At 61.9% G+C, this 56,593-nt stretch carries 52 protein-coding genes (2 of these 52 cut by a window edge); 31 read left to right on the top strand and 21 right to left on the bottom strand.

Annotation, left to right across the window (positions count from 1 at the left end):
• Positions 1 to 152: the final stretch of a hypothetical protein gene (locus BUC08_RS11125; protein ID WP_037923806.1), read on the top strand. 199 nt of this gene lie to the left of the window's left edge; only the last 152 of its 351 coding nucleotides appear in the window; the start codon falls outside the window, past its left edge; it ends in the stop codon at positions 150 to 152.
• 377 nt (positions 153 to 529) lie between these two features.
• Here BUC08_RS11125 and phnF read toward each other — a convergent pair whose 3' ends face one another.
• Complete coding sequence (gene phnF / locus BUC08_RS11120) at positions 530 to 1,240, bottom strand: phosphonate metabolism transcriptional regulator PhnF (protein WP_037923808.1); 711 nt, start codon at positions 1,238 to 1,240, stop codon at positions 530 to 532.
• Positions 1,241 to 1,346: 106 nt separating this feature from the next.
• On the opposite strand from phnF, the gene phnG reads away from it, so the two are divergent.
• The 8 genes from phnG to BUC08_RS11080 all read left to right on the top strand — a co-directional run bounded on the left by phnG (position 1,347) and on the right by BUC08_RS11080 (position 7,782).
• Positions 1,347 to 1,802 (top strand): phosphonate C-P lyase system protein PhnG, encoded by a 456-nt coding sequence (phnG, locus tag BUC08_RS11115; RefSeq protein ID WP_037923810.1) that lies wholly within the window; start codon positions 1,347 to 1,349, stop codon positions 1,800 to 1,802.
• Positions 1,802 to 2,362 (top strand): phosphonate C-P lyase system protein PhnH, encoded by a 561-nt coding sequence (gene phnH, locus BUC08_RS11110; RefSeq protein WP_037923812.1) that lies wholly within the window; start codon positions 1,802 to 1,804, stop codon positions 2,360 to 2,362. Before phnG ends, phnH begins: the two co-directional genes overlap by 1 nt.
• Positions 2,362 to 3,534, top strand: a complete 1,173-nt coding sequence (locus tag BUC08_RS11105; RefSeq protein WP_081855339.1) for a carbon-phosphorus lyase complex subunit — start codon at positions 2,362 to 2,364, stop codon at positions 3,532 to 3,534. Before phnH ends, BUC08_RS11105 begins: the two co-directional genes overlap by 1 nt.
• 183 nt (positions 3,535 to 3,717) lie before the next feature.
• Positions 3,718 to 4,587 carry an alpha-D-ribose 1-methylphosphonate 5-phosphate C-P-lyase PhnJ gene (locus tag BUC08_RS11100; protein WP_037923814.1) on the top strand — a complete coding sequence of 290 codons (870 nt, stop codon included), beginning with the start codon at positions 3,718 to 3,720 and terminating at the stop codon, positions 4,585 to 4,587.
• On the top strand, positions 4,584 to 5,354 hold the full coding sequence (gene phnK / locus BUC08_RS11095) for a phosphonate C-P lyase system protein PhnK (protein WP_028958398.1): 771 nt from the start codon (positions 4,584 to 4,586) through the stop codon (positions 5,352 to 5,354). Before BUC08_RS11100 ends, phnK begins: the two co-directional genes overlap by 4 nt.
• A gap of 51 nt (positions 5,355 to 5,405) precedes the next feature.
• Positions 5,406 to 6,089, top strand: coding sequence for a phosphonate C-P lyase system protein PhnL (gene phnL, locus BUC08_RS11090; RefSeq protein ID WP_037923816.1), 684 nt, complete (start codon positions 5,406 to 5,408; stop codon positions 6,087 to 6,089).
• Positions 6,086 to 6,640: a phosphonate metabolism protein/1,5-bisphosphokinase (PRPP-forming) PhnN gene (gene phnN / locus BUC08_RS11085; protein WP_037923818.1), complete on the top strand. Its 555-nt coding sequence runs from the start codon at positions 6,086 to 6,088 to the stop codon at positions 6,638 to 6,640. The genes phnL and phnN overlap by 4 nt, the downstream gene beginning before the upstream one ends.
• Positions 6,637 to 7,782, top strand: a complete 1,146-nt coding sequence (locus BUC08_RS11080; protein WP_037923820.1) for an alpha-D-ribose 1-methylphosphonate 5-triphosphate diphosphatase — start codon at positions 6,637 to 6,639, stop codon at positions 7,780 to 7,782. The genes phnN and BUC08_RS11080 overlap by 4 nt, the downstream gene beginning before the upstream one ends.
• A gap of 620 nt (positions 7,783 to 8,402) precedes the next feature.
• Here the strand turns inward: BUC08_RS11080 and BUC08_RS11075 are convergent.
• The 7 genes from BUC08_RS11075 to BUC08_RS11045 form a co-directional block, all read right to left on the bottom strand.
• The gene (locus BUC08_RS11075; protein WP_037923822.1) at positions 8,403 to 9,329 is read right to left on the bottom strand and encodes a Csu type fimbrial protein; all 927 of its coding nucleotides are present in this window, start codon (positions 9,327 to 9,329) and stop codon (positions 8,403 to 8,405) included.
• The gene (locus BUC08_RS11070) at positions 9,326 to 11,761 is read right to left on the bottom strand and encodes a fimbria/pilus outer membrane usher protein (protein WP_037923824.1); all 2,436 of its coding nucleotides are present in this window, start codon (positions 11,759 to 11,761) and stop codon (positions 9,326 to 9,328) included. The genes BUC08_RS11075 and BUC08_RS11070 overlap by 4 nt, the downstream gene beginning before the upstream one ends.
• A gap of 73 nt (positions 11,762 to 11,834) precedes the next feature.
• Positions 11,835 to 12,287 (bottom strand): fimbrial biogenesis chaperone, encoded by a 453-nt coding sequence (locus BUC08_RS11065; protein WP_051539754.1) that lies wholly within the window; start codon positions 12,285 to 12,287, stop codon positions 11,835 to 11,837.
• 14 nt (positions 12,288 to 12,301) lie between these two features.
• Positions 12,302 to 12,796: a Csu type fimbrial protein gene (locus BUC08_RS11060; protein WP_081855340.1), complete on the bottom strand. Its 495-nt coding sequence runs from the start codon at positions 12,794 to 12,796 to the stop codon at positions 12,302 to 12,304.
• Positions 12,797 to 13,166: 370 nt separating this feature from the next.
• Positions 13,167 to 14,477, bottom strand: a complete 1,311-nt coding sequence (locus BUC08_RS11055) for a TRAP transporter large permease (RefSeq protein WP_037923830.1) — start codon at positions 14,475 to 14,477, stop codon at positions 13,167 to 13,169.
• Positions 14,470 to 15,021, bottom strand: a complete 552-nt coding sequence (locus BUC08_RS11050) for a TRAP transporter small permease (RefSeq protein ID WP_037923833.1) — start codon at positions 15,019 to 15,021, stop codon at positions 14,470 to 14,472. Before BUC08_RS11050 ends, BUC08_RS11055 begins: the two co-directional genes overlap by 8 nt.
• 74 nt (positions 15,022 to 15,095) lie before the next feature.
• Entirely contained in the window at positions 15,096 to 16,250 is a 1,155-nt protein-coding gene (locus BUC08_RS11045; RefSeq protein WP_037923836.1) for a C4-dicarboxylate TRAP transporter substrate-binding protein, read from the bottom strand.
• 279 nt (positions 16,251 to 16,529) lie between these two features.
• On the opposite strand from BUC08_RS11045, the gene BUC08_RS11040 reads away from it, so the two are divergent.
• The gene (locus tag BUC08_RS11040) at positions 16,530 to 17,180 is read left to right on the top strand and encodes a TetR/AcrR family transcriptional regulator (protein WP_051694094.1); all 651 of its coding nucleotides are present in this window, start codon (positions 16,530 to 16,532) and stop codon (positions 17,178 to 17,180) included.
• Here BUC08_RS11040 and BUC08_RS11035 read toward each other — a convergent pair.
• From BUC08_RS11035 to BUC08_RS11005, 7 genes are all read right to left on the bottom strand, one after another.
• Positions 17,177 to 18,772: a class I adenylate-forming enzyme family protein gene (locus BUC08_RS11035; RefSeq protein WP_037923840.1), complete on the bottom strand. Its 1,596-nt coding sequence runs from the start codon at positions 18,770 to 18,772 to the stop codon at positions 17,177 to 17,179. The genes BUC08_RS11040 and BUC08_RS11035 overlap by 4 nt on opposite strands.
• A gap of 106 nt (positions 18,773 to 18,878) precedes the next feature.
• Positions 18,879 to 20,249 (bottom strand): sensor histidine kinase, encoded by a 1,371-nt coding sequence (locus BUC08_RS11030; protein ID WP_037923842.1) that lies wholly within the window; start codon positions 20,247 to 20,249, stop codon positions 18,879 to 18,881.
• A complete protein-coding gene (locus BUC08_RS11025; RefSeq protein WP_037923844.1) occupies positions 20,246 to 20,902 on the bottom strand; it encodes a response regulator in 657 nt (218 codons plus the stop codon). The genes BUC08_RS11030 and BUC08_RS11025 overlap by 4 nt, the downstream gene beginning before the upstream one ends.
• Positions 20,883 to 21,650, bottom strand: coding sequence for a CDP-alcohol phosphatidyltransferase family protein (locus BUC08_RS11020; RefSeq protein ID WP_037923845.1), 768 nt, complete (start codon positions 21,648 to 21,650; stop codon positions 20,883 to 20,885). The genes BUC08_RS11025 and BUC08_RS11020 overlap by 20 nt, the downstream gene beginning before the upstream one ends.
• Positions 21,647 to 22,345, bottom strand: a complete 699-nt coding sequence (locus BUC08_RS11015; RefSeq protein WP_051694097.1) for a phosphatidylserine decarboxylase — start codon at positions 22,343 to 22,345, stop codon at positions 21,647 to 21,649. Before BUC08_RS11015 ends, BUC08_RS11020 begins: the two co-directional genes overlap by 4 nt.
• A gap of 16 nt (positions 22,346 to 22,361) precedes the next feature.
• Positions 22,362 to 22,763 carry a diacylglycerol kinase gene (locus tag BUC08_RS11010; RefSeq protein ID WP_037923847.1) on the bottom strand — a complete coding sequence of 134 codons (402 nt, stop codon included), beginning with the start codon at positions 22,761 to 22,763 and terminating at the stop codon, positions 22,362 to 22,364.
• Positions 22,756 to 24,423: a phosphoethanolamine transferase gene (locus BUC08_RS11005; RefSeq protein ID WP_224769684.1), complete on the bottom strand. Its 1,668-nt coding sequence runs from the start codon at positions 24,421 to 24,423 to the stop codon at positions 22,756 to 22,758. The genes BUC08_RS11010 and BUC08_RS11005 overlap by 8 nt, the downstream gene beginning before the upstream one ends.
• A gap of 269 nt (positions 24,424 to 24,692) precedes the next feature.
• Between BUC08_RS11005 and BUC08_RS11000 the strand changes: the two genes are divergently transcribed.
• The 4 genes from BUC08_RS11000 (at position 24,693) to BUC08_RS10990 (ending at position 29,997) form a co-directional block, all read left to right on the top strand.
• Positions 24,693 to 25,469, top strand: a complete 777-nt coding sequence (locus BUC08_RS11000) for a transglutaminase-like domain-containing protein (RefSeq protein ID WP_037923849.1) — start codon at positions 24,693 to 24,695, stop codon at positions 25,467 to 25,469.
• 234 nt (positions 25,470 to 25,703) lie between these two features.
• Positions 25,704 to 28,847: a PAS domain-containing sensor histidine kinase gene (locus tag BUC08_RS10995; RefSeq protein ID WP_037923851.1), complete on the top strand. Its 3,144-nt coding sequence runs from the start codon at positions 25,704 to 25,706 to the stop codon at positions 28,845 to 28,847.
• A 202-nt stretch (positions 28,848 to 29,049) separates the two neighbouring features.
• Positions 29,050 to 29,187, top strand: coding sequence for a hypothetical protein (locus tag BUC08_RS24785; protein ID WP_169741845.1), 138 nt, complete (start codon positions 29,050 to 29,052; stop codon positions 29,185 to 29,187).
• Between the two features lie 111 nt (positions 29,188 to 29,298).
• On the top strand, positions 29,299 to 29,997 hold the full coding sequence (locus BUC08_RS10990) for a hypothetical protein (protein WP_037923853.1): 699 nt from the start codon (positions 29,299 to 29,301) through the stop codon (positions 29,995 to 29,997).
• A gap of 10 nt (positions 29,998 to 30,007) precedes the next feature.
• Here the strand turns inward: BUC08_RS10990 and BUC08_RS10985 are convergent, their stop codons facing one another.
• The 4 genes from BUC08_RS10985 to BUC08_RS10970 form a co-directional block, all read right to left on the bottom strand.
• Positions 30,008 to 31,726 (bottom strand): glycosyltransferase, encoded by a 1,719-nt coding sequence (locus BUC08_RS10985; protein WP_037923856.1) that lies wholly within the window; start codon positions 31,724 to 31,726, stop codon positions 30,008 to 30,010.
• Positions 31,726 to 32,949 (bottom strand): tetratricopeptide repeat protein, encoded by a 1,224-nt coding sequence (locus tag BUC08_RS10980; protein WP_037923858.1) that lies wholly within the window; start codon positions 32,947 to 32,949, stop codon positions 31,726 to 31,728. The genes BUC08_RS10985 and BUC08_RS10980 overlap by 1 nt, the downstream gene beginning before the upstream one ends.
• A gap of 164 nt (positions 32,950 to 33,113) precedes the next feature.
• The gene (locus BUC08_RS10975; RefSeq protein WP_051694099.1) at positions 33,114 to 33,986 is read right to left on the bottom strand and encodes a Hint domain-containing protein; all 873 of its coding nucleotides are present in this window, start codon (positions 33,984 to 33,986) and stop codon (positions 33,114 to 33,116) included.
• 340 nt (positions 33,987 to 34,326) lie between these two features.
• Positions 34,327 to 35,178: an NAD-dependent epimerase/dehydratase family protein gene (locus tag BUC08_RS10970; RefSeq protein WP_200796206.1), complete on the bottom strand. Its 852-nt coding sequence runs from the start codon at positions 35,176 to 35,178 to the stop codon at positions 34,327 to 34,329.
• Positions 35,179 to 35,387: 209 nt separating this feature from the next.
• Here BUC08_RS10970 and BUC08_RS10965 point away from each other — a divergent pair, with 209 nt between their 5' ends.
• The 8 genes from BUC08_RS10965 to BUC08_RS10930 all read left to right on the top strand — a co-directional run bounded on the left by BUC08_RS10965 (position 35,388) and on the right by BUC08_RS10930 (position 43,182).
• Positions 35,388 to 36,200 (top strand): UDP-2,3-diacylglucosamine diphosphatase, encoded by an 813-nt coding sequence (locus BUC08_RS10965; protein ID WP_037923861.1) that lies wholly within the window; start codon positions 35,388 to 35,390, stop codon positions 36,198 to 36,200.
• A 5-nt stretch (positions 36,201 to 36,205) separates the two neighbouring features.
• Positions 36,206 to 37,432, top strand: a complete 1,227-nt coding sequence (locus BUC08_RS10960) for a BtaA family protein (protein ID WP_037923862.1) — start codon at positions 36,206 to 36,208, stop codon at positions 37,430 to 37,432.
• Between the two features lie 2 nt (positions 37,433 to 37,434).
• On the top strand, positions 37,435 to 38,085 hold the full coding sequence (locus BUC08_RS10955; RefSeq protein WP_037923864.1) for a class I SAM-dependent methyltransferase: 651 nt from the start codon (positions 37,435 to 37,437) through the stop codon (positions 38,083 to 38,085).
• A 145-nt stretch (positions 38,086 to 38,230) separates the two neighbouring features.
• On the top strand, positions 38,231 to 39,217 hold the full coding sequence (locus BUC08_RS10950; RefSeq protein ID WP_037923867.1) for a TRAP transporter substrate-binding protein: 987 nt from the start codon (positions 38,231 to 38,233) through the stop codon (positions 39,215 to 39,217).
• Positions 39,218 to 39,292: 75 nt separating this feature from the next.
• Positions 39,293 to 39,814: a TRAP transporter small permease gene (locus tag BUC08_RS10945; RefSeq protein ID WP_037923870.1), complete on the top strand. Its 522-nt coding sequence runs from the start codon at positions 39,293 to 39,295 to the stop codon at positions 39,812 to 39,814.
• The gene (locus BUC08_RS10940) at positions 39,807 to 41,090 is read left to right on the top strand and encodes a TRAP transporter large permease (protein WP_037923872.1); all 1,284 of its coding nucleotides are present in this window, start codon (positions 39,807 to 39,809) and stop codon (positions 41,088 to 41,090) included. The genes BUC08_RS10945 and BUC08_RS10940 overlap by 8 nt, the downstream gene beginning before the upstream one ends.
• Before the next feature lie 122 nt (positions 41,091 to 41,212).
• Positions 41,213 to 41,791, top strand: a complete 579-nt coding sequence (locus BUC08_RS10935) for a TRAP transporter small permease subunit (RefSeq protein ID WP_037923874.1) — start codon at positions 41,213 to 41,215, stop codon at positions 41,789 to 41,791.
• Positions 41,791 to 43,182, top strand: a complete 1,392-nt coding sequence (locus BUC08_RS10930; protein WP_037923877.1) for a TRAP transporter large permease — start codon at positions 41,791 to 41,793, stop codon at positions 43,180 to 43,182. Before BUC08_RS10935 ends, BUC08_RS10930 begins: the two co-directional genes overlap by 1 nt.
• 73 nt (positions 43,183 to 43,255) lie before the next feature.
• Here BUC08_RS10930 and BUC08_RS10925 read toward each other — a convergent pair whose 3' ends face one another.
• Positions 43,256 to 44,350, bottom strand: coding sequence for a TRAP transporter substrate-binding protein (locus BUC08_RS10925; protein ID WP_028958425.1), 1,095 nt, complete (start codon positions 44,348 to 44,350; stop codon positions 43,256 to 43,258).
• Positions 44,351 to 44,709: 359 nt separating this feature from the next.
• On the opposite strand from BUC08_RS10925, the gene BUC08_RS10920 reads away from it, so the two are divergent.
• The 6 genes from BUC08_RS10920 (at position 44,710) to BUC08_RS10895 (ending at position 53,075) form a co-directional block, all read left to right on the top strand.
• Positions 44,710 to 45,879 carry an efflux RND transporter periplasmic adaptor subunit gene (locus BUC08_RS10920; RefSeq protein ID WP_037923879.1) on the top strand — a complete coding sequence of 390 codons (1,170 nt, stop codon included), beginning with the start codon at positions 44,710 to 44,712 and terminating at the stop codon, positions 45,877 to 45,879.
• Positions 45,876 to 48,971: an efflux RND transporter permease subunit gene (locus BUC08_RS10915; RefSeq protein ID WP_037923880.1), complete on the top strand. Its 3,096-nt coding sequence runs from the start codon at positions 45,876 to 45,878 to the stop codon at positions 48,969 to 48,971. The genes BUC08_RS10920 and BUC08_RS10915 overlap by 4 nt, the downstream gene beginning before the upstream one ends.
• Positions 48,972 to 49,130: 159 nt before the next feature.
• Positions 49,131 to 49,784, top strand: a complete 654-nt coding sequence (locus BUC08_RS10910) for a paraquat-inducible protein A (RefSeq protein WP_028958428.1) — start codon at positions 49,131 to 49,133, stop codon at positions 49,782 to 49,784.
• Positions 49,754 to 50,398, top strand: coding sequence for a paraquat-inducible protein A (locus BUC08_RS10905; protein ID WP_037923883.1), 645 nt, complete (start codon positions 49,754 to 49,756; stop codon positions 50,396 to 50,398). The genes BUC08_RS10910 and BUC08_RS10905 overlap by 31 nt, the downstream gene beginning before the upstream one ends.
• A gap of 3 nt (positions 50,399 to 50,401) precedes the next feature.
• Entirely contained in the window at positions 50,402 to 52,501 is a 2,100-nt protein-coding gene (locus BUC08_RS10900) for an MlaD family protein (RefSeq protein ID WP_037923885.1), read from the top strand.
• A 4-nt stretch (positions 52,502 to 52,505) separates the two neighbouring features.
• Positions 52,506 to 53,075 (top strand): PqiC family protein, encoded by a 570-nt coding sequence (locus BUC08_RS10895; RefSeq protein WP_224769685.1) that lies wholly within the window; start codon positions 52,506 to 52,508, stop codon positions 53,073 to 53,075.
• Between the two features lie 34 nt (positions 53,076 to 53,109).
• Here the strand turns inward: BUC08_RS10895 and ychF are convergent, their stop codons facing one another.
• Complete coding sequence (gene ychF, locus BUC08_RS10890; RefSeq protein ID WP_037923888.1) at positions 53,110 to 54,207, bottom strand: redox-regulated ATPase YchF; 1,098 nt, start codon at positions 54,205 to 54,207, stop codon at positions 53,110 to 53,112.
• A 198-nt stretch (positions 54,208 to 54,405) separates the two neighbouring features.
• Between ychF and trpA the strand changes: the two genes are divergently transcribed.
• The 3 genes from trpA to BUC08_RS10875 form a co-directional block, all read left to right on the top strand.
• On the top strand, positions 54,406 to 55,197 hold the full coding sequence (gene trpA, locus BUC08_RS10885) for a tryptophan synthase subunit alpha (RefSeq protein ID WP_037924607.1): 792 nt from the start codon (positions 54,406 to 54,408) through the stop codon (positions 55,195 to 55,197).
• Between the two features lie 86 nt (positions 55,198 to 55,283).
• A complete protein-coding gene (locus BUC08_RS10880) occupies positions 55,284 to 56,456 on the top strand; it encodes an alpha-hydroxy acid oxidase (protein WP_037923891.1) in 1,173 nt (390 codons plus the stop codon).
• A gap of 18 nt (positions 56,457 to 56,474) precedes the next feature.
• Positions 56,475 to 56,593, top strand: the start of a protein-coding gene (locus BUC08_RS10875) for a hypothetical protein (protein ID WP_037923892.1). It continues 502 nt past the right edge of the window; only the first 119 of its 621 coding nucleotides appear in the window; its start codon is at positions 56,475 to 56,477; the stop codon falls past the right edge of the window.

Raw genomic sequence — 56,593 nt, 5'->3', positions numbered from 1 at the left:
ATGGAGATTACATAATCATCCGCGATCCAGGGCGGTACGGGCTTGATCGCGGCCAGACCTACTATCGGGTGGGTGATTATGTCTATCGCGTAGATCGCGATACGCGCGAGGTGCTGGACTTGATTGGAGCGGTCGCGCGCATCCTGAACTAATGTGCGAATGCACAACTTTGGCTTGCAGACTTCTATCCGGGGCGGACCGACACGCAACCGGGATTGAACATTTATGGCTGGGAGACCGAGCCGTGGTCTGACGGCCGCGCAGCTGTCAATATGAAGCACGCCATCCGCTTAGCCGACCCTTGCTACGCCACGTGGCAAGGGTTTGGAAATCCCCGCTCTGTTTGAATTCACCGGCTCCAAAACCTCGGAGTTGCAACGAAAGGGAGAGATCGCGGGCGACTGTGCCACAGAACACCTCGGCGGGTCGCGTCAAGTAGCCAACTTTGCAAATGGCGCTATCTGCCCATCGTGCCAATAGTCCAAGACGCGCCAAACGCCCGCATTCCGCCCAAACGCCCAACGCCCCCCTACTCCCCCTCCAGCGTCAGCGTAATCCGGTCCCCCGCGAACCATGTGTTCCCGAACTCCACCGGCACGCCCTCGACGTCCACGTTGATGCTGATCGCGTGCAGGACCGGTGCGCCCTCGGCGATGCGCAAGTGCAGGGCCTGGGTCGCCGTGGCCAGTTTCGCCTTTAGCCGCGTCGATGCGCGGGTGTAATCCGCCACGCCGCCGCGCAGCAGGGCCGCCGTGATGGACCGCAGTTCGTGCAGGTCTGCGGGCAGATCGGGAAAGCGGGCTGCCGGAAAGGCGCTGCGCACCAGCCCCACGGGTTGCCCGTCGGCCAGCGACAGCCCCTGGTAGTCATGCACCATCGCCCCCGCCTGCAGCTTCAGCGCCCTGGCCTCTGCCGCCGTGACCGTGCGGGTTTCCAGCGACAGGATTTCCTTGGCGGGCACCCGCCCGGCCAGCGTCAGGTTCTGGTGAAAGCGCACCCGTTTGCCGATGGGGTAATCCGTCGGCACCTGCGTCACGAACACCCCCGCGCCACGCCTTGCATAGACCACCCCCTCCTCGGCCAGCGCGCCCAACGCGTGACGCACCGTGTGGCGGTTCACGCCAAAGCGCGCGGCCAGGGCCGCCTCGGTCGGCAGCTTGTCCCCTTGGGCGAACTGCCCGGCGGCAATTTCGTCGCGCAGGTGGGTGGCGATGGATTTCCAGATCGGGGTGCGGGCCATGGGTGTCACCAAAACTTCACAGAAGGGGGGATTGCGGTGCAGGGCAGAATCAGCGATAGATTTGTCTAGTTGTATAGGAACCTAGACAAATCGGCAAGGTGTCTACATGAATGAAAAAACCGACCCAAACGCCGCCCGCAAGGCATGGCTGGGCCTCTTGGCTCGCTGCCGGGCGGCTGACCTCAACGCGCTGTGGGCAGGTGCGGCACTGGCCCCCGACCACACCGTGCTGCGCGCGCCCGAGGTGGGCAGCGTCATGGTGCGGGGCCGTGCCGGTGCCGTGGGCAGTGCCTTTAACCTTGGCGAAGTCACCGTCACCCGCGCATCGGTGCGGCTGGCATCGGGCGAGGACGGGCACGGCTATGTGCAGGGCCGCGACAAGCTCAAGGCGACGCAGGCGGCGCTGATTGATGCGCTGATGCAGACCGCGCAGGCCGATGCGATCCGCGCCGCTGTGCTGGACCCGCTGCAAGACAAGATGGCCCAGACCCGCGCCACCCGCAGCGCCAAGGCGGCGGCCACCAAGGTCGAGTTTTTCACCATGGTCCGAGGAGAAGACTGATGCAGGCTGACGCACTCTCTGGCGGTTTTGCCAATGCCCCCATCGACGCCGCCCACGCGTTTCGCCACATCATGCAGGTGATGGCCGAACCGGGGCGGATCGAAACCGTGACCGGCGGCACGCCGCCCGCACCGCTGTCCCAAGCGGCGGGGATCGTTTTGCTGACGCTGTGCGATCCGGAAACGCCGGTGTTTCTGGCGCCCTCCCGCGACAAAAAGGCCGTGCGCGACTGGATCACATTCCACACCGGCGCGCCGTTTTGCGGGGCCGGGGACGCAGCCTTTGCCGTCGGCACCTGGGACGAACTGACCGGCCTGCCCTTTCCCATCGGCACGGCAGAGTATCCCGACCGGTCCACCACGCTGATCGTCGAATGCGAGGCAATCACCAACACCGACGCCACCCTGCGCGGGCCGGGGATCAAGGACAGCGCCACGCTGTCACTGCCCGAAACCGCCGCCTTTCAGGCCAATGCGAAACTGTTTCCGCTGGGTCTGGACCACATTCTGACCGCAGGCGACCAAGTGGCCGCCCTGCCCCGAACCACAAAGGTGTCGTAATGTATGTAGCCGTCAAAGGCGGAGAGCGGGCGATTGACGCGGCCCACGCATGGCTGGCCGAAGAGCGGCGCGGCGATGCGTCGGTCGAGGAATTGTCGGTGCCGCAAATCCGCGAACAGCTCAAGCTGGCCGTCAACCGCGTCATGGCCGAAGGGTCGCTTTATGATCCCGACCTGGCCGCGCTGGCGATCAAGCAATCGCGCGGTGATCTGATCGAGGCGATTTTCCTGATCCGCGCCTATCGCACCACCCTGCCGCGCTTTGGCGGGTCGGTCCCAATCGACACCGAAGCCATGGCCTGTGACCGCCGTGTCTCAGCCACGTTCAAGGACGCGCCGGGTGGGCAGATGCTGGGGCCGACATTCGACTACACGCACCGGCTGCTGGATTTCAAACTGGTCGCCGAAGGGGACGTGCCCGCCGCCGAAGAGGCCGAGGCGCGCGATGCGCAGACACCGCATATCATGAGCTTTCTCGACCGCGAGGGACTGATCCAGACGGAAGAAGACAGCGACACCACGCCGCCGGACCTGACCCGCACACCGCTGGAACTGCCCGCCACGCGCGATCTGCGGCTGCAATCGCTGACCCGTGGCGATGAAGGGTTCATCCTTGGCATGGCTTACTCCACCCAGCGCGGATACGCGCGCAACCACGCCTTTGTGGCGGAATTGCGCATCGGGGTGGTGCCGGTGGAGATGGACATTCCCGAACTGGGGTTCGCAATCGAAATCGGCGAGATCGAAGTGACCGAATGCGAAACGGTCAACCAGTTCCAAGGATCAAAGACCCAACCGCCGCAGTTCACCCGCGGCTATGGGCTGGTGTTTGGCATGTCGGAACGCAAGGCGATTTCGATGGCGCTGGTGGACCGCGCGCTGCGCTGGAAAGAGCTGGGCGAGGACAACCTTGGCGCGCCGGCGCAGGACGAGGAATTCGTGCTGTACCATGCGGATAATATTCAGGCGACGGGGTTCCTGGAGCACATCAAGCTGCCCCATTACGTCGATTTCCAATCGGAACTGGAGTTGATCCGCAAGCTGCGGCGTGAGGCGCAGGCGAACACCGCCCCGCAAACTGATACCTTAGATGCCTCCCCTCTCGGCGGTGAAACCGCCTGCCGGGCAACGGGCGGAAGTTTTCCCGGCAAGATGAAGGAGGCTGCGGAATGAGCATTACCTCTCAATCTTGCGTCCGGCGGAACGCCGGACAGCCCCCGGCCGCCCCCGTTTTGCCAAAGGCAAACCTGAGGTTTGACGGCGGGGGCTTAACCCCCACCCGCGGCCGGAAGCTGCCCTTAGTGGCAAGTCCGTCGGGCCAAGCGAATTTCACCCTTTCCTGGGAAAGAAACTCTCATGACTGACTATAACTTTGCCTATCTGGACGAACAGACCAAGCGGATGATCCGCCGTGCGATCCTCAAGGGGCTGGCGATACCGGGCTATCAGGTCCCCTTTGCCAGCCGCGAAATGCCGATGCCCTATGGCTGGGGCACGGGCGGGGTGCAGGTATCTGCCGCCGTCCTGACGCCCGAGGACACGTTCAAGGTGATCGACCAGGGGGCCGATGACACCACCAACGCCGTTTCGATCCGCCGGTTTTTCGAGAAGACAGCAGGCGTGGCCGTGACCGAAGCGACGGCCGAGGCCAGCGTGATCCAGACCCGCCACCGCATCCCCGAGGAGACCCTGCGCGAAGACCAGATCTTGGTCTATCAGGTACCGATCCCCGAGCCGCTGCGCTTTCTGGAGCCGTCCGAGGTGGAGACCCGAAAGATGCACAGCCTGGAAGAATACGGCCTGATGCATGTGAAGCTGTACGAGGACATCAGCCAGCACGGCGCGATTGCCACGGCCTATGCCTATCCGGTGAAGGTCGAGGGGCGCTATGTGATGGACCCCTCGCCCATTCCGAAATTCGACAACCCCAAACTGGAAATGGCCGCGATCCAACTGTTCGGCGCGGGCCGCGAGCAGCGGATTTACGCGGTGCCGCCCTATAGCAAAGTCGTCAGTCTGGATTTCGAGGATTTCCCCTTCGAGGCCAGCAAGGCCGACCATGCCTGCGATCTGTGCGGCGCCACCGAAAGCTATCTGGACGAGTTGATTGTCGATGACGACGGCGGGCGTCTGTTCATGTGTTCGGACACCGATTATTGCCAGGGCCGCCGCGCGGCGGGGCATGTGGGCGCGCAAGGCGTCCCGATCAAGGAGGACGCGGCATGACACCGCTTTTGCAGGTAGAAGGCGTGGCCAAATTCTATGGCGCGCGGGTGGGATGTACGGACGTGTCGTTCGATCTGTACCCCGGAGAGGTCATGGGGATTGTCGGTGAAAGCGGGTCGGGCAAGTCGACCTTGCTGAACTGTCTGGCGGGGCATCTGACGCCCGACGCAGGTGCCGTGCGCTTTGACACCAAGACCGATGGCTTGCGCGACACCGTGACCATGCGCGAACCGGAACGGCGGATGCTGGGGCGCACCGACTGGGCGTTCGTGCACCAGCACGCCCGCGACGGGCTGCGCATGAATGTCAGCGCGGGCGGCAACGTGGGCGAGCGGCTGATGGCCGTGGGCGCGCGCCATTATGGCAGCATCCGCGACACCGCGACCGACTGGCTGGGTCGTGTCGAGATCAACGCCGACCGCATCGACGACCGCCCCACCGCCTTTTCGGGGGGCATGCAACAACGGTTGCAGATTGCGCGCAATCTGGTCACCGGGCCACGGCTGGTGTTCATGGACGAACCCACCGGCGGGCTGGACGTGAGCGTGCAGGCGCGGCTGCTGGATCTTTTGCGCGGGCTGGTCCGCGAGATGGGGTTGAGCGCGATTATCGTGACCCATGATCTGGCTGTGGTGCGGCTGCTGGCGGACCGGCTTATGGTGATGAAAGACGGCCATGTGGTCGAGACCGGGCTGACCGACCAGGTTCTGGACGATCCGCAACATGCCTATACGCAGTTGCTGGTGTCGTCCGTGTTGCAAGTTTAGGGCAGGTTTCACAGTGAAATCTTTTCCATTTATTAACAGTAGGTTAAAAAGATGATCCAAGTTGAGAACCTGTCCAAGTCCTTTACCCTGCACAATCAGGGCGGCACGGTCATTCCGGTGATGGAGGGGGCTGCCTTTGACGTGGCGGCGGGCGAATGTGTGGGGCTGATCGGAGCATCGGGGGCGGGAAAATCCACGCTGATGCGGATGCTCTATGGCAACTACCTGGCCGCCTCGGGGCATATCCGCATTGGCGGTGTGGACGTGGCCACGGCGGAACCGCGCGAGATACTGGGACTGCGGCGCGAAACATTGGGCTATGTCAGCCAGTTCCTGCGGGTGGTGCCGCGTGTGTCGACGCTGGACGTGGTGGCCGAGCCGCTGTTGCGCACGGGCCACGCGCTTGACGCAGCACAGGCCCGCGCGCGCGACCTGCTGGCGCGGCTGAACATTCCCGAACGGCTGTGGGGGCTGAGCCCGACGACGTTTTCGGGTGGCGAACAGCAACGGGTGAACATCGCGCGCGGCTTTGCCTATGACTATCCAGCGCTGTTGCTGGACGAGCCCACGGCCAGTCTGGACGCCACCAACCGCGAGGTCGTGCTGACGCTGATCGAGGACGCCAAGGCGCGGGGGGCGGCAATTGTCGGCATTTTCCACGACGAGGCCGCGCGGGACCGTGTCTGTGATCGGGTGATTGATGCGGCGGCCTTTACCCCCAGGTCATCGGCATGAGCGGGCGGATGATTGCCGTGGTCGGCCCCTCGGGTGTCGGCAAGGACACGGTGATGCAGGCGCTGGTCGATGCGGCGCCGCAACTGTCGCTGGTGCGCCGCGTGATCACCCGCGCGGCGGACGCGGGCGGCGAGGACTTTGACGCGGTGAGCGTGCCGATGTTCATGGGCATGCAGGCGGCGGGCGAATTTGCGCTGAGCTGGCAGGCGCACGGGCTGCGCTATGGTATTCCGGCCACCGTGGACAGGGAGTTGAAGCAGGGCCGTGACCTGCTGGTGAACCTGTCGCGTTCGGTGCTGCCAGCCGCGCAGGCGCGGTTCGGGGCGATGCCGGTGCTGTTGCTGACCGCCAGCCCCGCCGTGCTGCGTGCCCGCCTGATGGCGCGGGGGCGCGAGGCGGGCGCCGAGATCGACGCACGGCTGGCGCGCGCGGGCTTTGCCCTGCCCGGTGGCATCGCCGCAATCCATATCGACAATTCCGGCCCGATCGCCGACACCGTACGGCGGGCGCTGGCGGCCCTTTACCCACAGAAAGACGTGACACTGACATGACCCAAGAGACCGTATTGACCAACGCCCGTGTGGTGCTGCCCGACGATGTGATCACCGGCACCGTGGTGCTGCGGGATGGCAAGATTGCCGATGTGGCCTCGGGCGGGACCGGCGTTGCGGCGGCGCAGGATTGCGAGGGGGATTTTGTGGCCCCCGGGCTGATCGAGTTGCACACCGACAATCTGGAACGCCACATGGTGCCGCGCCCCAAGGTCGACTGGCCGCACCGTGCCGCCATCCTGGCCCACGACCGCGAACTGGCGGGCACCGGGATCACAACCGTCTTTGACGCCATCCGCGTGGGGTCGATCCTGTCGGGGGATCACAAACGCTATGGCAAATACGCGCGCCAGATGGCGGATGAGATTCTGGACATGCGCAACCGGGGCGCGCTGAAGATCAGCCACCATATCCACCTGCGTGCCGAGATCTGCTCGGAGACTTTGGAGGAGGAACTGGGCGAGTTCGGGGCGGACGACAAGGTGGGGATCGTGTCGTTGATGGACCACACGCCTGGCCAGCGGCAGTTCCGCGACGTGTCGAAATTCGAGACCTATGTGCGCGGCAAGCACAATATGCAGGCCGAGGGTTTTGCCGAATATGTCGAGTTCCTCTACGGGCTTCAGGCGCAGCTGGGCGCGAAACACGAGGCGGCGGCGGTCGCGGCGGCGGCGCGTTATGGCGCAACGCTGGCCAGCCATGACGACACCACGGCGGATCAGGTGGCGGCCAGCCATGCGCACGGTGTTGCGGTTGCGGAATTCCCCACCACGGTCGAGGCGGCGCAGGCCTGCCGCGCGGTGGGCATTGCCAACATCATGGGCGCGCCCAACCTGGTGCGCGGCGGGTCGCATTCGGGCAACGTGGCCGCGCACGAACTGGCACAGGCGGGGTTGCTGGACATCCTGTCGTCGGATTACGTCCCTGCGGCGCTGTTGCAGGCGGCGGTGCAACTGGCGGATGTGTGGGATGACATGGCCCGCGCAATTGCCACGGTGACAGCGACACCCGCGCGGTCTGTCGGATTGTCGGACCGGGGCGAAATTGCGGTGGGCAAACGGGCCGACCTGATCCGCTTTGGCCTGCTGGAAGGCGCACCATTGGTACAGGCCGTGTGGTCAGAAGGACGGCGGGTGGCCTGAGGGGGGAGCTGGCGGGGGTTTGACGGTGTGCCCCGGGGGCTGGCACGGGAATCTATTTGTTAGCTAAATTTTTCCTCAACAGGCCGATAAGTTCTGCGTGATCAGCGTCAATTCGTCGTTTGAGAAGTCTTTCTTCGACCAATTTTTTTCCAGCGGAAGTCCGGTATCTAATAGAAATCACGTCTTTTGATGAGTCAACCACCTCGACTATCATTTCCCACGGAAGGAATAGTTTACGAACCCAACATATCGTCAAACCCTCGTGGGATACTTGCAAGAATGCTCCGGAATTTCTCAATATCGCAAACCGCAATAGTATTTTCGCAAGAAAATACAAAGTACCTATCGCAATCAAAGTGTTACTGGTCGCGTATGCAAGTGCAATCGTCAACAAAATGAACACGAGCGAGATTACGTTTCCACGTTTAATACGCGTTCTGCTTAGTTCGGACAGCGGAAACTGCTTATTCATGCTTGACTATCCCTAAAACGAGTTTTCGCCACCGATTTCGGGCTAAGTGCCAAGGTTAAACCCAAAAGTGCTCTGGAGGTAAAGCGCCGCCTGATTATTGCGTTTGTTTAACTTGCTGGTCGACTCTTTGGCGCCCTGCTCTGTCCCCTCAATAATTCACCGTCACCACCACATTGTCCGTGTAGACCCCCACATAGGCGTTCTGACCTGCGGGAATGCGGCCGTAGACGGTGAACACATTGTCGGTGCCGGTGCCGTAGCCCACGGCGCGGGTGCTGGCAGTGTCGCCCCAGGGGGCCGAGCGGCCTGCGTCGCGGTACAGTCCGTAAGACAGTGTTTCGGTGCCGTTGCGCAGGATGCGGTTGGCGGTTTCGCCGCTTTGGCCGGCGCCCAGCGACACCGTGTAATTGGTGTCGGACGTGCAGCGCACGGTGATCGACGACGATGCATCCTTGGGCTGCTGGATGCTGCTGGAGATGATGCCGAAGGCCAGCGGCGACACCACCAGTTCGCAGCTGGGCACCACCTGGGCGCTGACAGTGAAGGGGGGGACCGTCGCGGCCTTGCCCGGCAGGTCGCAGGCGATCAGGCCGTATTTCATCGAGATGTCGGCGCTGCCCGAAAAGGTCGAGCTGTAGCTGCCGCTGCCCACCGACACGCTGCGGCTGGTGACGTCGGCATAGACCGGCACCTGGGCGCTGCCCGAGCCCAGGACCATCACCACCGGCACGTAGATCTGTTCGAGCACGCCAAAGCCTTCGCCGTAGCCCAGCGGGCGCAGCTGGTAGGACAGGATCTCGCCGGAGACGCCGCGCATATAGCGGGGGTTGTTGCCGCTGCTGGCACCGCCCTGCCCTGCACCAAAGCTGAGACATACGCCGACCACATCGGCCAGCTCTCCCCGGCACTCGACCGTGATCGTTCCCGAGGTGCGGTTGGTGGCCCCGCTGCGCACCGAGATGGAACCGAAGTTGATGTTGCTGACCGAAGCCGTGCACGCCGCCTGTGCCGCGCGTGGGGCCATCACCATGCAGGCCAGCAGCAGGGCCGCGCATAGGGGCAAAAAGCGGGTCATTTGCAGGTCACCGGGTCGATCATGTCCTGCATGGCGGCGGTCTTTTGATAGGAGAACCGGGCGGTGCAGGTCTGCCCCTGGTGGCGGACCTTGACCGTATTGTTGCGTTTGACCCCTTCCAGCCAGACGACACCGTCATAGCCCACGATGAATTCATCCTCGGACCCGTTCAGGAAGGCGGCTGCGCCCGTGGGCAGGACCGTACCATTCGCATCACGCAGCACGGCCAGCACAGAGGGTGCGTCGTTGCCGTCAAAGCGGACCAGCTCGCCGGAATTGCGTCCCGGTATGATGTCGACCGCCGTGACCCCGACGGTGGCGTCGGTGGGCAAATCGTTGACGTTGATCGACACCCGGCTGCGCTGGTGCGAGGCGGCGCCGGTGATGACGGCCACGCCCTTGCCATTGGTGCGCGCGATGGGGCGGTTCTGCAGATAGACCGGCACATCCGCCACACCCACGTCAACGATGGCAAAGCCGTCGGTGACCGTGTTGCCCGCCGCGATGCGCCCGCCAGTGTAGACGATCGACCCTTCGGCGTCACCACGGATATAGGTGGTGTCGTCGGAGAACTTGATGTCGCCCCCGACCTTGCCATAGCGGCCACGATAATCGCCGCGCGCGCCTGCAAGGAAGGTGCTGCCCTGTTTTTCAAGCTGTGCAGCATAGCCGATGTCGCCCACGTCCTCGCCCAGCGGTTTGGCCACATAAAGGCTGGCGGTTTGTGCGCCGGTCTCGTCACGGCCGGCCCCCGACCGCAGGTGGGTGCGGTTGCCCAGCGGCATCGACAGGTTCAACGCGAATTTCTTGTCATCCGTGTCGAAATTGCGCGATCCGGTCACGCTGAGCGATCCGCGCCCGCCTTTCAGGCTGTGACCAACCGACAGGGACACGATGCGGTCGGTCGACGTGGCGCGTTCGGAATGGACATAGTTGATGCCCAGTTTCGAGCCCGCGCGCGCCAGCGGCACCGACAGGCTGACCACATCCAGCGCGCGGGGCGTTTCCAGCAGCGAATTGCCGCCCGCCGCGATCAGGTCGAGGCCGGTGACCGAGGCCAGATCGGCAAAGCCGTCCTGCGAGCGCATGGTCGAGGCATTCAGGTCCACGCCTGCAACGGTGGTGCGCACGGTGGCATGGAAAAACCCGGCGGTTACGTCGTTGAACTGGCTGGCCCCTGCGGTCATCGACACTTCGCCCAGCGAGAACGGCACGAAATTCGCGCCAAGCCCCAGCAGGGTCAGGTCGGATGTGGTCTCGAAATGGCCTTCGAGCGTCACTTTCTCGGACCAGCCATAGCGCAGGCTGCCCGAGACGATCAGGTCATCTCCGTAGCTGTTGTTCGCGGTGCCGTAATCCTCGCGGGCAAAGCCCACTTCGAGCGCATAGTCCGCCATGCCCGGTTTGATCAGGTTGCGCGCGGTGAAGAAAGACACGCGGCGGCGTTCCTCGCGGCCCTGTTCGTCGCGCACGACGATGGTCGCGTCCCCCGCCCCGGTGTGCAGCGGCAGATCCTCGATGCGGAAGGGTCCGCTGTCGACATTGGTGGAATAGGCGCGGTTGTTGTCGATGAATACATCAACCGTCGAAGGCACGGCGGCAGCGCCTGCGAAGGTCAGAAGCTGGTCCTTGACCAGATCGCTGCGCAGGCCGAAATCGCGGCGTACCTGAAAGCCGCCCATGCGGATCGGGCGGCTCCATTGCAGGCCCGAGGTGGTCACATCACCAAAGGTATAGGTCAACGCGCGCTTGGTATCGACCACCTCGAAGTTGGTCTCGAAGCGCAGGAATTTGCGGTCGTCGGCAGAGGCGCCTGCAAAGCGATAGAGACCGGTGGTGTTCAGCGTAACCCAGGGCGAGAAAACGCGGGCGTCCAGGGCAGCGCTGACGTTGTTCATGTCCAGCCCCGAAAGGTCGCCCGTGGCGCTGAAGTCTGCGGCGACGTTGTAGTTCAGCACAGCGCCGGAGGATCGGTCGGGAGTTTCAAAGGCCGGCGTGCTGGCGGCGGAAATCACGCGCGGTTCCAGCACCTGGAAAGGCGCTTCGATATATATCTTTTGCGCGGTGGCGTCGTAGTTGAAGCTGAGCCCCGGAATACTGTCGAGATAGACGGTGGCGCCCAGCCCCGGCGGTGCCTTGATTCCGATCTCTTCCAGTTCGCTGCGGGTCGAGGACAGGCGGTTTTCGGCGGGGTGGGCCAGAAACTCGGCGACCATGCCAATCTCGCGGCCATTGATCAGCACAAACAGGAACAACGGTGTGTCCTGCCCCAGATCCGAGAACCCGTCCGAGATGACAGCCGTGACATCAACAGATGTCGCCTGTGTCACCTCGGTGGAGGGTTCATAGCCGTCGATGGTTTCGGGCATTGCGAACACAGGTCCGCAAAGCCCGCCCATCAACAGTGCGAGTGTAAGGCGTTTGTGCGCCATGACATGAAAGTCCCGATTGCCTGTGTGGCCTTGACGGCTCTGATTTGCGAAAGGTCGTGTCGTCAGGTCGGGCTTAGCTGAAACACAGCGGGACGGAATGCCGGACCTGCAATTTCACAGCCTGTCCGCTTTGCTCCTTGCCGGGCAGGCGGTCGACCAGAACGCGGTAACATTCCCTGCCGCGCACGGCGCGTTTCTTGGTGCGCACGACGCGTACGGTCAGTTCCTCGCGCGGGTTCAGACGGGCTGCGGGCGGGCTGATGACCACATCGCGTGTGGCCTTCATTTTGCTGGGGTCCTGGCCCTCTTTCCATTCCATCACGCGCAATTGCAGAACCGAGGCTTCCTTGCCGTCTGCTTTCAGCGTCAGGGTGGTCTGGTTCGATGCGGGCACTTCCATACGCGTTGGCGAGACCGACAGGCTTTCGGCAAGGGCCGCGGGCGCGGCCAGCGGGGTCAGCGACAGCAATGCCGCGCCGAAACCGATGGACCGCAGGGCTTTGGTCTTGATGCTCGACTGTTTCATATCCTGTCCTTTCCTCAGTATGTCAGAGTGACAAGAATGGTGTCGGAATACAGACCGGCGTTGTAGCTGCCTGCGGGGATCTGGCCATAGACGGGGATCACCAGCGGGATCGCTGCGGTCACATCGCCCGAATAGATGTTCTCGGCGGCGGCGACGGCGCTGGAATGGCCTGCGTCCGCATAGACCGAATAGGGCAGATAGTTGCCGTCGGTGCTGATCATCCGGCGGGTGCCGCCACTGGCGTTTTCACCGGCCCCCAGCGAGACCGAGATGCCGCTGCGTGTCGAAGTGCAGACGACGGCCAGCGAGCCGGGAACCGCCTGGGAGGTTGGGGCGCTGTTGTCGATGCTGGCAAAGGACAGCGCCGTGGCCGCGTTCAATGTGCAGGTGTCGAGAACGACCGCCGACACGCCGAGGTTGGACGTCACAGTGTCTGCTGCATGGGCGGGCACTGCGACGGCCAACATGGCGCCCATCAGGGCCGCCACTTTAGGGGTAGTGTAGTTCATTTTAACATCTTCCTACTTGTTAACAGCCCGGATCTGCCGGTTGGACCGGATCGGGCGACTGTTTCTATTTCGATAAACTTTGAGGCAAGACTTGGACGCTCGGGGGGAAATGTGCCGAAGCTTGACCGTGCAACGGATCATAAAAACAAGGAGTTTGGCAGCACCCCCGCAATCTCCCTCAGGTTGCGCAGGTGGCGAAATAATCCTGAAATTGAGGCAGAACCGGTAAATATCCTCTGCCGATTGGGATATTGTTCACGTATCGGTGGCAGTCCGAATGCGGCAAAATTGGTACAAATGCCCCGGCACGCACACAAAAGGCGGCTGCATGAAGCAACCGCCTTTTATTCACGAGCCGATGGTCCGCGTTTTATTTGGCAAACATCTCCGGCAGGAACAGGACAATGTCGGGATAGGCGATCAGCGCCGCCACGATCAGCAGATCGATGATGACGAACCAGAACACGCCTTTGAACACCGTGGACAGCGAGGCGATGTTGCCCACCACGCCTTTGATCACGAACACGTTCATCCCCATCGGCGGGGTGATCATCCCGATTTCCAGCAGCTTGACCAGTACCACGCCGAACCACAGCAGGCTAAAGCCGGTTTCGTCCACCAGCGGCAGCACGACGGGCAAGGTCAGCAGCATCGCCCCCACGGGTTCCAGCATCATGCCCAGCAGCAGGTAGACGATCACGATGCCTATCATGATCAGCACCGGCGACACGCCGAACGACAGGATCGACGACGACAGCGCGTCACCGATGCCCGACAGCGCCAGAAAGCGGGTCAGCAGGCTGGCCCCGACGGCGATGATCAGCAGGGCCGCGGTTGTGGTGATGGTTTCGACAATCGCCATGCGCAGCGCCCTCAGCGTCAGCGTGCGATAGACCAGCGCCACCAGCGTGGACAGCGTGGCACCGATGGCACCGGCTTCGGTCGGGGTGAAGACGCCGCCAAAGAGCCCGGCAAAGACGCCGATCACGATCAGCAACACCGGCCAAGTCTGGCCCAGCGCGCGGAACTTTTCGGTGCGGGTGGCCTGGGTGTGGACCGGCGGGGCCAGGTCGGGGTTCAGTTTGACCCGCACCACGATCAGCAGGACATAGGCGATCAGCGTGATGACCCCCACCACCAGCCCGCCCAGGAAAAGCTGGCTGACCGACTGACGCGAGATGATGCCGTAGAGGATCATCAGGATCGACGGTGGGATCAGCGCGCCGATGGTGCCTGCCGCTGCAACCGTACCTGTGGCCAGTTCGGCGCTGTAGCGATGGCGGATCATCTCGGGCACAGCGATCTTGCCCATGGCCGCCGAACAGGCCACGGACGAGCCGGTGACCGCCGCAAAGCCCGCGCAGCCAAAGACCGAAGCGATGGCCAGCCCGCCGGGCAGCCCCGACAGCCAGATCTGCGCCGCGCTGAACAGCCCTTGGGTCAGCTTGGTGTGGTAGCAGATGAACCCCATCAGCAGGAACGCGGGGATCGAGCTGAGCACCCAGCTGTTGGCAAAGTTATAGGGCACGATGCCCAGCGAACCCCATGCGATGTTCCAGTTGAACATCGACCAAAGCCCCGCGAAGGATACGGCGATCAGCGACACGCCGATCGGAACACGCATGAGGATCAGAAAAAACAGGGCGCCGATGAACAGGCCTGCGATTTGAAGTTCAGACATCAGGCGTTTCTTTCGACAGATAGGGGTCTTCGACGGTCAGGATGCTCAGGCCACTGTCGCGGCCAAGGGCCAATGCGATCAGCTTCCACGCCGCCACCAGCGCCATTAGGCCAAAGCCCAGGGGCAGCACGAAATAGGTGGGCCAGATGATCACCTTGCCGCTGGCCTCGATGGAATAGGCGCCGGCGGCGTATTTCGACATGGCTTCCTGCCCTGTGCGCACGGCCACGGCGGCCATCACCACGGCGGTCAGCAGCAGCGCGACAAAGGCCAGAACGCTCTGGACGGAATTGGGCAGCTTTTCGGCCAGCAGTTCCACGGCGATGTGGCTGTCTTTTTCTTCGACCAGCCCCAGCGGCAGGAACGCGATGGCGACCATGTAAAAAGCCGAGACATACAGGATCGTCGCATCAAGCGGCGTCGAGAACATGAAGCGCATCAGCACGTCGATCGTGACGTGGGAGACAAGCAAAAGCACCATGATGCCCGCAATGCCAGAGGCACCGGCGACCAGCCATGAGATAAGCTTTCCAATCGGTTTCATCGCTATGAACATCCTTGTTGGGAAGTACAAAAAGGGGCGCAAGGCCGAAGCCTGCGCCCCTCAGACGGATCGGATTACTGGCCGTATGTGGCCGGATCGACCTTGGAAATCACCTGATCCCAGTACAGCTGTTGCAGCTCTTCCTTGGTCGAGATGTCGGCCACCAGACCGTACCATTTCTCGAGGATCGGTGCGAATTCGGCAGTGATCTCTTCGGCGCGCTCAACGCCGTAGGTGTCCTTGAACAGACCCGATACGGTTTTCAGGTCCTGTGCTGCGAACTCTTTCACAGCCGCCAGAAGCTCGGGCGTGGGTTCGTGGAAGGCAATGCCCAGATCACGCGATTTCTGCACGGCAGCGCTGTCGTCGGTGTAGAAGTTCCACGTGGTCGCCGCGGTCATCGCGTTGCCACCCCACAACAGGGCTTCGCGGTCCTCGTTGCTCATCGCCTTCCAGCGGTCGGCGTTCACGTTGGCCGAGGCCACACCGGCAAAGGCACCGCCAGGCACGTCCAGCGTGATGTCGGTGACGACTTCGTACAGGTTGTAGTTGGTCAACTCTGGTGCGCTGAGCATGGCGCAGTCCAGAATGCCCTGATCCAGCGCTTCGTAAACTTCGTTCACCGGAAGGCGCACGCCTTGGGCGCCGAAATGCTCTGCAAAGCGAACAAATCCCGCGCCACCGGCACGCAGTCGCTTGCCCTTGAGGTCGTCGATGGTGGTGATCGAAGTGTCTTTGCACAGCATATTATAGAGCGGTGTCACGCCGCCACCGGTATAGACCTGGTTCTGTGCCTTAAACTCTTCCAGGCACTCGGGGCAGTTGTTGAATGTATATTCCAGCATCGCGCCGGTGAACGCCAACGGCTCCTTGCCGGTTGGGTTTTCGGCCAGATTGATCAGCAGGTTCTGTTCGTGCAGGAACAGGTTGTTGCTGTATTCGGCGGGGTAATAAGGCGTCAGCACAAAGCCCACGTCGGCCAGGCTGTCGCGCACGCCGGGGCTGGTTTCAGGCAGGCTGAGCAGCGACATCGGGAAACCCGTAACCGTGACATTGTCCCCCGAACGCTCGGCGACGGCGGCGGCGTAATCCTCGACCGCCAGACCGACAGCCGAGTTGGCCGGATAGCCGTAGGCAAAGTTCAGTTTCTCTTTGGCAACAGCGGGTGTGGCTGCAACCAGCACGGCCCCAAGGGTTGCGATGACGGTTTTTGTCGTGGTGCGTTTCATAAATGCTCCTCCCGAGCGATGTCGTAAATACGTGAATGATCTCAGGATTATGGCCCTGCTGCCTCAAGACGGTTCTCCCCTACCGCACTGGCCATAATGTCCCGGGCCTTGTCCCTGCGCTGTGAGGTGCCGCAAAAACATTCCCATGAGTATGTTTCCACAATTAACGCTTTTGTGGTGGTGTCAAGCTGTTAGGATGGAAATCCAAGAATGACGCGACGGAGCATTTCATAATGGGTTTGAGACACCGCGATCCGGCTTGCGTGGCGGACCGTTAGAATGGCCCTGACCGCAGGTGAACTTGACGCACGGCATGTCTCTCGACGGGGTATCGAGAGCCAGCGAAAGATCATTCACGCGGCTGCCGTCTGTTTCATGCGCCACGGGCTTGAAAAGGCGACCGTAGACGAGATCGCGCAGGAACTGGGTTCGACCAAGGGGCGCGTTTACCACCACTTTGCATCCAAGAACGAGATCTACCTCGAGGTCTACCGGCAGGCGATGGAGTATTGTTTCGACGCGGTTCTGCCTCTGCTGGATCTGGATATTCCCGCCCCCGAGAAACTGGTCCGCATGGCCACGGCGCACGGCCATGTGATGATGGACACCCTGCCCTTTCAGCGCACCATCCGGCTGGGGGTGGACGTTTACCTGCGGGGCTCGGCGACCGAGGCCGAGCGCAAAGTGCTGTCCGGCCTGATCGCCATGCGCAACGACTACGAGGCGCTGTACCGGACGGTTCTGCAACAGGGGCAATCCGCGGGCACGCTGTCAGTGCCCAGCGTGGCACTGGCGGGCCGAATGATCATGGGGGCGCTGAACGGGCTGGTGGACTGGTACCGCGTGCGCCCCGAACAGACGTGGGACGACCGCGACAGGATCGCGGCGTCGCTGGCCGAGATGATCGTGGGCGGGCTGCGCGCGGATTAGACCATATCGCGCAGCGCCTTCTTGACGATCTTGCCGTTGGCGTTGCGTGGCAGCGGCTCTGCACTGAAAGTCACGAAATCCGGCGTTTTGTAGTCGGCAAGGCGCGCGGCGCAAAAAGCCTTGATGGTCTCTGCATCCAGGTTCGGGTCAGAGCTGTGCACGAACACCTGCATCTTTTCGCCCAGAACCGGATCGGGCCTGCCGATGGCCGCGCATTCGATCACCGCCGGGTGGGCGGTCAGCGCGTTTTCGACCTCGGCGCTGAAGATGTTGTAGCCGCCGCGAATGATCATATCCTTGCGTCGGTCGTGCAGTTGAATGAACCCGTCGGCATCGCGCGATCCGACGTCGCCGCTTTTCCAGAAACCGTCGTGGAATTCGGCGGCGGTCTTTTCGGGGTTGTTCCAATAGCCCGGCACCACCATCGGCCCCTTGATCCACAGCTCGCCATGTTCGCCGGTGGCAACGTCGTGGCCTGTCTCGTCCACGATGCGGATCTCGGCACAGGGCACGGCATGTCCCACGCTGTCGGCGCGGATATGCCCCTGGCCCAGCGGCATGATGGTCGCGGGCGAGCTGACTTCGGTCGCGCCATAGGCGTTGACCAGCGCCAGATTGGGCAGTTTTTGGGCCAGTTCGGCAATGGTCGAATGCGCCATGGGCGCGCCGCCGTATCCCCCGATGCGCCATTGGCTGAGGTCATAGTCCGCGACGTTGCAGCGCAACAGGAACAGGTTGTACATCGCGGGCACCATCAGCGTCTGGGTCACCTTCTCGCGTGCTGCAAGCTCCAGGAAGGTATCGGCCCGAAAGCTGCGCAGGATCACGCTGCACCCTGCGGTGCGCAGCATGGTGAACAGCGTCGCCACCAGCCCCGTCACATGGGACGCGGGCACCGCCAGCAATGAACGCTCCCGCGCGCCCAGTTCCATGCACATCTCGAAGTGCATCGTGGAATGGATGATGTTCAGATGCGCCAGCATCGCGCCCTTGGGCTGGCCTGTGGTGCCCGAGGTATAGAGGATGACGGCAGTGTCTTCGGGGTTCACATGGGCGGCGTCGGTCAGCGCGCCTTGCGTCGAAAGCGCGGCATAATCCTGTGAGCCGTCCACCGCGCCGCCCACGCAAAAGCGGTTGCTGACCTGCGGCACGGCGTCCGCTGCGGGCAGCTTGGCCGCGACGTCGGTGTCGTGGACCACCAGAACGGCACCGCAGTCGTTCAGGATGTGCGCCAGTTCGGGCGTGCCCTCGCGGACGTTGATCGGCACGGCAATGGCCCCCAGATGCAACGTGGCCATCAGCGCGATCAGGAACTCGGGCGCATTGCCCAGCACCAACGCCACGCAGTCGCCCTGTTGCACGCCATGCGCCGCCATCCCTGCCGCCACGGCACGCACCTGCGCATGGAAGGCGTCATAGGTCAGGCGAACATCGTCGCAGACAACCGCTTCGCCCTGTCCGTTGCGCGTCACCGCCTGTTGCAGCATCTGGTTCAGGTTCGCGGGCCTGTCTGCAAAGCATTTCAGCCCCTCGCGGCCAAAATGTGTCTCAAGGGTGATCAGATCGGTGATCCGTGATGGCCAGTCGTGCATGCTGTTTGTCCTCCCAACGTGCGGTGAAGCGATACATGCCAGCCAAGTCGGGGGAAACTCAATCGGGCACAGCTTGCGCCGTTGCGGCACTTGGCCAGACAGCCTGTCAGGCCGCCGGTTGACCGGGCAGCGTCAGCACGGCGGCAAAGCCCCGTGCGCTTGCTGCGCGGGGCGAGAAGATTTCGAGCGTCGCACCCGATTGCCTGCACAGGTCCTGCACGATGGACAGGCCCAGCCCGTAACCGTCAGACAGCGTGGCCTTGCGCACGAAGCGCGTCTTGATGGCCGCGAGGTCGTCCGGCGCGAGCGGGTCGCAGTCGTTGGACACGACCACCTTGCCCGGCTGGCTGGCATCGACGACCGTGGGTTCGGGGCCCGAGGCGTGTTTCAGCGCATTGTCGAAGAGGTTGTTCAGGATGATTCCCAGCGCGTCGGGGTCTATGCGGCTGGACCATGTACCGGTCGGCTGCCGGACCACCAGCGTATCCGGCGCAGGGCTGCGGCGTTGCAATTCGGCCATCAACAGCGCGATCACCGGGTTGATGTCCGTCACCACCGCATTCAGCCCCAGCCCCGATTGGGCGCGCGACATCTGCAACAGGCGCTCGATCAGGCGCGTCAACCGTTTCAGCCCGGCTTCGATCTCGGCCACGTTGTCCACCTGCGCCGGATCGTCCAACTGGCTGCGCAGGCGCTGGACGTGGGCCAAGCAGATGGCCACGGGCGTGCGCAACTCGTGGGCTGCGTTGGTGGCAAAGGCGCGCTCCGAGGCCAGCACCACGTCCAGCCGCGACATCAGCGTATCCAGCGTGTCGATGGCGGGGGTGATTTCGACAAAGGCGTTGTTCCGGTCGATGGGCGACAGGTTGTATTCGTTCTTTTGCGCGATGTTGTCGCTGAGCTTGCCGATCATCGCGACCGACCGGCGCACCGCCCAGAACGCGGCGATGGCGAACAGCAGCCCCAGCAGCGCAAAGCCCACGAGGACGCCGATCACCACGTCGGTCAGTGCCTCGGTGCGTTCGATCAGCGGCTCGGCGACAACCAAAGTGCCCGCCGCCGCGCGCTGAGAGTGCAGGACGACCACGCGGCGGTTCTGTACTGTGCTGATCCCCGGAACCAGGGGCGCGGGCAAGGCCACCCCCTCGGAGGAGGCGGATTGCGCAACAATCTCGCCGGCGCTGTCGAGATACCAAAACAGCGCCCGCTCTGCCGGAGCACGCTGGTCGTTCTCAAAGGCCAGCAGCCGGGACAACGCCTGTTCGGACGCATCGGTGCCAGCGATCTGCGCGCGGGTTTCTTCGATGATTTCGATCAGCAGATGCGCCTTGCTGGACAGGCTGGCGTCCAGAAGCTCGTCATATTCGTCCTGTGTCACGTGGTAGACGGTGAACACCCCCAGCGCCATCACCACCACCCCCGGCAAGAGCAGCGAGCGGAACAGCGACCGGAGCAGGCTTTTGCGGGGGCGTGTCATGGGGTCAGCGTATAGCCCAGGCCGCGGTGGGTGGTGATCAGGTCCTTGCCCAGCTTGGTGCGCAAGCGGCTGATATGCGCCTCAAGCGCATTGCTTTCGATCTCTTCACCGTAGGCGTAGATCGCGGTTTCAAGGCTGTCTTTGGGGACGATCTGGGATTTTCGGCGCAGCAACACCTCGAACAGGCCCCATTCCTTGGCGGTCAGGCGCACAGGCTGGCCGTCGCGGGTGACGCTGTGGTCTGACAGGTTGACCCATAGGTCGCGGATCTGCACGGTTTGCGCGATCTGGTCGGCGCTGCGGCGACAGACGGTGTGAATGCGTGCCTTGACCTCGTCCAGATCGAAAGGTTTGATCACGTAATCATCGGCGCCACGGTTCAGCCCGTCGATCCGGTCCGACACCTTGTCGCGGGCGGTCAGGATAATGATGGGGGTGCGCAACGCCCTGCCCCGCACCTTGCTGAGAAAAGCCAGCCCGTCACCATCCGGCAATTGCAGGTCCAGCAGCACCACGTCGTAATCCGTGGTGCGAATGGCGGCGTCGGCCTCGTCCAGCGTCGGGAACCATTCGACCATGTTCAGGTCGGCCTCCAGATGCTCCTTGAGCGGTCGGGCCAGCGCCGCCTCGTCCTCAATCAGAAGGATGCGCATTCTCTTCCTGCCGTTTCTTTCTCTTTTCCTGCGCGAGATAGGAATAGGGCAACGAGGCCAGATAGAGGCAATTGGCCACGATCAGCGTGGGCCACGGATAAACCATCAGGCACACCACCAGCGCCACCACGCCCACCAGCGCGAAGGACAGGTGCGAACGCTTGATGCTGGCATGTTTGATCGAAATCGTGGGGATCGTGCTGATCGCCAGGAACCCAACACCGATGATATAGGCCGCGCGCAGCAGCGGAAAGTTGGTTTCGGTCCAGCCGTGCAGGTAGAAAAACACCGGCATCAGCGCCAGGCAGGCCAGTGCGGGGGCCGGCACGCCGACAAAGTGGTCGTCTTTTTTCAGCGTGACATCCGTGGCCTTGGCCGACAGGTTGAACCGCGCCAGCCGCAGCGCACAGCAGACTGCCAGCACCAGACAGGCCAGGAACCCAAGGTTGGAATCCGCCGTGCCGATATAGAGCGTGTTGTACAGCAGAATGCCCGGCACGATTCCGAAGTTGAAGAAATCGGCCAGCGTGTCCAGCTCTGCCCCGAACGGGCTGGCGCTGTCGAGAAAGCGCGCCAGCTTGCCATCGGCGGCGTCCAGAAACACCGCGATCAGGATAAAATACAGCGCCATTTCGATGCGCCCGTCCAGGCTCATGCGGATCGAGGTCATGCCGGCACAGATGGCAAAGACCGTGACCATGCTGGGCACGATATGACGCAGCTTCAGGCGGGGCGGTGTTTCGGTCATTCGGCTATACCAGGGCGTTGACGTGTGGGGTCGGCCAGATCGGCCAGAACGGTTTCACCGGCGACAGCCGTTTGTCCGACACTGACCAGCGGCGACACGCCATGGGGCAAGTAGACATCCAGACGGCTGCCAAAGCGGATCAGACCAAAGCGGTGACCCACCTGCAGGCTGTCGCCTTCCTTGACGAAACAGACGATGCGCCGCGCCACAAGGCCCGCGATCTGCACCACGCCGATGCGCGTGCCGTCAGCGGCTTCGATGGTCAGGCTGTTGCGTTCGTTGTGAATGCTGGCCTTGTCCAGCGAGGCATTCAGGAATTTGCCGTGATGGTAGATGATGTGCCGCACCTTGCCCGCGATGGGCGCGCGGTTCACGTGGCAATTGAACACGTTCATGAACACCGACACCCGTGTCAGCGGCTCGGTGCCCAGGCCAAGGCCCTCTTCGGGAACGACCTCTTGAATCAGTGACACGATGCCGTCGGCGGGCGACACCACCAGACCGGGCTGTTGCGGGATCACCCGCACCGGATCGCGGAAAAAGTAATAGCACCAGACGGTCACGCCCGCACCAATCCAGAACAGGGGCATCCAGAGCAATCCAAGGACCACGGCAATCGCGGCAAAGATGGCCACGAATTTTCGGCCCTCTTTGTGCATGGGGACCGCGACGATTTTCAGCATATTCATCAGCAAACTTTCAGATCAGGACTTAGGCCAGTACATAGGACCGTAGAACGACCGCGCCCAGAAAAACACCATTGGCAAACAGCAGGCACATCGTCGCAAGGGACCCCAGGTCCTTTGCATCGCGCGCGAACACCTCCCATTGAGGCGCCAGATGGTCGACAATACATTCGATTGCCGTGTTCAGTGCCTCGACCGCGATGAGGCAGAAAAACAGGATCAGCAGGACGCAGTAGTCGGTAAAATTTGCGCCCACCGCGTACAGAAGCACACAGCAGACGGGCAGAGCCGTCACAATATGCCGAAACGCGGTCTCCTGCCACAGTCTTCGTAGGCCGCCGAGCGAATAGCTCGCAGCGGCGAACAGATGGGCCACACCTGTGACGCGGGCGGGTATCTGGTGTGGGGTCCGGGTCTTGCTATTCATTTGCGGCCACCTGGGTTTTCAGTTTGCATCCTGCGAAGATATCCAGATCGGGTTTGTGCTCGGCAGTTTGGATATCCAGCATCCCCAACAAGGAATGGAACAGGTTGTCATGGGACAGCAGCTTGTCCTTCTGGTCGGCGACACAGGTCTCATCGATGCCAAAGCGGTCCTTGTAGGCGTCGGACATCCACAGGACCATGGGGACATGGGTTTGCTGCTCGGGCGCCATGAAATAGGGCGAGCCGTGCAGGTAGAGCCCGCTTTCCCCCAGCGATTCCCCGTGGTCAGACATATAGATCAGCGATGTCGCGAGCCGATCATGGGCATTCAGCAAGTTTATGGTCTGGGCCAGGATATGGTCGGTGTAGGCGATGGTGTTGTCGTAGGCGTTGGTAATCTCTTCGGGCGTGCAGCTCTTGAACTCGGCGGTGTTGCAGGCCGGGGCAAAGCGCGCGAATTCCGGCGGGTAACGCAGATAGTAGGTTGGTCCGTGACTGCCCATCTGGTGCAGCACCAACACCGTGTCTTCGGTGATGCTGTCGGCATAGGCCTTGAGCGCATCCAAGAACACGCCGTCGATACATTCGCCCGCATCGCAAAAGCGCGGGTCCTGTTCGTTGGTAAAGGACCGCATGTCGATACGTCTGGCGTTGCCCTTGTCGCCGGTGTTGTTGTCCCACCACGCCACGTTCAGGCCGGCATGGGCCAGCACATCCAGCACGTTTTCGGTCGAGATGCCTTTCTCGTAGGAATAGTCGTCGCGGGTGTATTTCGAGAACATGCAAGGCAATGACACAGCGGTGGCGGTCCCGCAGGAATGGGCATTGGTAAAGTTGATGATCGGCAGCTTTTCCAGTTCGGGGTTGGTGTCGACGCCATAGCCGTTCAGGCTGAAGTTCTGCGCGCGGGCGGTTTCACCGGCCACGACGATCGTCAGCATCGGCTTGGCGGGGTGGTCATAGGCCGGCCCCTTGTGCGCATCGGTGCCGATGCTGGCCACGTCGATCTTGGTTGAACGTGACACCATGCGCGCATAGCGGATCGCCCCCACCAGCGGGGCGCCGGGCTGATAGCTGCTCATGAAATCCTTACGTTCGCGCAGGATCGAGGCGTAGGATTTCAGATCGGCCATCATCAACCCTGCGGCAAGCGCCAGGCTGACCACGCAGGTCAGAACCGGCATCACCGCCGTGCGGACGGGCCCGCGCGGTTCGAGCTGGACACACGCCACCACCAGCGCAGGCAGCACGCCGTAGATCAGCACGTGGGCTGCAAAACCCACCGTGATCAAGTGGCGCGATTCAGCCATCGTGGTGACCATGACGTTCTGGATCATGTCACGGTCGATGATCACGCCCAGCGCGTCGACATAATAGGACGTCACGGCGCTGAGAAGGACAATGAAGATCAGGAAGGGTTTTACCGTCCAGGGAAAGGCAAACAGGCTGAACAGCGCCAATGTCAGGAAAAACACCGCCAGCATATAGCCTGCAAAAGACAGGAGATGCCCAGAAAAGATCTGCGTGCCGATGGACCAGAAGGTGCCGTTGTCGGCAACAAGGACAAAGGCGATGGTCAGAACCGTCAGCATCAGCGGCGAGAGTGCGATTGCGCCCCGCAGCTGGTTCAGGCGGGTTCTGAATTGTTCAAGACGTGTCATAGGTGGCTTCCGCACAGTTTGAGTGTGCGCGGTTGACCACCCGAAGCTTACGCGAAGCTTACGGAAGATTTTTGTGCAGATTGGGGCAGATCTCGCGGGACGCGTGGCGACTGTGCTCGAAAATCCCGCGCTGCGCGTTAAGTCACAGGCGAACGGACCATACGTGCGCTTCGCGCGTTGTGGCGTCAGCGGCGACGCGTTAGGCGGGATTGCGGGGGATCTGCGTGGTCTTTGCAGGACCGCCCCGTTTCGGACCAGAGGGACACAGGATGCGCATTCAGATCGACGTTGCCATGCAATACCGCTTTATGCGACCCAACACCATTTTCCTGGCCATCGAGGCCGCGAAATATGACGGGCAGACCGTGCTGTACGAGAACCTCTACCTTGGCGACATCCCCGTCAACCGCATCCCGGGCGACTCGGATGTGGGGGAACGGATCTGGGCACAGGTGCCCTGGACCGAACTGAGCATGAATTACCAAGCGCAGGTCGAAATTACCCGCCCACCCGCGGTGCTGGAACGGTTGGACGCGGTGCCCGCACATCTGATCCCCGGGCCGGTGGCCCCCTATCTCCGTCCGTCGCGCTATTGCCAGTCGGACAAGTTCGTCACCTTTGTCGAGCGTCGCTTTGGCAACCTCGCGGGCGGTCAGAAGGTTGCCGCGATCCGCAACTGGATCGAGGACAACCTGACCTATGTTCCCGGCAGTTCGGACGCAGACACCAACGTGCTGGAAACCTTTGCCGGCCGTCAGGGCGTGTGCCGCGATTACGCCCACCTGATGTGTGCCATGGTCAGGGCCGCGCAAATCCCGGCACGGATGGTCGCGGCCTTCAGCCCCGATGTCACGCCCCCCGATTTTCATGCCCTGACCGAGGTCTGGCTGGACGGTGAATGGCATCTGGTCGACGCCACGGGCATGTGCCACGCCGAGAGCACCGCCGTGATCGCCGTGGGGCGTGATGCCTATGACATCGCGTTTCTGGATTCCCAGGCACCCGCGGAAATGTTGTTCCAGTCGGTGCAGGTGATGCGGACCTAACGATAAATGGGCCATCGCCTGCGCAAGCAGATTGCAGCCACCGGCCGCCGGTTTTGATGAAAAGCGTCCTGCGTCGAGAACAGGCAACAGTTCAGCGGTTTTTACAAGCGACGCGCACTTATGTCCTTGGTCATGGCGCGATCCCAAGTGATTATCCAGATCACACCTGCCGCATGTGACGGAAGGACCATAAAAATTGTCGTAAAGATTTTACGCTTCGAGGCACCGCGCACCATGAGATCAGGCAGTTCAGCCGCCCCTTTCGGAACCCTTATTGCAACCTTGTTGCTCTGTGCCGCTGCGCTGGCCGGGAATTATTTCGAACTTTCCATCTCCTTTTCGGTGTCGTTCATTTTCGGATCGGTCGCCGCATTGCTGGCCTTGCAGTTTCTGGGCCTGCTGCCCGGACTGACCGTGGCGGCGGTTGCCGGGATTTACACTTGGTTCCACTGGGGCCACCCCTATGCACTGCTGGTGATGTGCCTGGAAATCCTGTGCGTTTCCCTGACCCTTCGTCGTGTCAACAACCTGGTGCTGGCGGATGCGGCCTTTTGGCTGATCGTGGGGGGGCCACTGGTCACCTTACTTTACTGGGGGGCGCTGGATCTGTCTTTTGACTCGGCGGTGATGATTGCGCTCAAGCAATCGGCCAATGGCGTCATGAACGCCTCGATTGCGACGTTCATCGTGGTCGGGCTGGCGCTTGGCCCGGTTGGACGCTTTTTCCCAAGGCTCAGCGTGTCTTACACCGGCGTGGTCTTCGCAGTGCTGATGTTCCTTGTCACGGTGGTCGGGGCTGTGCTGATCGTGTTGACCAGCCGAGACATGCTCACGACGGAAAAACAGAAGATGTCGGACACGCTGCAACTGGTATTGCTGCTGACCAGGGAGGAATTGCTGGACACCGAGGCGCGTGACGCGGGCATCGCAGACCTGCAGGCCGCACTGGACCGCTCGGCCGCCAAGATCGATGCGCTGATCGAAACCTCGTCCGGGATCTCGGTTTGCATTCTGGATGCTCAGGGCAACCTGCTTGCCAAGCGTGGCGCGATATACACCGTGCCGGGGGTGACGGTCGATACGCAGATCGAAATGCAGCAATGGGAACCGCCGGGCGATATGCCCGCGCTGCAACGCACTGCGGCCAGCCGCTATGTCAGGTTTCTGCCGTTGGAGCTGGGTGGCACGCAATATGTGATCGCCGCCGAAAGCGCCGTGGCGCCCCTGCTGGCAAAGCTGACCCAGAGCAGCCGCAACCATATCCTGGCGCTGGCGATGATCATGCTCGCGTCCACCGTGTTGGTGCAGTTGCTCAGCATGGTGACGACCCGCACGATCCGAAATCTCGCAGAGTTGAGCACCAAGGTCAGCCAGGCGATTTCCGCAGGTGACCAGAACCCTCCGACCTTTCCCAAAAGCAATGTGCAGGAATACGAGATGCTCTCGACCTCGCTGCGGGAGATGAGTGCGCAGATCGCCCGCGACTTTACGGTGCTTTCCGAGGTGAAAGACACTCTGGAGCATCGCGTGCGCATGCGCACCTCGCAGTTGAAACGGTTGTCGCAGGTTGCCAGCCAGACCACCAACGGGGTGATCATCACCGACTTGCGCGGACGCACCGACTGGGTCAACGAAGGTTTCACGCGGATGTCCGGTTTTGCATTGGATCAGGTAAAGGGGCGGCCACCTGCCAGTTTCCTCTACGGTCCGAAAACCAGCACCGAAACCGTTCAAAGGATGAACGCCGCGTTGGCCCGGGAGGAAGATTTCGAGGCTGAGCTTTTGCACTATACGCGCACCGGGCAAGAGTTCTGGACCGAAGTTTCGTGCAGCGCCCTGCACGATGATCGGGGACGGCTCACCGGGTATATGGCGGTGCTCACGGATGTGACCGAACTGAAGCTGAACGCGACCAAGCTGGAACGTACGCTGGAGCGGCTGGCGCTGGCGCTGGACGTCGGTCACATCGGCATCTGGGAGTGGAACATCGAGACGGACGAGACCTTTTGGGACAACACCGTCTACGACATCTTTGGTATCGCACCGGGCACAACGATCACTGCCGAAGTCTGGAAAAGCGTCGTGCATCCCGACGATGCGGCGCGCAATGACCAGTTGCTTGAACGGGTGTTGAACACGCGGGACCATGTGCTGGAGGATGAATACCGCATCTATCACAAGACCCGGGGCGAACGGATTGTCAAAGCCGTGTCTAGGGTGGTCTTTGACGATCAGGGCCGCGCCACGCGGATCACCGGCATCAACTTTGACGTCACCGACGACAGGCAGACCGCAATCGAAATCCGCGAACTGGCCGAGCACACGGAAACCGTGTTGGACAACATCGTAGACGGGATCATCACCATTGATCTTCAGGGGGAAATCCTGTCGTTCAATGCTGCTGCCGAAACCATCTTCGGCTATCACCAATCCGAAGTGGCCGGGCAGCATTTCAGTGTGCTGCTGCAGGGTGGCAAAACCCAGCACCTGGCAGGGCTGATCGAGGAATACCGGAATATGAACCCGTCCGAGAGGCGTGTGGCCCGCGAGATTCAGGGGCGGCGCAAGTCGGGCGCGGACTTTCCGCTGGAGTTCGCCTTTGCCGAAATCCGGCGCGACGGGCAAAAGGTCTTTGTCGGCATCGCGCGCGACATCACCGAACGCAAACGGGTGGAACGGATGACCAAGGAATTCATCTCGACCATCAATCACGAATTGCGCACGCCGCTGACCTCTATTCAGGGATCGCTGAAGCTGATCGACAGCGGCATGATCGGGACGTTGCCTGACAAGGTGAAAAAGATGGTGTCGGTATCCTTGCGCAACAGCGACCGGTTGCGCAGCCTGATTGACGACATGCTGGACATCGACCGGATGCTGTCGGGCAAGATGCGGTTCGACATGGGCACCCATGCGCTGCAGCCGCTGCTGGAACAGGTGATTTCCGACAATCAGGGCTATGCCGGAAACCACGGCATCGGGCTGGTGCTGGCCAGCCCCGTGCCGGATGTCCAGATATCGGTCGACAAGGGCCGGTTCGTGCAGATCATGTCGAACTTTATCTCCAACGCGATCAAGTTTTCGGCCCCCGATGGCAAGGTCACGGTCGATGCGGTGAGCACCGGGACCGACGTGACCGTGCATGTCATCGACGAAGGCTGCGGCATCCCCGAGGCGCTGCACGAGCAGATTTTCGAACAGTTCTTCCGCGTGGATTCCTCTGATTCCAGCAGCATTGGCGGCACGGGTCTGGGCCTGTCGATTGCCAAGGCACTGGCCGAGCAGATGAACGCCACGGTGGGCCTGTCCTCGGTCGTGGGAGAAGGCAGCGATTTCTGGATAAAGGTGCCGCTTGTGGGCATCTCTCCGACAAGCTGAATATTATTTGACGGCTCTCGAATTCCGCTTGAAGATGCATATATCAATGGCACGACCACGTGACGCGCCAACGCGATCACGCCACGACACCACTCGACCAGATCAGATTGCATCGCGGGCCTTTTGACAGGCAGGCGATGATCGACCGCAGCCATGCCCTGCCATTGTGGCACCGGATCGCTGCATTTTGGGAGGACATTCCATGGCCAAAGGCAACAACAGCAAGCGCGGCAACAAAGAAACCAAGAAACCCAAGCAGGAAAAGCCCAAGGTTCTTGCGACCGCCAATTCCCTGACCGGCAAGAACGACCTGTCGATCGGGGGCAAAAAGCCCAAGTAACACCCCCCGGCCCCCTTCACGCCGAAGGGGGCCATCCGCCTGACACCTGAGTATTGTGCAGGGCCGCGCATTCGGGCAGGCTGGTCTGCGGATCATGTCAAAGGGTTGAGGATGCCGGAAATCAGTGCAGGCGGGATTGTTCTTGGCCTTCTGGCCGTGATCCTGTCCCGTTATGTGCCTGTGCGCCGCGACCCGTCGCGTCCGATGCCGTTCTGGGCCTCTGTGCTGGTCGGTTGTCTTGCGGCCTATGTCGGCCCCCCTGTTTTCGACATTGTTGTGAACCTGTGGCGCAAGATCTCCTTCCTGCCCGAAATCACCGAAGGCATGGTGTTCCTGGGCCTGTTCATGGCCGTTTTCCTGCAATTCGTGATCGAGCGTAAAGACCGCCCGCGACGCATTCCCGTCTGGGCGGTGGTGGTGATTTCGGTGGCTACCGCCTTTGCCCTGCCGCCGCTGATCTACCGTTTGACCGGGTCCTATTCAGCGCTTGCGCTGCGGGCGGATGTGAACCAGTGCGCTCAAGGGATACAAGGCGAAACAGAGCCCCGCCAACTCAGCAACACGTGTGATTTTCCAATTGTGGTCGGCCTGTGCGCACCGGGCGAAGAGAACCCTGCCCCTTGCGCGCAAACCGTGGCATTGGCCCCGGGCGAAACAACCAGCCTTGATCCGGATGGCGCGCGCCTCGCCTATGCGCCGGGCAACCGCGACGGCCTGTCCGTGGTCGCCTGTCGGCCGCCCAACCGCCCCTCGCGGATGATGAACCAGACCAACAAATATTACGTTGGCGTGTGTCTGCCCGCACTCTGAGCCGACGCGCTCAGGCGGTCGCGGCGATGGTGTGCAGCACCTTGCTGAGCTCGGGCGGCGTTGCGCCGTCGTTGCTGTTCCAATAGGCGGGCGTAGCCTTGTAAGGCAGCCGCACATGCGCCTGTATCTGCGTCGAGGCGACATAGCCCGGCAACAGGCACAGGTTTCGCGGCACCTCATCGGCGGGCGTCTGCGCGATATAAGCCGCTGTCGCGCGTGAGATCAGCCCGGGGCCTGTCTTGGCCCAGGTGTTGTCGTTCTCGCGCGCCAGCAGGGACGTGCGCGCCATATCCACGGCAATCTGCAACAGCGGATGACCGGCGCGCGCCATCATCAGGTTGTTGGCGATCGAACCGATCACAGGCTCGCGGAACAGCACCATGCCGCGCCCCAGCGTCCGCAAGGCGTCGAGGTCGCCCACCAGCATGTCGTCAGCATCGGTATAGATGCCACCGTCCGCCAGCAGCAGGCAAAGCCGCAGGAAGTCGCATTCCTCGGCCACGTTGTTGGCCATGCGAAAGGCCCTTACGTGGTCCGCGTCAAAGCGGTCCTTGAGAAAGGCGATGGCCGCCGGCTTGTCGTAACGATGATAGGTATAGCCTGGCAGGTCTTGCCAGCTTTGCATGACCGCCGCGACCTCGGGCGGGATGGTGGCCGCGTCCCAGTATTGCAGGATGCGGCGCGGAATGTCGGAGGCAGCGGACGGTGTCGCGTCGCGCGACACAGTGCTTTGCCAGCGGTCCAGCGCCAGTTTGGCGGGGTGGAAAAACACCCGTTCCAACGCCTCCGACATATCGGGGGCGAGTCCGTCATTTGATCGCAGGAACAGTTGTGCCTCGTTCAGCAGTGCGCCGATGTGGGTGGCGCGAAACTTGGAATTTGCGCCCCCGCCCCGACCCATTCCCGACGATACCACACGCGCCAGTGCGTCGGCGGCCTCAATCTCGCCACGGCCCAGTTTCAGCCGCATCATCTGGAACGGGTTCAGCAACGCGGCCCCGATGTCGCCGGCCTGGGTTATCAGCGTGTCGGCCTCGTCCAGACGATTGCTTTCCAGCAGGATGTGCAGGCGCATCCGCAGCACCCGCGCGCTGAGCGGGTCAGCAGAGGCGGCCAGAAGGTCCAGCGCCTGTTGCGGCGCGCCAAAGCGTTGGTATGCGGTGGTCAGCAACGCCAGGAAGCGGAACGAATTGGGCCAACGGCGGCGGCAAAAGCCCAGGTAGCGCAAGACGGTCTTGCGTTTGCCCGCCTGAAACAGAACCTCGACCAGATCGGCAGCCTCGTTCGGGGCACGCCTCTTGACCCGCGCCGCACGGGCACGGGCCAGCGCCACGTCGGGGCCGTCCAGCAGCAGATCGCTTTGCATTCGGAACCGCGCGATCTCGTTTTCGGGCAGATGCGCTTCCAGCCAGCGGCGCACCTTGGCCAACAGGTCTGCATCGGCGGCGGTGTGCGCCAGTTTGACCACATAGATTGCCAGCGGCAGCGAAACCGTGTCCCGCACCGTGGCCTGCGCGAATGCGGCGGCTGCCAATTTGAAATCGCGGTTCTTTTCGGCCACCTGCATCAGCCGCAACAGCTGCGGCGAGGTCCAGTGGTCAAGCCGCTGCGTGGCCTTTTCCAGCACTGCCTGTGCGCGGTCGGACTGGTCAAGTTTCAGAGCAAGGTCGCAGTATCTGAGCACGATATCCGGATCGACAGCGCGTGGGCTTGGGGTTGGGCTGTCCATCAATCCGCCGTCTGGATGTGGTGTTCCAGCAGGGTCATCGCCGACTTGAGATCACCGCGCGCCTCGGCCAGTTCGGCCAGCCCCAGGATGGCCTGGGCGTTCGTGGGATCAGACCGCAGGATATCGTTAAAGATTGTCTCTGCCTGACCCACCTCTCCGGCGTCGAGCGCGGCACGCGCGGCTTGCAGGTGCACGGGCGAGGCGACGGGGGCTTCGGTTCGCAGGCCCGACAGGACGCCAAAGGCCTCGGCCGGTTGTCCCGATTGCAACAGGATCTGTCCCTTGCGGCGCAGAATCTCGGGGTCCTGCGCCCCCAGCCGCGACAATGCCAGATCGCATGCCGCCAGCCCTGCGTCCATGTCGCTGGCCAGCAGCGCCATTTCGATCTGCGCGGTCAGGGCACCACGGTGCGATGGGGATCGTTTCAGGATATCTGTGTAAAGTGATGCCGCCGCATCGGTACGCCCTGCCGCGCGCTGAGCAGCGGCAAGCGCGAACTGAACCGTCGCACTGCGCGGGTCGCGCTGCAGCAGGGTTTGCAATATCCCGATGGCGTCGTCGGTGCGCCCGATCCGTTGCAGGGCATTGGCCAGCTTTTGCTGCAGGGCACTGTTTCCGACGAGTTGCTCCAACCCCAGTTCGCATCGCGCAATTGCGAGCGGCGGGTCGCCCAGGGCCAGAGCCACGTCGGCGCGTCCGATCCATGCGTTTTCGGATTTGGGATGTTTTGCCAGAACCTGGCCAAAGAGACGGTCGGCACTGTCAAAATCCCTGACCGCCATCAGACCACGCGCGACGGCGATCTTCTGGTGTTGCGTGGTTGCGGGATCAGCGGCCAGCGTGCGCAGCACCTTTTGCGCCCGAACCATTTCCCCCAGCCTGCGCAAAACCGTGGCCTGTTTCAAAAGCAGCGCCGGATCGGCAGGCATCACGGTGAGCGCTGCCGCGATATGGGACAAGGCCGCCTGAAGGTCACCCGCTGCCACACTGGCGTCTACGCGCCCGATCAAGGCAGGCTGAAACGCGGGCGCTGTCGCCAGCACCGCATCATAAAGCGGGATCGCCTGAGCGTGTGCGCCAAGGCTGCGCAAGGCCGCGACGACCCCCATACGCACCGGGTTGTCGGACTCTTCCAGCCTGTGCGGTGCCACAAGAAGATCACGCGCCGCGACCAGATGCGATTTCAGCGCGGAGTTGCGGTCTGTGGTGTTGCCATCGGACATGGATCGAGAACCTGAGCGGAAAGCGGGAGTGCCATTTTGCCCCGGACGTTTCCAGTTTCGCGGCGCAGACTCAACCCCTGCGCATGCGATGTGCTCGAGGAGTTGGCCACAAAAACCGGACCACGAGGGGGTGGTCCGGGCCTTTCTATCGGGCTGAGGTCAGATCAGGCGACCTGACGTGCGTCCAGCCATCCGCGGATTGCAGGCGGCAACAGGCGTGCGGCAGAGACGCGCGGGCGGTCCATTTCCGTGATGGGTCGCTCGTCGCCGTAAAGGTCCAGATACTCTTGATAATTGTCAAAAGACTGGCGGGTCAGATAGTCGACGAATGTCTCCGAGGCCGCACCGTTGGCCAGGATCGCATCATGGGCGGTGGTCTCGATGTGATAGACGGTAAAGTGGGTGTCGAGTTCGGCAGGCTTCACAAAGCGGATGCTAGAACCGTTGACCAAAGCCGACGCGTTGATGATCAGATCATTCAGGATCATGCCATGGTCTGCGGTGACGACCAGATCACGTGTGGGGACATTGTCGCCCAGCGCGCCTGCGGCAATCTTCACCGGCTCGTTGCGCTTGGCCAGACCGAACATCGGCATGATGGTGCGGTGGCCGACCCATTTCACACGGGTTTCAGCGCCATCTGCCGTGATCAGGCAATCGCCGATCTTCAGGTCCTGAACGGCGACTTCACCAGCGGATGTGGCAATCATCGTATCCTTGGCAAAGCAGGGCACAGCGTAGGTATCACCCGAGTTCACCGCCGGGGTCGCGGGAACGGACACGGGTTCTTGTGTCATGAAGACAGACACAAAGTCCGGAAACGCATCATAGGAAAACACAGGCCAGGTTACACCGTCAATCACCATTGTTCCAATGTAGTTCATCTGGCCGTTGGTTGGGCTGGTGTAGCTGTCACCGGTTTCGAAAGTCGTATCAGCTTCACCATCTGTGACAACTTCGGTCGAGTTTTGTACAGAAACTGGCTGCACATTGGATAGGGAATAGGTAACCGCATGGGTCGTCGCGAATGTCGCCATTTTTGTTAATCGTCCTGTGTAAATTGTTGCAGCGGCATTATGAATTCCTTGTTGCCGTCAACATCTGGTTGCATAGGCCCCTAGATCAAGCAAGCAAGGAAAATCCGCTGACGTCCAGGCGTTCGGCAGGACCTTCTGCGTAATACATTTCATAAAAAACTGTAATACTTCACTTATTTTCGCATCACCGTGAAGATTGAATGCGCTGCGAGACCAATATGACATTGCGTCACTGCGGGAGTTTTCGACCGCTCCGGGCACGCTCGGACCGTTGCAAAATATCACCTTAAAGTTGCAAAATCCGTCGCTAGGAATTGCACATCTCGCTATTTCCAGGAGACTATTCGGCGCGCACCCCGACGACCACAGGCGGATCGGTGAGGTTTTCAGGATATGCCCCAAAGTTCAGCAGGTCGCGGCGGCCATATTGGTCGGCGATGCCTTCGGCCAGATTACGAATGGTCACCCCTTGGCCGCTGCAAATGTTGGTGGGACCGGTCCGCGTGCCGGTGATGTCCTTGACCAGCATCCGGGCGGCGTCCCTTACGTCGAGATAATCGCGCAGGGCGGTGCCGCGGGTCAGGTCAACGGGCACGCCGCGTGCCAGTTTGTCGTGCAGTTGCGGCACCAGCCGCCGCCTGTCCTCGCGGTCGCCGTAAAGATAGAACAGGCGCGCCCACAGGAATTCGATTTCGGCCGTGGCGCACCATGCGGTCAGCATGGTAAAGGCCGCAACCTTGGCCGCTGCATAGGGGGTTTCGGGCGCAAGGGGGGTGTCGACAGACAGGTGCCCTGCCGACAGGTCGTATTCAAAGCAGGTGCCTGCGCCGACAAAGCGCCGCACACCTGCGGCAGCGGCGCCTTTGGCCATGGCAAGCGTGCCCGTCAGGCAATCGAGATTGCGCTCGGATGTCAGGTATTTGCCCGGCTCGGCGTACCATGCCAGATGCACGACTGTGTCGATCTCGGCCAGTTGTTCCGCCCACCAATCGGCGTTTTGGGCAAAGAGATCATCACAGGTGACCTTGCGGGCTTCCAACCCTTCAAGCCGCGCCTCGGAGCCTGTGCGGATCACGCAAGTCAGGTCGTGCCCGGCGGCGGCCAGTTGCTGCGCCACGGGCAGGCCGACAAATCCGGTGGCACCTGTGATCAGGATACGGCTCATCGTGCGCGGGCCCAAGACATTGCCCATGTGGGCGCCGGACCAAGGCGTGAAATCGGGCTGTTGTCTGTCAAAATGATACCTTCCGCATGTCCCCAACGACTACCGCGCAGCGCTTGCGCAATGCAACTGCGGTTGCGCGGCCTGCCCCGCCGCGTGTTGAAATTTGCCGACTGTCACATTTCCGATGCGTAGCTGCTCTAAGCCACTGCCAACAGACACCAGACGTGGACGGGTCAATGCGGCACCGGACAATTTTCATTTCCGACGTTCATTTGGGAACACCCGGATGTCAGGCCGAGATTCTGCTGGATTTCCTGTCGAACAATCAGGCCGATACGATCTATCTGGTCGGTGACATCATCGACGCATGGCGGCTGCGGCGGGGGTGGTTCTGGCCGCAAAGCCACAATGACGTCGTGCAGGAACTGCTGGCGCGGGCGCATGACGGGGCCAGGATTTTCTATATTCCGGGCAACCATGACGAGGTGCTGCGCACCTATCTGGGGACACATTTCGGCGGGGTCGAAGTGGTGGAAACCGCGCCCCACGTCACTGCCGATGGCCGCAGGCTGCTGGTCACCCATGGAGATCAGTTCGACAGCATCGTGGTCAACGCCAAGTGGCTGGCCCACTTGGGCGACCGCGCCTATGAATTCGCGCTGTGGCTGAACACATGGCTGAACCGGATCAAACGGCTGTGGGGCGGGCAATACTGGTCGCTGTCCAAATGGGCCAAGCATCAGGTCAAACAGGCCGTCAGCTTTATCAGCGAATACGAACATGTGCTGGCCGACGAGGCGCGGCGGCATGGTTTTGACGGTGTAGTTTGCGGGCACATTCACAGCGCGTGCATCCGCAAGATCGACGGGCTGGATTACATCAACACCGGCGATTGGGTCGAAAGCTGCACGGCGGTGGTCGAGGACATGACCGGCACCCTGCGGCTGATCGACTGGGCCGAGACGATGCGCAACCGCGACGCGCGTCCCCCAAGACGGCGCATGGTGCGCCGCCCCGAACCTCTGACCAAAGACAAGGAAGTGGCATAGTCCCGATGACCGACACCCCCAACATTGCCGAACAGCTTGGCGCTGCTGTCCACCAGAACGAGGCGCTGAACAGCACCGGATTTCTGGAACGTATCTTTTCGCGTCTGTTCCAGGGGCTGGTCTATCCGCAGATATGGGAAGACCCGGTCGTGGACATGCAGGCGCTGGCGTTGCAACCGGGGCAGGACCTGTTCTGCATCGCCTCGGGCGGGTGCAACGCGATGTCCTACCTGACCGCGCAGCCGGGTTCGGTGACGGCGGTGGATCTGTCGCCTGCACATGTGGCGCTGGGGCGGCTCAAGGTGGCGGCGGCCACACATCTGACACAGGCGCAGTTCTTTGAGTTCTTCGGGCGGGGCGACAGTTCTGCCAACGTGGCGCTTTATGACCGAAAGCTGGCGCGGGTGCTGGACGCAGACACCCGCGCCTTTTGGGAGGGCCGCGTGATGGGCCGTCGCCGGATCACGATGTTTGCACGCGGCTTTTACAGGTTCGGGGTTCTGGGCCGGTTTCTGCGGCTGGTGCATGGCCTGTCGTGGCTGGCAGGTCTGGATTACCGTCCGCTGCTGGAAGCGCCCAGCCTGAAGGCACAGAAAGAGTTCCACGACACCCGCATCGCCCCGCTGCTGGACGCGCGCACCGTGCGGTGGCTGGCGCGGCGGCGCGCGTCGTTGTTCGGTCTGGGCATTCCGCCCGCGCAATATGACAAGCTGGCCGCCGACGGGGATGGCGACGTTCTGGTGGTGCTCAAGGAACGCGTGCGCAAGCTGGCCTGCGACTTCCCGATCCGCGACAATTACTTTGCATGGCAAGCCTTTGGCCGCAGCTATGAACCCGGCGTGCCGCGTTCGGTGCCGCCCTATCTTGAGCCAGCGCACTTTGACACGGTGGTGGAAGGCGCGGGGAATGTTGCCTTTCTGAACCGGTCGATGACCGACCTGCTGGCCGAGCGGGACGCCGCGTCGCTGGATGCCTTTGTACTGCTGGATGCGCAGGACTGGATGAACAACGTGCAATTGAACGCGCTGTGGCAACAGATCACCCGCACTGCGCGGCCCGGTGCGCGGGTGATTTTCCGCACGGGCGGTGCCGAGGACATCCTGCCCGGACGGGTGGCGCCCGAGTTGCTGGACCAGTGGCAATACCAGCGCGAGACCTCGCAAGCCTGTTTCGCCCGCGACCGGTCGGCGATCTACGGCGGGTTTCACCTGTACCAACTAAAAGGCGAATGACGATGGCCGACACGGTGTCTCATGCCGAGCTGATGGACAGCACCTATCGTTACCAGCGGCTGATCTATGACATCACACGGCGCTATTACCTGCTGGGCCGTGACCGGCTGGTGACCGATCTGGCACCGCCACCGGGGGGGCGGGTGTTGGAAATCGGCTGCGGCACCGGGCGCAATCTGGCTTGTATTGCCGACCGTTATCCCGGCTGCGCGCTCTTCGGGCTGGATATATCGTCGCAGATGCTGTTGAGCGCGCAGGCCAAGCTGGGGGATCGTGCGACGTTGGTGCGCGGGGATGCCTGCGATTTTGACGGCGCGGCGCTGTTTGGCGGGCAGGGTTTTGACCGTGTGGTGTTGTCCTACAGTCTGTCGATGATCCCCGACTGGCAAGCAGCCTTGCGCATGGCGGCGGCGCAACTGGCACCGGGCGGAGAATTGCATGTGCTGGACTTTGGCAACCAGACCCGCCTGCCCCGCAGCTTTCGCCGCCTGTTGCAGGCCTGGCTGGCGCGGTTTCATGTGACGCCGCGTGTTGATCTGCACGCACAGATGCAAGAGATTGCCGCGTCGCACAACCTGAAGCTGCGCTTTCAACCCTTGTACCGTGACTATGCCCGCTACGGCGTGCTGATGCGTTCCGCGCAGGCGACATAGGTCGGCGACGCGGCCTCTCGCCCCTGAATTTTTCGCTGCAGCGCAGCGTCTTAGCTGCATTGAAAACGCCGCGTCTGCCATTGCCAATGGTCAGGGCGCGGGATAGCAATCTGGCAAACTCAAGTGACCTTGGAGGAGGGAAAAGATGTTTTTCAACAAAATTCGCCAAACCGCCGCGTTTGCCGTCGTCGCAACGCTCGCAGCGGGCGCAGTCGCCGCCGAAACCGAAGTGAAGCTGGGCTATGCGCTGGCGCCGGATTCGCATTACGGCGTCGCCGCGGACAAGTGGCAAGAGGTCGTCGAGGCCAAGACTGAAGGCAAGTTCAAGTTCCGCCATTTCCCTTCCTCCGGTCTGGGCGGCGAGCGTGAGGTGGTCGAGGGGCTGCAACTGGGCACTGTCGAGGCGACCATCGTGTCCACCGGCACGCTCAGCAACTTTGTTCCCGCCACCGGCGTGACCGACATCCCGTTCCTGTTCCGCAGCCTTGAGCACGCGCGCCACGTTCTGGACGGGCCGATCGGTCAGGAAATCCTGGCCGAGTTCGACGATGCCGGTCTGGTGGCCATCGCTTGGGGCGAGCAAGGGTTCCGCCACATCACCAACAACCGCAACCCGATTGAAACGCCCGAAGATCTGGCGGGCATGAAGCTGCGGACGATGGAAAACCCCGTTCACCTGTCAGCGTTCAACGCGCTGGGCGCGGCCCCCACACCGATGGCATGGCCCGAAGTGATCGGCGCGCTGCAACAGGGCACCATCGACGGTCAGGAAAACCCGCTGTCGGTAATCGTTTCGGCCAAGCTGAACGAAGTGCAGAAATACCTGACGCTGTCGGGCCACGTCTATTCGCCCGCCATGTTGCTGGTGTCGAAACCGTTCTGGGACACACTGTCGGACGAAGACAAGGCCGCCTTTGAAGAAGGTGCAACCGAAGCGGTTGTGGCCATGCGCGCCTATGTCGACGATGTGGAAACCAGCGGCGTCGAGACGCTGCAAGAGCGCGGCATGGAAGTCAACGAGCTATCCGAAGAGCAAAAGGCCGCGTTCCGCGCGTCGGTCGAAAGTGCTTATGAGGGCTACTACGAGACCTATGGCAAGGACCTGATCGACCGCATTTCGGCGACAGAGTAACCTGTACACAGGCACCAGGAGCGGCCGAAGCGGACAAGCTTTCGGCCGCTTTTTCATTCGCGGAGAACACAAAGCATGACGCGCAGGATCGAACGAATTTTCGTGTCGCTGAACGAACTGGCGGTGATCGGGCTGCTGGCGTCGATGACGCTGATCGTGGGGGCCAATGTCGCCCTGCGTTATACCACGAACCATTCGCTGCCCTGGGCAGACGAGGCCGCGCGGTACCTGATGATCTGGATGACTTTTCTGGGGGCGGGGCTGGCGTTGAGGATGGGCGGACACGTGGCCATCACCAACCTGCACGATTTCATCGGCACCCGGTCGCAGCAATGGCTGCGTGCGGTCATTGTTCTGGTTTTGCTGATCTTCTTCGCCTTCATGGTCTATGTCGGCTGGCAATACATGCAGCGCGCGCGCTTTCAACAAACCCCTGCCCTGCGGCTGTCATTTCAATATGTCTATGCGGCGATGCCCGTCGGGTTCAGCCTGTTGATTGTCCATCTGTTATTGATCGCCAAGCCGTTCATTCAAGCCGGGCTGTACAAGCAAGATCAAGGCGTGTCCGATGCCGCCCCCGGAGCTGCCAATGGCTGAAATCCTGTTTATATCCCTCTTTGGGCTGATGATCCTTGGCCTGCCGGTGGCCTTTGCCATGGCGATATCGGTGTTTCTGGCCATCGCTTTTGGCAGCTCTTACCCCGAGATTGTCGTGGTGAAAGAGATGTTTTCGGGGCTGGACAGTTTTCCGCTGCTGGCGGTGCCGTTCTTTATTCTGGCCGCCGAGATCATGACCGGCGGGGCGATCACGCATACGCTGTTGCGCTTTGCCTCGCAGTTCGTGGGGCATTTGCGCGGCGGGCTGGGCTATGCCAACGTCATCTCCTCGACCATGTTTGCGGGCATCTCCGGCTCGGCTTTGGCCGATGCGGCGGGACCCGGTGCAATGATGATCCGCATGATGGAAAAGGGCGGGTACGACCGCCCCTATGCCGGTGCGCTGACCATTTCCAGCGCCGTCGTCGGACCGATCATTCCGCCGTCGATCGTGATGATCATCTACGCCCTGCAAGATCAGGAAGTGTCGGTGGGATCGCTGTTCATGGCAGGCGTTGTTCCGGGTTTGTTGCTGGCCTTGGGCAACCTTGCGACGAACGGATACGTCAGCTGGAAACGCGATTACCGCAGCACCGAACCGCGCCCATCCAAGGCCGAGATGTTACGCACCACGGCGATGGCGCTGCCCGCGCTGGGGCTGATCGTGTTGATCGTCGGCGGCATTCGCGGTGGCATTTTCACTCCGACCGAGGCGTCGGTGATCGCGGTGTTCTATGCGCTGTTCTGCGGGATGTTCATTTACCGCGCCCTGCGCCTGCGCGACCTGCCCGCGATCATCCTGCGCGCCGCCTTGATCAGCGCCGCCGTGCTGCTGATCCTAGGCGCGGCGCGGGCCTTTGCCTGGGTGCTGGTGATCGAGGGCGTGCCGCAGTTCCTGGCCGAGACGATCATTTCGTGGAACCTGTCGCCCATTCTGTTCCTGCTGGCCGTCAACGTGTTGATGCTGCTGTTTGGCCTGTTCATGGACCCCTTGCCGGGGGTGATGATCCTGGTGCCCATTCTGGCCCCGATCAGCCACGCGCTGGGGATTGCGCCCGATCACTTTGCCATCGTGGTGATCGTGAACCTGACACTGGGGCTGACAACGCCACCGGTGGGCAGTCTGATCTTTGTGGTGTCATCCGCCGCCAATCTGCGGCCTGCCACGTTGATCCGCGAAATGCCGCCCTTCTTTCTGGCGAATTTTATCGTGCTCATGCTGCTGACCTTTGTGCCGGTCCTGAGCACGTGGTTGCCGCGGATCAGCGGTTTCTGAACGGATAAGTGATTGATTATGGCCGCTGTGTGCAGGTGGCCGGTCGTTCCACATCTTGACATTCGGTTGCATCACTTTGATTGACTGCACCAAGGGTTTGTTCACGTTAAGGGGGAGGGAAGATGCGTTTTCTGGGAATGATAGCGGCGCTGATTTGCGCCATTAACCAGGTGGTAGGCAAGACATTCGCCTGGCTGTCGCTGGGCATCGTGGTTGTGTGTTTCACAGTCGTTGTACAGCGGTATCTGTTCGCCACCAGCTATGTGTGGATGCAGGATCTGTATATCTGGCTGAACGGTGCGATGTTCACGGCCGTGGCCGGTTTCGCGCTGTTGCGCGATGATCATGTACGGGTGGATATTTTCTATCGCCCCGCCAAGATGAAGACACGGGCGATCACCGATCTGATCGGCGTTGTCCTGTTCCTGATGCCGTTCATGTGGATCGTCTACACCTATTCCATGCCCTTCGTGCAACGGGCCTGGAACTATCATGAAGCGTCGGCGAACGTCGGCGGGATGCCGGGGCTCTTTATCCTGAAATCCTTCATCATCGCCTTTGCGGTGCTGATCGCGTTGCAGGGTGTGGCGATGATCATCCGCTCGATCCTGATCCTGACCGGCAATGTGCATCTGGTGCCCGCGTCGATCCAATACAGTGCAGACCGCATCGCGGCAGACCACCCCGAAGGAGCCGTGTAATGGACCCCGTCCTGATTGGCGAACTGCTCGCCGCTTTGATGTTTTTTGGCGTTATCGGCTTTTTGCTGCTGGGTTTTCCAGTGGCATTCACGCTGGCGGGGACGTCGCTTTTGTTCGGCAGCCTCGGGCTGGCCTTTGGTGTGTTCGATCCGTCGAACTTCGGCTCGCTGCCGAACCGTTACATCGGGTTCATGACCAACGAAGTGCTGGTTGCCGTGCCCTTGTTCATCTTCATGGGGGTGATGCTGGAACGCAGTCAGATCGCCGAACAGTTGCTGCTGACCATGGGCAAGCTCTTTGGCAACATGCGCGGCGGGCTTGGCTTTTCTGTGGTGCTGGTGGGTGCGATGCTGGCGGCCTCGACCGGGGTTGTGGGTGCGACCGTGGTCACCATGGGTCTGATCTCGCTGCCTGCGATGTTGCGGGCGGGCTATGACCCCAAGCTGGCCACGGGTGTGATCTGCGCCAGCGGAACGCTGGGACAGATCGTGCCGCCGTCGACCGTGCTGATTTTCATGGGGGACATGCTGTCAGGTATCAACAGCCAGGTGCAGATGGCCAAGGGCAACTTTGCCCCCACGCCCGTGTCCGTGGGAGACCTGTTTGCCGGTGCGCTGCTGCCGGGCATCCTGCTGATCGTGCTGTACCTGCTGTTTGTGCTGTTCAAGGCCGTGACCGACCCCGAGTCCTGCCCTGCGACCCCGGTTCCTGCTGAAGAAAAGAAGGACCTGCTGCGCGAGGTCTTTGTCGCGCTGGTCCCGCCGCTGTTGCTGATCCTTGCCGTTCTCGGCTCGATCCTGGGCGGGATTGCAACCCCGACCGAAGCGGCCTCGGTGGGGGCCGTGGGGGCGATGATCCTGGCGGCGACACGCTGGCGGTTGTCCTTTGGCGTGCTGCGTGAGACCGCGATTTCGACCGCGACGATCACCAGCATGGTCTTTGTCATCCTGCTGGGGGCCTCGGTGTTTTCGGTGGTCTTCCGCATGATGGGCGGTGACAACCTGGTGCACGAATTCCTGAGCAACCTGCCCGGCGGCAAGCTGGCAGCGGTGGCCGTTGTGATGGTGATCATGTTCTTCCTGGGCTTCATCCTTGACACGTTCGAAATCATCTTCATCGTAATCCCGATCACCGCGCCCGTATTGCTGGCGCTGGATGTCGATCCCGTTTGGCTGGGTGTGATGGTGGGTGTGAACCTGCAAACCTCGTTCCTGACCCCGCCCTTCGGCTTTGCGCTGTTCTATCTGCGCGGCGTGGCCCCGGCCGAGCTGCCGACCAGCGCGATCTACAAGGGCATCCTGCCCTTCGTGCTGCTGCAGATCGTAGCGATTGCGATCCTGTTCGTGTTCCCGGAACTGGTCACCTGGCTGCCGCGGTTGATCGCCAGCTAGGATGCGCACCCCCGAAATGCAAAAAGGCCCGGTGTTTCCACCGGGCCTTTTCGTGTCTGCGGATCGCTTCGGATCAGTACTTCAGGTACTTCTGACGTGCTGCAACCAGCGGCGAGTCGATGGTCTCGGTGCGGACGCGCACCAGGTTCAGCGCCTCGATGAAGCTTTCCGTGGTCTTTTTCACCAGCGGGTCGTCGCTGTTGCGCAGCTCCTCGATCACTTCGACAGACGCCTTGGCACCCGCTTCCATGATGTCGTCGGGGAAGGCACGTACGATCACACCGTGATCGTCGACCAGCGTTTTCAGCGCGCGCGGGTCGTTGGCGACAAAGTCCGACGCAACCTGATCGTATTCCGCCTGGCTCACATCACGGATGATCGCTTGCAGGTCGTCGGGCAGCTCCTGGTATTTCTTCTTGTCCACGACCAGTTCGGTCGCAAGGCCCGGCTCGACGAAGGACGGCATGTAGTAGTTCTTGGCGACCTGATAGAAACCCAGCGCCAGATCGTTGTAGGGGCCAACAAATTCAGCCGCGTCCAGCGTGCCCGATTGCAGCGCCTGGAAGATTTCGCCCGCGGCCATGTTGGTGACGGTTGCGCCCAGTTTTTCCCAGACACGACCACCCAGACCGGGGGTGCGGAAACGGATGCCCTTGACGTCCTCGACGCTGTTCAGTTCGTTGCGGAACCAGCCGCCGGCCTGCGTGCCGGTGTTGCCGGACAAGAAGCCCTGAACGCCGAACTGGTCATAGATTTCGTCCCAGATTTCCTGACCGCCCAGGAAGCGCACCCATGCCGTCAGTTCGGGTGTGGTCATGCCATAGGGCACACCGGTGAAGAACGACAGAGCGGGCGATTTGTTCTGCCAGTAGTAGGCAGCGCCATGGCTCATCTCGGCGGTGCCGTCGATGACAGCGTCCAGCGATTGCAGCGGCGGCACAAGCTCGCCTGCCGAAAAGACCTGAACAGTCAGACGGCCGCCGGATGCTGCGGTGATGCGGTCAGCAAGGCGCTGTGCGCCGACGCCCAGACCGGGAAAGTTCTTTGGCCATGTTGTCACCATGCGCCATGTGATGTTGCCCTGGGCAACGGCCGGTGCGGCCAGCGTCGATGCCGCGGCACCTGCCCCCATTACACCTGCTGTACGAATAAAAGAACGACGATCCACGATGTTTCCTCCCGAATTGAAATGTCGCCAAGCCTGTCTGATCTGTGGTGTCAAAAGGGCTTCTGCGACTTGTTAAACACTGCTCTTGGGGAATGTCCATGCGTTGAACGCAAAGTGATACATCACTTTTTGCGTGCACTGTAACACAACGCCCCGTGCAAAATTTTAGGTGTGGTATCAAGCATCTATGCCAGACTGCGCGCTGCAGCTTCCGGCCGGAAATGGGGCACGGTGCGCTGATGGCAGCATCTGGCCGCGACCTTGGGGCGCAGGGGGCGGGACAGAGCGATTTGACGTGCTATTTGTGTGCAGACATTTCATGGTATCATTCGCCCACAACCAGACGAAAGCCCCCGTTGATGAAAGCGCTTCGCCAGATTGTTCTGATGCTGATTGTCCTCGCTGTGGGGGTATATGTGTGGATTGCCTTTGTGCCCGCCGCGCAGCCCTTTCTTGCGCGGATGGGGGTGTATGACCTGCTGGGCATGACACCTCCTGCCCCGCAAGAGGCCGCAGCCCAGGGCCGTGGGCAAAGTGGTGGTGCGGTGCCGGTCGTGACCGCCCGTGTGGCCGAACAGGCCCGCGCCGACCGGATCACGGCCATTGGCGACGGGCGCGCGCGGCGTTCGGTCACGGTGCGGTCCAGCGCCGTGGGCACGATCACCGAACTGACCATTGCCTCGGGCAACTATGTGCAGGCCGGCACGATCATCGCCCATCTGCAGGACGAAGCGGAAAAGATCGCGCTGGAACAGGCAGAGATCGAATATGAAAACGCCAACACCGAGGCAAAGCGCATCACGCAGCTGGAAACCTCGGGCGCGGTGACCGAAGTGCGCCTGCGCGAAAGCCAGTTGGCCCTGCGCAGCGCCGAACTGGCCGTGCGGCAAGCCAAGTTCGATCTGTCCCAGCGCCAGATCACCGCGCCGATCAGCGGATGGGTGGGGATCATCGATCTGGAAGAAGGCGACCGCGTGAATGCGCAGGATGTGCTGGTGACGATCACCGACCGGTCCGACATCCTGATCGACTTTCGCGTGCCGGAACGTGTCGTGGGTCAGATTGCCGTGGGCCAACCGATTATTGCCACACCGCTGGGCCAGCCCGGAACGGAGCTTGAGGGCGAAATCAGCGTGATCGACAGCGTTGTGGATCGCGCCAGCCGCACGCTTCTGGTCCAGGGTAGCGTGCCCAATGATGCGGACCTGCTGCGCGCGGGCATGGCGTTTTCGGTCAACCTGTCCTTTCCTGGTGAAACCCTGCTGTCGATTGCGCCGCTGGCAGTGCAGTGGTCCAGCGAGGGCCCCTTTGTCTGGGTGGTGCGTGAAGGCAAGGTCGCCCAGGCCAGCGTCGAGATCGTGCAGCGCAACAGCGATGCTGTGTTGGTGCGGGCCGACGGTCTGGCTGCTGACGATGAAGTGGTGACCGAAGGCGTGCAATCCTTGCGCAATGGCACCGAGGTCAGCCCACGTACCGACGCGGCATCGGCACTTGCGGATGAGGAAACCACACGCGGTGGCACACTGTGAGCGCGCAAGCGACCTCATCCTCGGGCACGGCGCTGTTCGTGCGCAGGCCAATCCTGGCCTTTGTGCTGAACGCGCTGATCGTGCTGGCCGGTGTCGCGGGATTGTTCGGTGCGGAAATTCGTGAACTGCCCAACGTGGACCGGCCCGTTGTCACCGTCACCACGCGGTTTGACGGGGCCTCGCCTGAAACGGTGGACCAAGAGCTGACAGGGCGGATCGAGGGCGCGGTGGGACGGGTGTCCGGTGTGCGGTCGATCTCGTCCAACTCGCGCTTTGGCCGGTCGCGGGTGACGCTGGAATTCAACGACAGCGTCGACATCGACGTGGCCGCGACCGACGTGCGTGATGCGGTGGCGCGGATCGTCAACCAGCTGCCCGAAACCGCTGACCAGCCCGAGATCGTCAAGGCCGACGCCAACGCGCAGCCGGTGATGCGCATCGCCGTCACCTCGGCAGGCCGGTCGCCACAAGAACTAACCACCATCGTGCAGGACCGGATCGAAGACCGGCTGATTTCCATCGATGGCGTGGCCGATCTGCAAATCTACGGCGACCGCGAGCCGATCTTTCGCGTGGACATCGACCAGCTGAAGCTGGCCAGCCGCGGCCTGACGCTGGGCGACATGCAGCGCGCGCTGTCCAACCTTGCCTTTGACACGCCTGCGGGCGATCTGGCGGGGGATCGCCAGTCGATCAACGTGCGCACCACGGCCACGGTCGCCACCACCGCTGCCTTCGAGGCGCTTGAGATCAAGCGTGACGTCAAGGTCGGCGATGTCGCCACCGTCACCCTTGGGCCTGCGCCGGGGGAAACCGTGCTGCGGGCCAACGGGCAGCAGGGTCTGGGCATCGGTGTGATCCGTCAGGCGACCTCGAACACGCTGGAGATTTCGGCCGGCGTGCGCGCCGTGGTGACGGAGTTGAACCAGACCCTGCCCGAGGATGTCACGATCGCGGTCACCTCGGACGATGCGATCTTTATCCAGGGGTCGATCGAGGAGGTGTTGAAAACGCTGGGCTGGGCTGTGGCCATCGTGATTGCGGTGATCTTTCTTTTCCTGCGCGACCTTCGTGCGACGCTGATACCGGCACTGACGTTGCCTGTGGCGCTGATCGGCACGTTGGCTGCGATCTACATGGTCGGGTTTTCCGTCAACATCCTGACCTTGCTGGCGCTGGTGCTGGCCACGGGGATGGTGGTGGATGACGCCATCGTTGTGCTGGAAAACATCGTGCGCCAGCGGGTGGCCGGCATGGGACCACGGGCCGCTGCCGTAAACGGCACGTCACAGGTGTTCTTTGCCGTCGTGACCACCACCGCGACCCTTGCTGCGGTGTTCGTACCGCTGTCGTTCCTGCCCGGACAGGCGGGCGGGCTGTTCCGCGAATTCGGCTTTACACTGGCAATGGCGGTGCTGTTGTCATCGGTCGTGGCGCTGAGCCTGTGTCCGGTGCTGGCCAGCCGCATGTTGACGAAAGCTCCCGACCAGAACGCGCGCGGACCGATGATCTGGCTGGGCAACCGTTTGATGCAGCTCTACGAGACCAGCCTGCGCGGTGCGCTGGCGATGCCGTTCGTGATCGTGCTGATCGCGGCAATTGTTGCCGCCACCGCCGCGATGATGGCGGGCAGCATCCGGCAGGAACTGACCCCTGCCGAGGACCGTGCCGTCGCCTTGCTGAGCGTCACCGCGCCGCAAGGCGTGTCACTGGATTACACCCGCAGCAAGATGCGCGAGATCGAAAACATCGTCGCCCCGATGCAAGAGGCCGGCGAGATCACCAATGTGTTTTCGATCACCGGCTTTGGCGCGGACAACCGGGGGTTCATGGTGTTCACACTGGCCAAATGGGAGGACCGCACCCGCAGCCAGCAGGACATTGTGAGCGAGATCAACGGCAAGCTGGGCGGGATCATCGGGGTACGGGCCTTTGCGATCCAACCCAATTCGCTGGGCATTCGCGGCGCGGGGCGCGGGCTGGCCTTTGCGATCACCGGAGACAGCTATGACCAGCTGAGCAAGGTCGCCGAGGACATGGTCGCACAGTTGAGCCAGAACCCTGACATGGGGCAGGTCCGGCTGGAATACGAACGCACGCAACCGCAGTTGTTCGTCCAGATCGACCGTGCACTGGCCGCCGACCTGGGGATTGATATCACCGGGCTGGGTCAGGCGTTGCAGGCCATGTTGGACGGGCGCACCGTTGGATCAGTGTTCATCGACGACAAAAGCTTTGACGTGAAGATGCTATCGACCTCAACACCGGTGAACGATCCGCGCGACCTTGAGAACATCTTTGTCCAGTCGGGCAATGACCTGATGGTGCCGCTGGCCAGTTTTGTAACGCTGGAAGAACGCGCGGTTGCCCCCGAATTGGACCGCGAGGGGCAGAACCGTTCGGTCGAGCTGACGGCGGGGTTGACGCCCGATCTGTCGCTGGGCGATGCGCTGGCCGAGGTGCGCGCCATTGGCGACGAGGTTCTGGCCGAAAGCAACCGCATCGTGCCGCTGGCCGAAGCGGCGACGCTGGACCAGACCAATTCTGGCATCTTCCTCACCTTCGGCTTTGCCATCCTCGTGGTGTTCCTGGTGCTGGCCGCGCAATTCGAAAGCTTTATTTCGGCAGTGGTCGTGATGGCGACGGTGCCGCTTGGGCTGGCCTGTGCGGTCTTTGCGCTGTTGCTGACGGGGCAAAGCCTGAACGTCTACAGCCAGATCGGATTGGTGATGCTGATCGGGATCATGGCCAAGAACGGGATTCTGATCGTCGAATTTGCCAATCAGCTGCGCGACAAGGGCGACAGCGTGCACGACGCGATCCTGAATGCCTCGACCATCCGGTTGCGGCCCGTGATGATGACCATGACCTCGACCGTGGTGGGGGGCATTCCGCTGATCCTGTCCGCAGGCGCAGGCGCCGAGGCGCGCGAGGCTCTGGGCTGGGTCATTGTCGGCGGGCTGGGGATGGCGACGCTGTCGACGCTGTACCTCACACCGGTGGCCTATCTGCTGCTGGCCCGCTTTGCCACGCCCAAGGCACATGAAGAGGCCCGGCTGCAATCGGAACTGGAGGCGGCGCAGGGAATTTGACCGCAGGCAAAAAATCTGCGTGATTTTCCAAAGGATGACGCCGCAAACCCTGTCAGGGTATATGAAACGGGCTATATTCCCTGACAGGTCAAAACTCTGGCGCGCGCAAACACCTGCACCATTGCTTTGACCGCAGAATTTGGAGTGCCTGACCCGGCCATGACGACCGAAACACTTGCCCGGACCACGCCCGAGGAGGCGGCGATCGAAGACCTGATCGCCTGCCCCCATTGTGATGCGTTGTATCTGGCACAGATGCCCGCGAAGGGCGGGCGCGCGGTGTGCAGTCATTGCCACACGGTGCTGATCGCGCCGCGCACGAAGGCAGGCAAGAAGATGATCGCACTGACGCTGACGGTGATGATCCTGGTGGTGGCGGCGCTGTTCTTTCCGTTTCTGGACATCAACGCCGGTGGCATCGGCAATTCGACGTCAATCCTGGACGCGGCGTCCAGCTTTCGATCCGGGTATATGGTGTTCCTGTCATTCCTCGTGGCGGCGGCGATCATATTCGTGCCGCTGCTGCGCACCGTGCTGATCCTCTATGTGCTGATCCCTGTCGTGCGCGACCGCCCCGCCCTGCCCCACGCGCGCCGTGCCTTTCGCCTGTCGCAAGAGCTGAAACCCTGGGCCATGGCCGAAGTCTTTGCCATCGGGTGCGCCGTGGCACTGGTCAAGGTGCAGGATCTGGCCCATATCGGATTTGGCCCCGCATTCTGGATGTTCTCCGCCCTGGTCATCCTGGTTCTGATTAACGATAATTTCTTGTGTACATGGTCTGTATGGAAATCACTCGAGCTGGAAAACGACTGACGGCGCGCGATGCGGGCCTGGTGGCCTGCCGCCGCTGTGCGCGGGTCTGGCCGATGGGTCAGGCGCGCTGCGGGCGCTGTGGCAGTCATCTGGAATCGCGTGACACCAAAAGCCTGCAAAAGGTCTGGGCGTGGTGGATTGCAGGCGTCATTGCCTATATCCCGGCCAACCTCTATCCGATGCTGAAAACCAACACGCTGGTGTCGCATACCGAAAACACAATCATCGGTGGCGCGGTCGAGCTGGCCCATCATGGCAGCTTTGGTGTGGCGGCGATCATCCTGATTGCAAGTGTGCTGATCCCCGTGGGCAAGTTTCTGGCAATTGCCTTTCTGGCCATCAGTGCCCGGCGCGGATCGACCGTGCCCCCCCGCACCCGCACCCATATGTTCGAGATCGTCGAATTCATCGGCCGCTGGTCCATGATCGACGTCTTTGTCGTGGCAATCCTGTCATCGCTTGTGCAGTTGTCTGTCGTGGCCTCGATCCAGCCGGGACCAGCGGCCATGACCTTTGCTTTGTCCGTCATTTGCACCATGTTATCCGCTCAGGCCTTTGATCCCCGGCTGATCTGGGATGCCGTGCGGCGTCAACAACCCCGAAAGACCTCTTGAATCATGTCCGACCACAGTACGCCGACCCCCGATCCCGTCCCCGTAGAAGAAGGCAAGCCCCGGTTCTGGGAAGGGATTTCGTTCATCTGGCTGATCCCCATTCTGGCGCTTTTCGTCGCGCTGGGGGCGGCGTGGAACAATTTCAACCAGCAGGGTCCGCTGATCGAGATCACCTTTGAGAACGCCGCAGGGGTCAAGGCCGGAGAAACCGAGCTGCGCTTTCGCGACATCCGCGTGGGCCTGGTGGAAACCGTTGGCTTTACCGATGACCTAACACAGGTGCGCGTCGGCGTGCGGGTGTCCAAGAATCTGGCCGAGTTCATCGACAACGAGTCGCAGTTCTGGGTCGTACGCCCCGAGGTGTCGGCCCAAGGGGTCACCGGTCTGGATACCGTTTTGTCGGGCGTCTACATTCAGGGGACATGGGACGGCACCGCCGGAGGTTTTCAGACAGAATTCGCAGGCCTTTCCACAGCCCCGCTGCTCAGCGCGGACCGCGAGGGTATCCAGTTCACCCTGCGCTCGCCGGAAAGCCTGCCAACGGCCAATACGCCCATTCTGTACAAGGGATTGCAGGTGGGTCAGGTCGCTTCGGCCGAGATCAACGAAGACGGCACAGGGGTCGCGGCCAAGGCCGTGATCTATGCGCCTTACACCACCTTGGTGACCACCGGCACACGGTTCTGGGATGTCTCGGGCTTTTCCTTCTCGCTGGGCGCTGCGGGCGCGCAGATCAACTTTGACAGCTTTGCCTCGCTGATCTCGGGCGGGATTACCTTTGATACAATGGGATCGGGCGGTGCGCCGCTGGAACAGGACCAGGTGTTCGAACTGTTCGCGGACGAAGAATCCGCGCGCAACGATTTCCTGGTCGAAGGGGATGGCGAAAGCAACAGCGCGACACTGACCATGATCTTTGACCAAAACCTGTCCGGGCTGAGCGCCGGTGCGCCGGTGGAGCTGGGCGGGTTGCGCGTGGGTGAAGTGGCCTCGCTGACGGGGCTGGTCGATGCCGACCGGTTCGGCGACGACAATGTGCGGCTGATGACAACCATGCGGATCAACCCCAGCCGGGTCGGGCTGGGGGACGAGGCGGGCGACGAGGATCTGCTTGATTTCCTCTCGCGGCGAGTCGCGGCGGGGATGCGCGGGCAATTGACCAACGCGTCGCTGCTGACCGGAGCGCTGAAAATCCGGCTGATCGACGTGCCGGACGCCCCCGAGGCGGAACTGATACGCACGGCTGAACCTTACCCGATCATGCCCACCACCGATGCCGAGATCACCGATGTCGCAACCTCGGCGCAGGGTGTGTTGCAGCGGGTGAACGACCTGCCCATCGAGGAAGTCATGCAATCCGCCATCGCCTTTCTGGACAACGCCACGGCCCTTGTCGGCTCGCAAGCCTTGCAAGAGGCCCCCGAAGAGCTGCGCGGCATCCTGTCTGGCGTGCGTGGCGTGGTCGAAAGCGACGACGTGCAGGCGATTCCCGGTCAGGTTTCGGTCGTCCTGAAAGACCTCGAACAGATCTCGGGCAAGCTGAATACAATCGTGACCGAAATCGAACGCAAGGGCGTGGTCGACCAGTTGATCAGCGCCATCGACAGCGTGAAAACCGCCGCCGACGGCCTGCCGGGTATCGTGGACCAGGCCAGCGCCATTCTGGACGACGCGGCCGAGGTGTCGCTGAAAACACTGGCGGACCGCACAACCGAACTGCTGGCTGCGGCAAATGCGCTCATCGACCAGCCGTCGACCCGCGCGCTGCCGCAAGAGCTGAACGAGGCGCTGGCGCAATTGACCCTGACGCTGGAAGAGCTGCGCGACGGCGGTTTGGTTGACAATGCCAACGCCACGCTTGCCTCGGCGCGTGATGCGGCATCGGCGGTCGAAGAGGCCACCAAGCTGCTGCCCGGCATCGCCACACAGCTGCGCAACGTCGCCAATCAGGCGGCGGCCACGCTGAACAACTATGGGCGCGAATCTGCATTCTCGCGCGAAACCAGTGCCGCACTGCGCCAGATCGAGGCAGCGGCCTCGGCCATCGAACGGCTGGCGCGGGCCATCGAACGCAATCCAAACTCGCTTATCCTGGGACGGTGACCTTATGAAAATGATCAATACCGGCAGCATGGCTGCCCTTGGCCTTGTGACGCTGATTGCCGCCTGCGGGTCCCCCGAAGTCCGTGTCGCATCCCCCGTCACCGCACCCGAGACGCGGCTGCGGTCCAGCTTTTCCAGCCTTGAAGTGTCCGAGGTGACCCTGCCCAGCTATGCCGCTGCCGAAGACATCTATATGCGCGCGGCAGACGGCACCATCTCGCCCATGGGCACGCTGTGGGCTGACCTGCCCGCGCGCTCGATCACCCTGCAGCTCTCGCGCGATCTGGGGGCCATCACGGGCGTGACCGTGGCCCCCGAACCCTGGCCGTTCCGCGCCTATGCCGCGGCCAAGGTCGATGTGCGGATCGAGGAGTTGCTGGCCACGGCCGAAGGGGTGTTCCGCCTGTCCGGCCAGTATTTCATCGCGCCCGAAGCGGGGGGCCGTGCCAGCGCGGGGTCATTCGCAATCGAAGAGCCGATTGTCGGGGACACCGGTTCGCCCACCGCCATTGCCGCCGCACGTGGGCGGGCTGTGGGTCGGCTGGCCGAAACCATCGCGCGCAAGGGGCTGTAGTCTGCGGGGGGAAGGTTTCCCCCCGTAATCAAACTCAGGTGTTGAACAGGAAGTGCAGCACATCGCCATCCTTGACGACGTAGCTCTTGCCTTCTGCGCGCATCTTGCCTGCCTCTTTCGCAGGCTGCTCACCGCCAAGGCCGACGAAATCGTCATAGGCGATGGTTTCGGCGCGAATGAAGCCTTTTTCGAAATCCCCGTGGATCACGCCGGCCGCCTTGGGCGCGGATGTGCCCTGGCGAATGGTCCAGGCGCGGGCTTCTTTCGGGCCGACGGTGAAATAGGTTTCAAGGTGCAGCAGCTCGTAGCCTGCGCGGATCAGCCGGTCGAGGCCCGCTTCGCTCAGCCCCATTTCGTCCAGGAACATCTGCGCCTCTTCCGGCTCAAGCTGGCTGATCTCTTCTTCGATCTGGGCCGAGATGATGACGTGCATGTTGCCTTCGGCGGCGGCCATTTCGCCGACGCGGGCGGACAGGGCGTTGCCTTCGGCCGCTTCGGATTCACCGACGTTACACACATACAGAACCGGCTTGGTGGTCAGCAGTTGCAGCATTTTCCACGCGCGCAGGTCATCATCATCGACCTCGACAACACGGGCCGGTTTGCCCTCTTCCAATACGGCCAAAGCCGCGCGCATCAGGCGCTCCTGTTGCACCGCTTCCTTGTCACCGCCACGCACCTTGCGCACGATGTTTTGCAAGCGTTTCTCGATGCTTTCGATATCGGCCAGCATCAGTTCGGTTTCGATGGTCTCAGCATCGGCCACCGGGTCCACACGACCCTCGACATGTGTCACGTCGCCGTCTTCAAAGCAGCGCAGCACGTGGGCGATGGCGTCGACCTCACGGATGTTGGCCAGAAACTGGTTGCCCAGCCCCTCGCCCTTGGACGCGCCTTTGACCAGACCGGCGATATCGACAAAGGTCATTCGGGTGGGAATGATGGATTTCGACTGTGCGATCTCTGCCAGCTTGTCCAGACGTGCATCGGGCACGGCCACTTCGCCCACGTTGGGCTCAATTGTACAGAACGGAAAGTTCGCAGCCTGTGCAGCGGCTGTGCGTGTCAGCGCGTTGAACAGGGTCGATTTGCCCACGTTCGGCAGCCCGACGATACCCATCTTGAAACCCATGTTCGTTCTCCGAAATCCACGACAGGCTGCTTCTAAAGGCGGGCTTCGCTGCGTGCAAGGCGGTGAATGGGCGCGCAGGGCAGATATGTCAGCCCCGGAACCGCCACATGGGCGCAATTTGCCCCGTTCCTGCCGCGGTGCATTGATTTCCTGCGTCAGTTTCGGCATTGCGGTGCAGACACAGAAAAAGGCCGCCCCATGACCCGCATCGACGCAAAATTCGCCGACCTCAAAGCCGCTGGCAAAAAGGCATTCGTTTCCTACGTGATGGCGGGTGACCCCGATTTCGACACCTCGCTTGAGATCGTCAAGGGATTGCCGGGTGCGGGTGTGGACATCATCGAGCTGGGTCTGCCCTTTACCGATCCGATGGCCGACGGCCCGACGATCCAGCTGGCAGGCCAGCGCAGCCTTGAGGGTGGGATGACCCTGCAGCGCACGCTGGATCTGGCGCGTGCGTTCCGCGAAACCGATGACACCACGCCGATCGTGCTGATGGGCTATTATAACCCGATCTATTCGCGCGGCGTGGACAAGTTCCTGGTGGACGCCAAAGCGGCCGGCATTGACGGGCTGATCGTGGTTGACCTGCCCCCCGAGGAAGACAGCGAGCTGTGCATTCCGGCGCAAGCGGCGGGGTTGAACTTTATCCGTCTTGCGACCCCCACCACCGACGACAAACGCCTGCCCCGCGTGCTGCAAAACACTTCGGGCTTTGTCTATTACGTGTCGATCACCGGCATCACCGGCTCGGCAGAGGCCGAAGCGACAGATGTCGGCCCCGAGGTTGCGCGGATCAAATCGCAGACCGATCTGCCGATTATCGTAGGCTTTGGCATCAACACACCCGAGAAAAGCCGCGCGATTGCGTCTGTGGCCGACGGAGCGGTTGTGGGGTCGGCCATCGTGGCAAAGATCGCCAAGGGCGACAGCGTGGCCGAGATCCTGACATTCGTGAAATCGTTGGCCGATGGTGCCCACAGCGCGTGATGTGATGAGAAACTTATGCGGGATTGATCCAAAGCGCGTATATCGGTAACAAAAACTGACCAATATCGCGCCTTGGAGTCCGCATCATGCCTGTCATTACCGAAATCGCCGATCTCAAACGTATTTACGAACGGCGTGTGCCGCGCATGTTCTATGACTATTGCGAAAGCGGATCGTGGACCGAACAGACCTTTCGTGAAAACTCTTCCGATTTCGATGACATCCGCCTGCGTCAGCGCGTGGCGGTGGACATGTCGGGGCGCAGCACCAAGAGCCAGATGATCGGGCAGGACGTTGCCATGCCCGTGGCGCTTGCCCCGGTCGGCATGACGGGGATGCAACACGCCGATGGCGAGATCAAAGCCGCCCGAGCCGCTGAGGCCTTTGGCGTGCCCTTCACCCTGTCCACGATGTCTATCAACTCGATCGAAGATGTGGCCGAGGCGACAACGGCACCGTTCTGGTTTCAGCTTTATACCATGCGCGACACCGATTATGTCAGCCGCCTGATCCAGCGCGCCAAGGATGCGAAATGTTCGGCGCTGGTGATCACGCTGGACCTGCAGATTCTCGGGCAACGCCACAAGGACCTGAAAAACGGCCTGTCCGCCCCACCCAAACTGACGCCCAAGACCATCGCCAACCTTGCGACCAAATGGGCATGGGGTCTCGAAATGCTGGGGGCCAAGCGGCGCGAGTTCGGCAATATCGTGGGGCATGTCCAAGGTCTGAGCGACACCTCGCAACTGAGCGCCTGGACGGCAGAACAGTTTGATCCGACGCTGGACTGGAACAAGGTCGCCAAACTCAAGGAAGAATGGGGCGGCAAGGTGATCCTGAAGGGGATATTGGATGCCGAGGACGCCAAGATGGCGCTGAAGGTCGGAGCCGACGCGATTGTCGTCAGCAACCATGGCGGGCGTCAGCTGGACGGCGCACTGTCGTCGATCCGCGCGCTGCCGTCGATCCTGGACGCCGTGGGTGATCAGGTCGAGGTGCATCTGGACAGTGGCATCCGGTCGGGTCAAGACGTGCTGAAGGCGCTGGCGATGGGGGCCAAAGGGACGTTCATCGGCCGTGCCTTTATCTACGGACTGGGCGCGATGGGCCAACAAGGTGTCACCAAGGCGCTTGAGGTCATTCACCGTGAGATGGACCTGACAATGGCCCTGTGCGGCGAGACAAATGTTGCAAATCTGGGACGGCACAACCTGCTGATACCCGAAGACTTTGCAGGCCGCTGGCAAGACGGTCACTGACAGGGTAAGGCTGGGGTTATGTTGGTTTTCTCCGATCAGAACCTGGCCTTTCTTGCGGTCCCAAAGACCGGCACGACCGCCTTCGAGATGGCCCTGCGTCCGCGTGCAGACATTATCCTGTCCAAACGGCGCAAACA

The sequence above is a fragment of the Pseudosulfitobacter pseudonitzschiae genome, assembly GCF_900129395.1.
In the GTDB taxonomy this organism is placed as follows: domain Bacteria; phylum Pseudomonadota; class Alphaproteobacteria; order Rhodobacterales; family Rhodobacteraceae; genus Pseudosulfitobacter; species Pseudosulfitobacter pseudonitzschiae.
This window is presented reverse-complemented; position numbering and strand designations above follow the sequence as displayed.

What these genes read in the sequence shown, in the direction of transcription:
- phnF (WP_037923808.1), bottom strand. Translation starts at nt 1,240, where the DNA reads ATGGCCCGCACCCCGATCTGGAAATCCATCGCCACCCACCTGCGCGAC.
- phnG (WP_037923810.1), top strand. Translation starts at nt 1,347, where the DNA reads ATGAATGAAAAAACCGACCCAAACGCCGCCCGCAAGGCATGGCTGGGC.
- phnH (WP_037923812.1), top strand. Translation starts at nt 1,802, where the DNA reads ATGCAGGCTGACGCACTCTCTGGCGGTTTTGCCAATGCCCCCATCGAC.
- BUC08_RS11105 (WP_081855339.1), top strand. Translation starts at nt 2,362, where the DNA reads ATGTATGTAGCCGTCAAAGGCGGAGAGCGGGCGATTGACGCGGCCCAC.
- BUC08_RS11100 (WP_037923814.1), top strand. Translation starts at nt 3,718, where the DNA reads ATGACTGACTATAACTTTGCCTATCTGGACGAACAGACCAAGCGGATG.
- phnK (WP_028958398.1), top strand. Translation starts at nt 4,584, where the DNA reads ATGACACCGCTTTTGCAGGTAGAAGGCGTGGCCAAATTCTATGGCGCG.
- phnL (WP_037923816.1), top strand. Translation starts at nt 5,406, where the DNA reads ATGATCCAAGTTGAGAACCTGTCCAAGTCCTTTACCCTGCACAATCAG.
- phnN (WP_037923818.1), top strand. Translation starts at nt 6,086, where the DNA reads ATGAGCGGGCGGATGATTGCCGTGGTCGGCCCCTCGGGTGTCGGCAAG.
- BUC08_RS11080 (WP_037923820.1), top strand. Translation starts at nt 6,637, where the DNA reads ATGACCCAAGAGACCGTATTGACCAACGCCCGTGTGGTGCTGCCCGAC.
- BUC08_RS11075 (WP_037923822.1), bottom strand. Translation starts at nt 9,329, where the DNA reads ATGACCCGCTTTTTGCCCCTATGCGCGGCCCTGCTGCTGGCCTGCATG.
- BUC08_RS11070 (WP_037923824.1), bottom strand. Translation starts at nt 11,761, where the DNA reads ATGGCGCACAAACGCCTTACACTCGCACTGTTGATGGGCGGGCTTTGC.
- BUC08_RS11065 (WP_051539754.1), bottom strand. Translation starts at nt 12,287, where the DNA reads ATGAAACAGTCGAGCATCAAGACCAAAGCCCTGCGGTCCATCGGTTTC.
- BUC08_RS11060 (WP_081855340.1), bottom strand. Translation starts at nt 12,796, where the DNA reads ATGAACTACACTACCCCTAAAGTGGCGGCCCTGATGGGCGCCATGTTG.
- BUC08_RS11055 (WP_037923830.1), bottom strand. Translation starts at nt 14,477, where the DNA reads ATGTCTGAACTTCAAATCGCAGGCCTGTTCATCGGCGCCCTGTTTTTT.
- BUC08_RS11050 (WP_037923833.1), bottom strand. Translation starts at nt 15,021, where the DNA reads ATGAAACCGATTGGAAAGCTTATCTCATGGCTGGTCGCCGGTGCCTCT.
- BUC08_RS11045 (WP_037923836.1), bottom strand. Translation starts at nt 16,250, where the DNA reads ATGAAACGCACCACGACAAAAACCGTCATCGCAACCCTTGGGGCCGTG.
- BUC08_RS11040 (WP_051694094.1), top strand. Translation starts at nt 16,530, where the DNA reads ATGGCCCTGACCGCAGGTGAACTTGACGCACGGCATGTCTCTCGACGG.
- BUC08_RS11035 (WP_037923840.1), bottom strand. Translation starts at nt 18,772, where the DNA reads ATGCACGACTGGCCATCACGGATCACCGATCTGATCACCCTTGAGACA.
- BUC08_RS11030 (WP_037923842.1), bottom strand. Translation starts at nt 20,249, where the DNA reads ATGACACGCCCCCGCAAAAGCCTGCTCCGGTCGCTGTTCCGCTCGCTG.
- BUC08_RS11025 (WP_037923844.1), bottom strand. Translation starts at nt 20,902, where the DNA reads ATGCGCATCCTTCTGATTGAGGACGAGGCGGCGCTGGCCCGACCGCTC.
- BUC08_RS11020 (WP_037923845.1), bottom strand. Translation starts at nt 21,650, where the DNA reads ATGACCGAAACACCGCCCCGCCTGAAGCTGCGTCATATCGTGCCCAGC.
- BUC08_RS11010 (WP_037923847.1), bottom strand. Translation starts at nt 22,763, where the DNA reads ATGAATAGCAAGACCCGGACCCCACACCAGATACCCGCCCGCGTCACA.
- BUC08_RS11005 (WP_224769684.1), bottom strand. Translation starts at nt 24,423, where the DNA reads ATGACACGTCTTGAACAATTCAGAACCCGCCTGAACCAGCTGCGGGGC.
- BUC08_RS11000 (WP_037923849.1), top strand. Translation starts at nt 24,693, where the DNA reads ATGCGCATTCAGATCGACGTTGCCATGCAATACCGCTTTATGCGACCC.
- BUC08_RS10995 (WP_037923851.1), top strand. Translation starts at nt 25,704, where the DNA reads ATGAGATCAGGCAGTTCAGCCGCCCCTTTCGGAACCCTTATTGCAACC.
- BUC08_RS24785 (WP_169741845.1), top strand. Translation starts at nt 29,050, where the DNA reads ATGGCCAAAGGCAACAACAGCAAGCGCGGCAACAAAGAAACCAAGAAA.
- BUC08_RS10990 (WP_037923853.1), top strand. Translation starts at nt 29,299, where the DNA reads ATGCCGGAAATCAGTGCAGGCGGGATTGTTCTTGGCCTTCTGGCCGTG.
- BUC08_RS10985 (WP_037923856.1), bottom strand. Translation starts at nt 31,726, where the DNA reads ATGGACAGCCCAACCCCAAGCCCACGCGCTGTCGATCCGGATATCGTG.
- BUC08_RS10980 (WP_037923858.1), bottom strand. Translation starts at nt 32,949, where the DNA reads ATGTCCGATGGCAACACCACAGACCGCAACTCCGCGCTGAAATCGCAT.
- BUC08_RS10975 (WP_051694099.1), bottom strand. Translation starts at nt 33,986, where the DNA reads ATGGCGACATTCGCGACGACCCATGCGGTTACCTATTCCCTATCCAAT.
- BUC08_RS10970 (WP_200796206.1), bottom strand. Translation starts at nt 35,178, where the DNA reads ATGGGCAATGTCTTGGGCCCGCGCACGATGAGCCGTATCCTGATCACA.
- BUC08_RS10965 (WP_037923861.1), top strand. Translation starts at nt 35,388, where the DNA reads ATGCGGCACCGGACAATTTTCATTTCCGACGTTCATTTGGGAACACCC.
- BUC08_RS10960 (WP_037923862.1), top strand. Translation starts at nt 36,206, where the DNA reads ATGACCGACACCCCCAACATTGCCGAACAGCTTGGCGCTGCTGTCCAC.
- BUC08_RS10955 (WP_037923864.1), top strand. Translation starts at nt 37,435, where the DNA reads ATGGCCGACACGGTGTCTCATGCCGAGCTGATGGACAGCACCTATCGT.
- BUC08_RS10950 (WP_037923867.1), top strand. Translation starts at nt 38,231, where the DNA reads ATGTTTTTCAACAAAATTCGCCAAACCGCCGCGTTTGCCGTCGTCGCA.
- BUC08_RS10945 (WP_037923870.1), top strand. Translation starts at nt 39,293, where the DNA reads ATGACGCGCAGGATCGAACGAATTTTCGTGTCGCTGAACGAACTGGCG.
- BUC08_RS10940 (WP_037923872.1), top strand. Translation starts at nt 39,807, where the DNA reads ATGGCTGAAATCCTGTTTATATCCCTCTTTGGGCTGATGATCCTTGGC.
- BUC08_RS10935 (WP_037923874.1), top strand. Translation starts at nt 41,213, where the DNA reads ATGCGTTTTCTGGGAATGATAGCGGCGCTGATTTGCGCCATTAACCAG.
- BUC08_RS10930 (WP_037923877.1), top strand. Translation starts at nt 41,791, where the DNA reads ATGGACCCCGTCCTGATTGGCGAACTGCTCGCCGCTTTGATGTTTTTT.
- BUC08_RS10920 (WP_037923879.1), top strand. Translation starts at nt 44,710, where the DNA reads ATGAAAGCGCTTCGCCAGATTGTTCTGATGCTGATTGTCCTCGCTGTG.
- BUC08_RS10910 (WP_028958428.1), top strand. Translation starts at nt 49,131, where the DNA reads ATGACGACCGAAACACTTGCCCGGACCACGCCCGAGGAGGCGGCGATC.
- BUC08_RS10905 (WP_037923883.1), top strand. Translation starts at nt 49,754, where the DNA reads ATGGAAATCACTCGAGCTGGAAAACGACTGACGGCGCGCGATGCGGGC.
- BUC08_RS10900 (WP_037923885.1), top strand. Translation starts at nt 50,402, where the DNA reads ATGTCCGACCACAGTACGCCGACCCCCGATCCCGTCCCCGTAGAAGAA.
- BUC08_RS10895 (WP_224769685.1), top strand. Translation starts at nt 52,506, where the DNA reads ATGAAAATGATCAATACCGGCAGCATGGCTGCCCTTGGCCTTGTGACG.
- ychF (WP_037923888.1), bottom strand. Translation starts at nt 54,207, where the DNA reads ATGGGTTTCAAGATGGGTATCGTCGGGCTGCCGAACGTGGGCAAATCG.
- trpA (WP_037924607.1), top strand. Translation starts at nt 54,406, where the DNA reads ATGACCCGCATCGACGCAAAATTCGCCGACCTCAAAGCCGCTGGCAAA.
- BUC08_RS10880 (WP_037923891.1), top strand. Translation starts at nt 55,284, where the DNA reads ATGCCTGTCATTACCGAAATCGCCGATCTCAAACGTATTTACGAACGG.